42 protein-coding genes are annotated in these 51,791 nt (G+C 36.6%); 10 read left to right on the plus strand and 32 right to left on the minus strand.

What is annotated here, in order from left to right; translation table 11 throughout:
• Positions 1–58 precede the first annotated feature (58 nt).
• From opp4C to CD172_RS05140, 6 genes are all read right to left on the minus strand, one after another.
• Positions 59–952, minus strand: coding sequence for an oligopeptide ABC transporter permease (gene opp4C / locus CD172_RS05115; protein ID WP_103345658.1), 894 nt, complete (start codon positions 950–952; stop codon positions 59–61).
• Between the two features lie 10 nt (positions 953–962).
• Complete coding sequence (opp4B, locus tag CD172_RS05120) at positions 963–1,925, minus strand: oligopeptide ABC transporter permease (RefSeq protein WP_103345659.1); 963 nt, start codon at positions 1,923–1,925, stop codon at positions 963–965.
• Positions 1,922–2,911 carry an ABC transporter ATP-binding protein gene (locus CD172_RS05125; RefSeq protein ID WP_103345660.1) on the minus strand — a complete coding sequence of 330 codons (990 nt, stop codon included), beginning with the start codon at positions 2,909–2,911 and terminating at the stop codon, positions 1,922–1,924. The genes opp4B and CD172_RS05125 overlap by 4 nt, the downstream gene beginning before the upstream one ends.
• A complete protein-coding gene (locus CD172_RS05130; protein WP_103345683.1) occupies positions 2,904–3,914 on the minus strand; it encodes an ABC transporter ATP-binding protein in 1,011 nt (336 codons plus the stop codon). Before CD172_RS05130 ends, CD172_RS05125 begins: the two co-directional genes overlap by 8 nt.
• A 125-nt stretch (positions 3,915–4,039) precedes the next feature.
• The gene (gene opp4A, locus CD172_RS05135; RefSeq protein WP_103345661.1) at positions 4,040–5,761 is read right to left on the minus strand and encodes an oligopeptide ABC transporter substrate-binding protein; all 1,722 of its coding nucleotides are present in this window, start codon (positions 5,759–5,761) and stop codon (positions 4,040–4,042) included.
• A 331-nt stretch (positions 5,762–6,092) separates the two neighbouring features.
• Entirely contained in the window at positions 6,093–6,758 is a 666-nt protein-coding gene (locus tag CD172_RS05140; protein WP_103345662.1) for an SDR family oxidoreductase, read from the minus strand.
• 369 nt (positions 6,759–7,127) lie between these two features.
• Here CD172_RS05140 and pflB point away from each other — a divergent pair, with 369 nt between their 5' ends.
• A complete protein-coding gene (gene pflB / locus CD172_RS05145; RefSeq protein ID WP_037567779.1) occupies positions 7,128–9,377 on the plus strand; it encodes a formate C-acetyltransferase in 2,250 nt (749 codons plus the stop codon).
• A 58-nt stretch (positions 9,378–9,435) separates the two neighbouring features.
• Complete coding sequence (gene pflA / locus CD172_RS05150) at positions 9,436–10,200, plus strand: pyruvate formate-lyase-activating protein (RefSeq protein ID WP_060551752.1); 765 nt, start codon at positions 9,436–9,438, stop codon at positions 10,198–10,200.
• A gap of 572 nt (positions 10,201–10,772) precedes the next feature.
• Here pflA and CD172_RS05155 read toward each other — a convergent pair.
• Positions 10,773–11,846, minus strand: a complete 1,074-nt coding sequence (locus tag CD172_RS05155) for a PTS sugar transporter subunit IIC (RefSeq protein WP_060551753.1) — start codon at positions 11,844–11,846, stop codon at positions 10,773–10,775.
• 222 nt (positions 11,847–12,068) lie between these two features.
• The gene (locus tag CD172_RS05160) at positions 12,069–13,160 is read right to left on the minus strand and encodes a Glu/Leu/Phe/Val family dehydrogenase (protein ID WP_103345663.1); all 1,092 of its coding nucleotides are present in this window, start codon (positions 13,158–13,160) and stop codon (positions 12,069–12,071) included.
• Between the two features lie 327 nt (positions 13,161–13,487).
• Between CD172_RS05160 and scdA the strand changes: the two genes are divergently transcribed.
• Complete coding sequence (gene scdA / locus CD172_RS05165) at positions 13,488–14,180, plus strand: iron-sulfur cluster repair di-iron protein ScdA (protein WP_103345664.1); 693 nt, start codon at positions 13,488–13,490, stop codon at positions 14,178–14,180.
• Positions 14,181–14,300: 120 nt separating this feature from the next.
• Here the strand turns inward: scdA and CD172_RS05170 are convergent, their stop codons facing one another.
• The 4 genes from CD172_RS05170 to CD172_RS05185 form a co-directional block, all read right to left on the minus strand.
• Entirely contained in the window at positions 14,301–15,440 is a 1,140-nt protein-coding gene (locus CD172_RS05170; protein WP_103345665.1) for a glycerate kinase family protein, read from the minus strand.
• 67 nt (positions 15,441–15,507) lie between these two features.
• Entirely contained in the window at positions 15,508–16,110 is a 603-nt protein-coding gene (srtA, locus tag CD172_RS05175) for a class A sortase SrtA (RefSeq protein WP_060551757.1), read from the minus strand.
• 550 nt (positions 16,111–16,660) lie between these two features.
• A complete protein-coding gene (locus tag CD172_RS05180) occupies positions 16,661–17,944 on the minus strand; it encodes a pyruvate MFS transporter (protein ID WP_037567765.1) in 1,284 nt (427 codons plus the stop codon).
• Positions 17,945–18,177: 233 nt separating this feature from the next.
• Positions 18,178–19,359, minus strand: coding sequence for an MFS transporter (locus tag CD172_RS05185; protein WP_060551759.1), 1,182 nt, complete (start codon positions 19,357–19,359; stop codon positions 18,178–18,180).
• Between the two features lie 258 nt (positions 19,360–19,617).
• Here CD172_RS05185 and CD172_RS05190 point away from each other — a divergent pair, with 258 nt between their 5' ends.
• The 4 genes from CD172_RS05190 to CD172_RS05205 all read left to right on the plus strand — a co-directional run bounded on the left by CD172_RS05190 (position 19,618) and on the right by CD172_RS05205 (position 24,535).
• Complete coding sequence (locus tag CD172_RS05190) at positions 19,618–21,576, plus strand: fructose-bisphosphatase class III (RefSeq protein ID WP_060551760.1); 1,959 nt, start codon at positions 19,618–19,620, stop codon at positions 21,574–21,576.
• A 636-nt stretch (positions 21,577–22,212) separates the two neighbouring features.
• Positions 22,213–23,601 (plus strand): alanine/glycine:cation symporter family protein, encoded by a 1,389-nt coding sequence (locus tag CD172_RS05195; RefSeq protein ID WP_085622989.1) that lies wholly within the window; start codon positions 22,213–22,215, stop codon positions 23,599–23,601.
• 86 nt (positions 23,602–23,687) lie between these two features.
• Positions 23,688–24,119 carry a pyridoxamine 5'-phosphate oxidase family protein gene (locus CD172_RS05200; RefSeq protein ID WP_060551762.1) on the plus strand — a complete coding sequence of 144 codons (432 nt, stop codon included), beginning with the start codon at positions 23,688–23,690 and terminating at the stop codon, positions 24,117–24,119.
• A gap of 44 nt (positions 24,120–24,163) precedes the next feature.
• On the plus strand, positions 24,164–24,535 hold the full coding sequence (locus CD172_RS05205) for a VOC family protein (RefSeq protein ID WP_060551763.1): 372 nt from the start codon (positions 24,164–24,166) through the stop codon (positions 24,533–24,535).
• 158 nt (positions 24,536–24,693) lie between these two features.
• Here the strand turns inward: CD172_RS05205 and CD172_RS05210 are convergent, their stop codons facing one another.
• The 5 genes from CD172_RS05210 to CD172_RS05230 all read right to left on the minus strand — a co-directional run bounded on the left by CD172_RS05210 (position 24,694) and on the right by CD172_RS05230 (position 33,512).
• Positions 24,694–26,448: an ABC transporter ATP-binding protein gene (locus tag CD172_RS05210; protein WP_103345684.1), complete on the minus strand. Its 1,755-nt coding sequence runs from the start codon at positions 26,446–26,448 to the stop codon at positions 24,694–24,696.
• Between the two features lie 13 nt (positions 26,449–26,461).
• Entirely contained in the window at positions 26,462–28,243 is a 1,782-nt protein-coding gene (locus CD172_RS05215) for an ABC transporter ATP-binding protein (protein ID WP_103345666.1), read from the minus strand.
• 99 nt (positions 28,244–28,342) lie between these two features.
• Positions 28,343–29,614, minus strand: a complete 1,272-nt coding sequence (locus CD172_RS05220) for a (Fe-S)-binding protein (protein WP_085622941.1) — start codon at positions 29,612–29,614, stop codon at positions 28,343–28,345.
• Positions 29,607–31,016, minus strand: a complete 1,410-nt coding sequence (locus CD172_RS05225) for an FAD-binding oxidoreductase (protein ID WP_103345667.1) — start codon at positions 31,014–31,016, stop codon at positions 29,607–29,609. The genes CD172_RS05220 and CD172_RS05225 overlap by 8 nt, the downstream gene beginning before the upstream one ends.
• 216 nt (positions 31,017–31,232) lie before the next feature.
• Complete coding sequence (locus CD172_RS05230; protein ID WP_103345668.1) at positions 31,233–33,512, minus strand: nitric-oxide reductase large subunit; 2,280 nt, start codon at positions 33,510–33,512, stop codon at positions 31,233–31,235.
• A gap of 467 nt (positions 33,513–33,979) precedes the next feature.
• On the opposite strand from CD172_RS05230, the gene CD172_RS05235 reads away from it, so the two are divergent.
• Entirely contained in the window at positions 33,980–34,408 is a 429-nt protein-coding gene (locus tag CD172_RS05235; protein ID WP_085622936.1) for a 6-pyruvoyl trahydropterin synthase family protein, read from the plus strand.
• A 106-nt stretch (positions 34,409–34,514) separates the two neighbouring features.
• Here CD172_RS05235 and CD172_RS05240 read toward each other — a convergent pair whose 3' ends face one another.
• From CD172_RS05240 to CD172_RS05280, 9 genes are all read right to left on the minus strand, one after another.
• Positions 34,515–35,228: an HAD family hydrolase gene (locus tag CD172_RS05240; protein ID WP_103345669.1), complete on the minus strand. Its 714-nt coding sequence runs from the start codon at positions 35,226–35,228 to the stop codon at positions 34,515–34,517.
• 117 nt (positions 35,229–35,345) lie between these two features.
• Positions 35,346–36,086: a tryptophan synthase subunit alpha gene (gene trpA / locus CD172_RS05245; RefSeq protein ID WP_103345670.1), complete on the minus strand. Its 741-nt coding sequence runs from the start codon at positions 36,084–36,086 to the stop codon at positions 35,346–35,348.
• A complete protein-coding gene (trpB, locus tag CD172_RS05250; protein ID WP_085622930.1) occupies positions 36,079–37,293 on the minus strand; it encodes a tryptophan synthase subunit beta in 1,215 nt (404 codons plus the stop codon). The genes trpA and trpB overlap by 8 nt, the downstream gene beginning before the upstream one ends.
• Positions 37,290–37,919, minus strand: a complete 630-nt coding sequence (gene trpF / locus CD172_RS05255; RefSeq protein WP_103345671.1) for a phosphoribosylanthranilate isomerase — start codon at positions 37,917–37,919, stop codon at positions 37,290–37,292. Before trpF ends, trpB begins: the two co-directional genes overlap by 4 nt.
• Positions 37,910–38,701, minus strand: coding sequence for an indole-3-glycerol phosphate synthase TrpC (gene trpC, locus CD172_RS05260; protein ID WP_103345672.1), 792 nt, complete (start codon positions 38,699–38,701; stop codon positions 37,910–37,912). Before trpC ends, trpF begins: the two co-directional genes overlap by 10 nt.
• Complete coding sequence (gene trpD / locus CD172_RS05265) at positions 38,685–39,701, minus strand: anthranilate phosphoribosyltransferase (protein ID WP_103345673.1); 1,017 nt, start codon at positions 39,699–39,701, stop codon at positions 38,685–38,687. The genes trpC and trpD overlap by 17 nt, the downstream gene beginning before the upstream one ends.
• A 1-nt stretch (position 39,702) precedes the next feature.
• Positions 39,703–40,269 carry an anthranilate synthase component II gene (locus CD172_RS05270; protein WP_103345674.1) on the minus strand — a complete coding sequence of 189 codons (567 nt, stop codon included), beginning with the start codon at positions 40,267–40,269 and terminating at the stop codon, positions 39,703–39,705.
• A complete protein-coding gene (locus tag CD172_RS05275; protein ID WP_103345675.1) occupies positions 40,266–41,669 on the minus strand; it encodes an anthranilate synthase component I in 1,404 nt (467 codons plus the stop codon). Before CD172_RS05275 ends, CD172_RS05270 begins: the two co-directional genes overlap by 4 nt.
• Positions 41,670–42,150: 481 nt before the next feature.
• The gene (locus tag CD172_RS05280) at positions 42,151–43,788 is read right to left on the minus strand and encodes an alpha-keto acid decarboxylase family protein (RefSeq protein ID WP_103345676.1); all 1,638 of its coding nucleotides are present in this window, start codon (positions 43,786–43,788) and stop codon (positions 42,151–42,153) included.
• Between the two features lie 751 nt (positions 43,789–44,539).
• On the opposite strand from CD172_RS05280, the gene CD172_RS05285 reads away from it, so the two are divergent.
• The gene (locus CD172_RS05285; RefSeq protein WP_103345677.1) at positions 44,540–45,667 is read left to right on the plus strand and encodes a PucR family transcriptional regulator; all 1,128 of its coding nucleotides are present in this window, start codon (positions 44,540–44,542) and stop codon (positions 45,665–45,667) included.
• 138 nt (positions 45,668–45,805) lie between these two features.
• Positions 45,806–46,213 carry a hypothetical protein gene (locus CD172_RS05290; RefSeq protein ID WP_225906106.1) on the plus strand — a complete coding sequence of 136 codons (408 nt, stop codon included), beginning with the start codon at positions 45,806–45,808 and terminating at the stop codon, positions 46,211–46,213.
• Between the two features lie 32 nt (positions 46,214–46,245).
• On the opposite strand, the gene CD172_RS05295 is transcribed toward CD172_RS05290, so the two are convergent.
• The 6 genes from CD172_RS05295 to CD172_RS05320 form a co-directional block, all read right to left on the minus strand.
• Positions 46,246–46,629, minus strand: a complete 384-nt coding sequence (locus tag CD172_RS05295; protein WP_037567245.1) for an NUDIX hydrolase — start codon at positions 46,627–46,629, stop codon at positions 46,246–46,248.
• Between the two features lie 66 nt (positions 46,630–46,695).
• Positions 46,696–47,844, minus strand: a complete 1,149-nt coding sequence (locus CD172_RS05300) for an FAD/NAD(P)-binding protein (protein WP_103345678.1) — start codon at positions 47,842–47,844, stop codon at positions 46,696–46,698.
• Positions 47,845–48,001: 157 nt separating this feature from the next.
• On the minus strand, positions 48,002–49,138 hold the full coding sequence (locus CD172_RS05305) for a DegT/DnrJ/EryC1/StrS family aminotransferase (protein ID WP_103345679.1): 1,137 nt from the start codon (positions 49,136–49,138) through the stop codon (positions 48,002–48,004).
• A 5-nt stretch (positions 49,139–49,143) separates the two neighbouring features.
• On the minus strand, positions 49,144–49,761 hold the full coding sequence (locus CD172_RS05310) for an acetyltransferase (RefSeq protein WP_103345680.1): 618 nt from the start codon (positions 49,759–49,761) through the stop codon (positions 49,144–49,146).
• Positions 49,761–50,351 carry a sugar transferase gene (locus tag CD172_RS05315; protein WP_103345681.1) on the minus strand — a complete coding sequence of 197 codons (591 nt, stop codon included), beginning with the start codon at positions 50,349–50,351 and terminating at the stop codon, positions 49,761–49,763. The genes CD172_RS05310 and CD172_RS05315 overlap by 1 nt, the downstream gene beginning before the upstream one ends.
• Positions 50,335–51,546 (minus strand): glycosyltransferase family 4 protein, encoded by a 1,212-nt coding sequence (locus tag CD172_RS05320; protein WP_103345682.1) that lies wholly within the window; start codon positions 51,544–51,546, stop codon positions 50,335–50,337. Before CD172_RS05320 ends, CD172_RS05315 begins: the two co-directional genes overlap by 17 nt.
• Positions 51,547–51,791: the final 245 nt, after the last annotated feature.

Raw genomic sequence — 51,791 nt, forward strand, 5'->3', positions numbered from 1 at the left:
AAAACGTAAATACGTCACTTTTGATTTCAAGCAAAGCGTCTCAATGTGCTTTGTAACATTATCGTCTGGATTTTGGATTTAAAGCATCTTTTAATCCTTCACCAATAAAATTAATACATAAGATGGTTGTTGTAATGGCTAGTGCTGGTGGCATCCATATCCATGGCTTTCCTCTTAAAATATCCCCTTCTTGCGCATCGCTTAACATATTCCCCCACGTTGGAACGGTTTTGTCGATACCGAAACCTAGGAAACTCAAACCAGCCTCTGCTACAATTTGTACTGCAAATAGTAACGTGGCTTGAACGATAATGACACTTAATATGTTTGGTAGCAAATGCTTAAATAAAATTTTGAAAACAGGTGTACCAATAGATTGCGCTGCTAAAAAGTATTCATTTTCTTTCTCTTGCATTACTTTACCACGTACAATACGCGCAACACCTACCCACGATAATGCGATTAATACAGCAGCAAGTACAATGGCAGATCCATATTGGTTTTCGATTTTGCCACTGAACGTTGCATTTAATACCACAGCGAATGGAATAAATGGGAATAACATTACAAATTCTGTAAAACGCATCAGTATCGTATCAACCCAACCACCGTAATATCCAGAAATCATACCAATCAGTACCCCGATAATCATAAGACCAATTGTCGTAACCAGACCAAATAATAAGGAAACACGGCCAGAATATAACAAGCGACTGAAGATATCACGACCACCTGAATCTGTCCCTAACCAATGTTGTGCTGACATATCGCTTTTAATCATAACTAAATTTTGTAAGTTCGGATCAAAAGGAGCGATAAATGGTGCGATTAAAGAAATAAAGAATATTAATATTAAAATAATACTCGCTGCCATCGCAGGTTTATTTTTCAAAAACTTTTGGCGCGCAATGGCTAACGGTGAACGATTTTTAACTTTAATTTTTTCAGCCATAATACCCCTCCTAATTACTCTTAATTCTCGGATCTACAATACTATACGTAATATCCGATATCAGATTTGCGAGTAAACCTAAAAATGAGAAAAATAGGAGCAGTGCCATCATTAATGGATAATCTTTCCCTCCAATAGAATCGATTAATAATTTACCAATTCCTGGATATGAGAATATCGTTTCAGTTATGACTGCACCACCAAAAACGGATAGGACATCGGCACCAAAAAATGTCACTATAGGAATGATAGAGTTTCGTAAAATGTGCTTATTGTAAATTTTAGATTCTGAAAGCCCTTTCGCTCGCGCTGTACGAATATAATCTTTTCGTGAATTTTCAATAATGTCATTTCTTAAAAATTGTACATAACTTGCGGTAGAAAGTAACCCTAATACCGTACCAGGTAATATCGCATGGTATAACTTACTCATGTAGTAAGCGAATGAGCCTTCTTCAAGTCCAATTGCGACGGAACCTGAAAACGGAAACCAGCCGAGTTGAAATGCGAAAATGTAAATAGCAAAAACCCCTGCCACAAAAGACGGAATCGCAAGCATTAAATAATTCAAAAACTGAACACCATAGTCCAGTCCACTATACGGTTTCCGTCCAGATAGTATACCTAGTGGAAAAGCGACAAGATATGTAATCACGATACTTGTAACACCTAACAAAACAGTATTCGGCATACGTTCTTTGATTAAGTCCATGACTGGACGTTTATATCGAATGGAATCGCCGAGTTCCCCTTTTAGAACATTTTCTCCCCATTTTAAATATTGGATGTGAATGGGTTCATTAAACCCTAACTTTTCACGTTGTTCTTCATAATACTTCGCATCTATATTAGGATTCATTTGTCCTGTAAACGCATCACCAGGTTGTAATTTTGCAAGTACAAAGATAACAATCGACATCCCTATCAAAAGCGGGATCATTAATAAAAAACGTCTAATAATTAAAGTTGTCATTTCACCATCACCTCATCCTCTAAAAGAATACATGCTGCATAATGTTCTTCCCCTACTACACGGTAAGCAGGTTTTTGCTTTGCGCATTCCGGTTTTGCAACGGGACATCGCGTATGAAAAGGACATCCTTTAGGTGGGTCACTCGGTGATGGTAGGTCTCCTTGCAAAAGAATACGCTCTTTCTTTTCTCCAGGTTTAATTTCCGGAATAGCTGAAATTAAAGACTGTGTATACGGATGTTGTGGATGATTATATATATCATCGGCTGGTCCTTGTTCGACAATATGTCCTAGATACATTACACATATATAATCACTCACGTGTTTCACCACACTCAAATCATGTGCGATAAACAAATAACTCAAACCAAATTCTTCTTGAAGTTCATCCATAATGTTTAACACTTGTGATTGTACAGATACATCCAACGCACTGACAGGTTCATCCGCAATGATAAGTTTCGGTTTTAAAGCTAAGGCGCGTGCGATACCAACACGTTGACGCTGACCGCCTGAAAACTCGTGCGCATATTTATAGTACGCCTGCTCATTCAAACCAACACGTAATAATAAATCTTTCACTTCACGTTCAATTTCTTTTTGTGATTTTTTATAAAAGTTACGAATAGGTTCTCCAACAATATCGCCAACCATTTGCATAGGATTTAATGACGCATATGGATCCTGGAAAACCATTTGGAACCCTTTGCGCGCTTCGCGTAATGCTTTCCCACGAAGTTTTGTAATATCCTTACCACAAAAATGAATTTCATCTGATGTCACATTTTGTAACCGTAAAATGGTGCGTCCTGCTGATGATTTTCCACAACCAGACTCCCCTACAAGGCCAACTGTTTGCCCCTTTTTAACATTAAATGAAATGCCATCGACAGCTTTCACTTCACCGATTTTACGTTGAAACACTCCCCCTTTGATTGGATAGTACTGTTTTAAGTCTTTTACTTCTAAAACATAGTCATTAGACATTCACTTTCCCCTCCTTACGCATCACCGCTTCATCGTACAAATGACAAGACACTTTGTGTGACGCATTAATCACACTTGTTTTAAGATTTACGGCCGTACAAGACGGCATCGCATATGGGCATCGGTTCGCAAAACTACACCCCACCTCTGGAAGTTCATCTAAATTAGGAACCGTCCCTTTGATCGTCTCTAATCGGTCTTGTTTTTGATCTAAACGTGGAATTGCTTTTAACAACAATTTTGTATAAGGATGTTTGGGTGTTTTAAAAATATCTTTAACAGGAGCACGTTCAACAATTTTCCCCGCATACATAACAGCCACTGTGTCACATATTTCTGAAATCACACCTAAATCATGTGAAATAAAGATAATGCCCATATTTGTTTCACTCTGAATTTTTTTAAGCAATTCTAAAATTTGAGCCTGTACCGTTACATCTAGCGCTGTCGTTGGTTCATCTGCAATTAATAATTCAGGTTCACAAGATATTGCCATCGCTATCATGACACGTTGGCGCATACCTCCTGACAGTTGATGTGGATATTCATGAATGACTTTATCAGCACGTGGAATGCCCACTTGCTTTAACAATTCAATTGCTCTTGATTCCGCTTCTTTTTTTGAAATCTTCAAATGTAAAACCATCATTTCAATCAGTTGATTTCCAATGGTAAACACTGGATTTAAAGATGTCATCGGTTCTTGAAATATCATTGCAAGTTCTTTGCCACGAATTTGATTTAATTCTGTCATCGGTATATTATCAATCCGCTTTCCTTTGTAATACACTTCACCTTCATTAATCGAGCCTATTTTATCTGGAAGTAAACGTAGAATAGACATGCTCAGTACGGATTTACCTGAACCTGATTCGCCGACAATGCCCATGACTTCACCACGTTTTAAAGTTAAACTCACCTTGGAAATCGCGTTATAGTTCTTACCATTAATATCAAAACCTGTACTTAAATTTTTAACCTCTAATAGATGCTTCTCTGTCATCATTAGATCCCCCCTTTTGTGCAAGTTTTACGTATGTGTTGCTCATTAGATTATTTCGATTATTACATGTTTGTAGATATACAAATGGATTGAGCGCTCAATACGCCCAATCCGTTTGTTTGGTATTACTTATCCTTTTCAACTGTCCACTCATAAATTGGGTTCGAACCATTTAAACCAACTTCAACGTTTTTCACTTTATCGTTCACCGCTGTAATATCTTTTAATTCAGCGATTGGAATGACTGGTACGTCTTCAGCCATGATTTTTTGCCATTCTAAATATTTGGCTTTACGTTTCTCTTTGTCATCTCCGACAACTTTCGTATCCAATGCTTCTTTTAATAATTTGTCTGCTTTTGGATTGTTATAACGAGATTCATTCCACAGCGCTGTAGATTTATAAAGTCCAGATGGATCAGGATCTGCCCCTTGTTGCCAACTTCTAAAATATGACTCCATATCTTTCGTTGAATTCTCTAAATCCTGTCCAAACTTACCAAATTCTACCATTTCAGTTTTCGTTTTTAAGCCTACTTTTTCCCAATATCCTTTGATAGCAGCCGTACGTGGTTCAAATGTTGGATTTGAACCAGCATAATGTTTTAAGTTTACAACAAATGGTTTACCATCTGGTCCTTCACGCCATCCGTCTTTATCCTTATCCTTATAACCCGCTTCATCTAAAAGCTTTTTCGCTTTTTTAACATCATAGTTATATTCGTGAACGTCACCTTCTTTAGCACCACTCCAATGAGAAGAAGGAATTAAACCATTTAACGGCTTACCATAGCCATAGAAAAATGCATCAATCCACTCTTTACGGTTAATCGCATGTGCCATCGCTTGACGTAATTTTTTATCTTGATATTTCGGACGTTCTTTTCCAATTGTTTGAGTTTTCTTATCATAATCATGTAATACAAAACCGATAATCGCATATGACGTAGATGGCGATTCTAATAAGTTGACCCCTTCAGCACCATTATCTTTAATTTCTTTTGCGATAGGTGCCGTCACTTGTGCCATATCAATTTCACCTTTTTCTAACGCTTGTGTCATCGTCGTTTGTTCAATCACACGTAAATTAACTTTGTCAAGCTTAGGTTCACCTTGCCAATAGTCTTTAAACTTTTCTAACTCAACAGACTCGCCATCAACAATTTTCTTCACTTTGTATGGTCCGATACCAATTGGATTTTTACGTACAGCCTCAGATTTACCCATTTCTTTTACAGGGATATCTTTAAAAATCTTTTCACTTAATGGTGCGCTCGTCCATAATTCAAGTAAATTATTGGCTTTATGTTCTTTAAATTTAATTTCAGCCGTATAGTCATCAATCTTTTTAATTCCAGAAATCGAATTTGCTTCACCCTTATGTTTTGCATCTGCCCCTTCAATGATTTCGACCCCGTTATAACGTGGGCCATCATAATCTGGATCCGCAATTGTTTCTAATGTAAATAGCCAGTCGTTAATTGTAAAATCATTGCCATCATGCCATTTAATACCTTTTTTCACTTTAAACTTATATGTAAGATCGTCACCTTTTTTTTGTTCCCACGACAAAATCTTAGGTTTAATGTTTAATTCTTTGTCAAATTCAACAAGACTATCATTAAAATAACTAATAACATCAGAGTCACTTGTTGAACCTGCAAAAACAGATTGAAAATTCCCTTCAGGCGCTGCAGCCAAACCTACGTTTAGTGTGCCACCTTTTGCATCACTTTTCCCTGTTTTACTCTTCGTCTCACCTGATCCAGAATCACCCTTACCGCACGCACTTAACACTAAAACTAAGCACGCAATAATCATTACAAACACATTCAGTTTCGCTTTCATTCGCGTTCCCCCTTCTCATATTTGATGTTATTAACATTAATTATCATATTTGTCAGACAATTTTGTCAATAACAATATGCGTGGCGGAACATAATTAAATAAGAATACTAGTGTGTTTTTAATATACAAGAACTGCATGTATATCAGTCGTATCAAGGGATTTAAAGCTATTTAACGCAATAAAGAAATTCAATAAACTTTTTTAAAAAATTGTTGTTTACAGATGGTCATTATCCTAAAAAAATACAGAATAGCCTGATGAAGCATAAAAACGATCATCATAGGTTATTCTGTATATACATACATCTTTAGTGTCTTCTCAGAAAAGACACTAAACGTGTATGTTATCTAAAGCTTCTCCCACAGGTTGGTCACCATCAAGAACTTGAAATTCTTTTCCTTGATGTTTTGATTGCGTAATGATTTCAAACAGTACACGTGCTACATTTTCCCGTGAAATTTCGCGTTTATCTGGTTTTTCAAATAATGATGCTATACTTACACTCCCACTGCCTTGCGCGTTTGTTAAGCCACCTGGGTGCACAATTGTCGCTGTAATGTGACTACGTCTTAAATAATCATCTGCATAATGTTTTGCAATTGTATATGGTTTTAAATCACCACCAGCATCAATCGCTTCACGTCGAGAATCCCAAGTAGAAACCATGACAAAATGAGAGATGTTTGCATCTTCACATGCTTTTATCACTTTAACAGCCCCATCTAAATCGACAGCAATGGTTTTATCAGCACCCGTTTTGCCGCCAGAACCTACGGAAAATACGACTTGATCATATCCTTCAAGTTTTGATTGCAATGTTTCTATACTGTCATGCTCTACATCAATCTGTGTCGCTTTTATCCCCTTTACTTCTAAAGCTTCTTTTTGAGATGCTTGTCGTACACCTGCAGTAAAATCTTGGTGGTTCTCTTTCAACAATTGCACGAGATGGCGTCCAACACCGCCATTCGCACCAAGTACAAATGTTTTTCCCATATCGATAACCTCCAATCATTTGATAATGCCATGGTATAACAAAGTGAGAGACATCACACATGATATGCTTATCATTTAAAAGCACATTGTGAGTATAGTGATGTCGATGCCTCTCTATATAATTAGAACTTCTTTTTTCCTATTTAAATGTTAAAAAATTTCAAGACTTTTAAACTCGCACAATCATTTAATTGTTTTGAATGTACTTCCTAAAAATACAAATACCAATATTAAAAAACAATTGTGTCAGTTTTATATACAAAATATATACAAATAATGACAATGCGCAAACGCTTTCAAAATTTACGTGATATATTTCACATGAGTTGATATACTGATTGTGAAATGATGAACAATGGAGGTTTGATCATGATTTATGAAGCGAAAACACAAACAAATGCTTGGAAAGGTTTTAAGACGGGACTCTGGTCTCATCGTGTTGATGTCCGTGATTTCATACAACTGAACTTCACAGGCTATACAGGTGATGACTCATTTTTAGAAGGCCCTACAGAAGCTACAAAACAACTTTGGGACCAAGTCATGACACTCTCAAAAGAAGAACGTGAACGTGGTGGCATGTGGGATATGGATACAAAAATTCCATCTTCAATTACATCGCATGACGCAGGTTACTTAAATGAATCGCTTGAACAAATTGTTGGGGTACAAACTGAAAAGCCATTCAAACGTTCAATGCAACCTTTTGGTGGTATTCGTATGGCTAAAGCGGCTTGCGAAGCATATGGCTATGAATTAGATAAAGAAACTGAACGTATTTTCACTGACTATCGTAAAACACATAACCAAGGTGTGTTCGATGCATACTCTAAAGAAATGTTAGCATGTCGTAAAGCAGGAATTATTACTGGATTACCAGATGCTTATGGCCGTGGTCGTATTATTGGCGACTACCGTCGTGTCGCACTCTACGGTGTAGATTTCTTAATGGCTGAGAAACAAAAAGACTTTGAAAATCTATCAACGACAATGTCAGAAGATATCATCCGTTTACGTGAGGAATTGTCTGAACAATACCGCTCTTTAAAAGAATTAAAAGAATTAGGTAATATCTACGGTTTTGACTTAAGCCGTCCAGCTGAAAACTTCAAGGAAGCCGTTCAATGGTTATACCTTGCTTATCTTGCTGCAATTAAAGAACAAAACGGTGCTGCGATGAGTCTTGGTCGTACGTCAACATTCTTAGACATTTATGCTCAACGTGATTTAGACAATGGTACGATTACTGAGTCTGAAGTTCAAGAGATTATCGACCATTTCATTATGAAATTACGTCTTGTAAAATTCGCACGTACACCAGATTACAATGAGTTATTCTCAGGCGATCCAACTTGGGTAACTGAATCGATTGGTGGTGTTGGTTTAGACGGTCGTGCAATGGTAACGAAAAACTCTTTCCGTTTCTTACATTCACTTGATAACTTAGGCCCAGCACCTGAACCAAACTTAACTGTATTATGGTCAACTCGCTTACCAGAGAACTTCAAAAAGTACTGTACAAAAATGAGTATTAAAACAAGTTCTATCCAATATGAGAATGATGATTTAATGCGTGAAAGCTATGGTGATGACTACGGTATCGCATGTTGTGTATCAGCAATGCGAATTGGTAAACAAATGCAATTCTTTGGAGCACGTGCCAACCTTGCGAAAACATTACTGTATGCGATTAACGGTGGTAAAGATGAAAAATCAGGTCAACAAGTTGCACCGAACTTCAAAGCCATCGAGTCAGAAGTGTTAGATTATGATGAAGTCTATGCACGCTTTGATGAAATGATGGAATGGCTTGCTGGTGTTTACATTAACTCACTTAACGTCATTCACTATATGCATGATAAATACAGCTATGAACGTATTGAAATGGCACTTCACGATACAGATGTTCACCGTACAATGGCAACAGGTATCGCGGGTCTGTCAGTAGCTGCTGACTCATTATCAGCAATCAAATATGGAACTGTAAAAACAATTCGTGATGAAAATGGCTTAGTTGTTGACTTCGAAACAACTGGCGAATATCCAAAATATGGTAACAACGATTCACGTGTAGATGACATTGCTGTTCAACTTGTTGAAAGCTTCATGAGAAAATTACGTAAGCACAAAACATACCGTGAGTCTGAACATACTATGAGTGTATTAACAATCACATCTAACGTCGTATATGGTAAGAAAACAGGTAACACACCAGACGGTCGTAAAGCAGGCGAACCATTTGCACCTGGTGCGAACCCAATGCATGGTCGTGATGAACACGGTGCACTTGCTTCATTATCATCCGTAGCAAAATTACCATACGATTGTTGTAAAGATGGTATTTCGAACACATTTAGTATCGTTCCTAAATCATTAGGTAAAGAAGACGATACGCAACAACAAAACTTAGTAAGTATTTTAGATGGTTATGCGATGCAACATGGTCATCACTTAAACATTAACGTATTTAACCGTGAAACATTACTAGATGCAATGGAGCATCCAGAAGAATACCCACAACTTACAGTACGTGTTTCTGGTTACGCAGTAAACTTTATTAAATTGACACGTGAACAACAACTTGATGTCATTTCAAGAACATTCCACGAGTCTATGTAACACAAATTTTAACTAACGCTAAATTTTAACTAACGCTTTTGAAAACGGGGAGATATCAATGATTCAAGGACATATTCATTCAGTAGAAAGTCTAGGAACAGTAGATGGTCCAGGCCTACGCTATATCCTATTTTTACAAGGATGTTTGCTGCGCTGCTTATACTGTCATAACCCTGACACCTGGAAAGTGAACACCCCCTCACGACGAGCAACAGCAGATGAGCTTATTCATGAGATCACGCCTTATCTTCCCTACTTTCAAAGTTCTGGTGGTGGTGTAACGGTAAGCGGTGGAGAGCCCCTACTTCAAATGCCGTTTATTACTGAATTATTCAAACTGTGTCATGAACATGGCATTCACACCTGTGTCGATACTTCTTTAGGCTGTGCCAATGATACAGATGCATTTAAGAAACATTTTGAAACGTTACGCCAACATACTGATTTGTTTATGGTTGATATTAAACACATCGATGACGACAAACACCGGCATTTAACAGGAAAGTCAAATAAGCCTATATTGAAATTCATTCAATATTTGAATGCACACAATCAACCTATTTGGATTCGTCATGTACTTGTCCCAGGTCTGACAGATGCCCCTGAAGACTTGAAAAAATTAGGTGCGTTTATTAATTCACTTGATAACGTCGAAAAGTTCGAAATACTCCCTTACCATGAACTCGGCGTGCATAAATGGCAAGCACTTGGCGTTCCATATCAACTCTCATCTGTTGCGCCCCCAACAGATGAAGACGTTCAGAAAGCCTATGATCTTATTCAATTCAAAGGGACTGCGTCGATGAAATCTTTAGCCAAGTAATTCATCTTGCGTCCATACAAACTAGGATTTACCCTCCCCCTAGTTTGTGTACACAAAAAGTAAAATACTAACATCACTCCTTTAATGATTCGCCCGGAAGCATAGACAAATGGTTCCGGGCTTTTTCTATATAAAAGTTTTTGATGCCATTCAGCCATTAAATTGTGACGACTTTTAATTGATGATAACCTCTACGCTTAGACATCTTGCTCATGACCGTGCATAGGATTTATCAATTTAATGCGTATAACGCGACTCATAGATCACAATATGCACATAGGAAAGTGGCTGAGACATAACAAAAATAAGCCAACAAAATTCATTTACATGAAACTTTGCTGGCTATTACTTATCTATATTATTAAATTTTGACGTATTGATGGACACTATGATGAATTGTGATTGATCCCTTAGCCGAGACTTCTGAGGCATTAAGCCGCAACCGAAAATCCATTTTGAGAGCAAAAATCTCCTGGATTTTTGCTCTCAAAATTAGTTGAGGTAAGGCGCCTAGAAAAGCGAGGCGTTAGGGACAATCAAAAGTTTAATAATTTATATCCCAACCTCTTTTATTATGATTTCGTTTCTTCTGCTGCTAAAAATTTATAAATATCATTCGAGTAGAGTTTCAATACTTTTGTGAATATTAAGTTTAAAATAAACCCTACAACCCCTGGTATAATAACAAATACCAAAGCCACTAAAAAGATATTTATCGCTACTGGGCCATCTAACATTTCTATCGCTTTAATCGGTCCTACAAGACCAACCAAGCCAAAACCGGCTGCTTCTTTCGTACCTACAATACCAATAATGCCTCCAGCAGCGCCAGCACATGCGGCAGATAAGCCAATAGGCAATAACATAATCGGATAACGAATCACGTTGGTCATCATCATTTTCATAGCACCTAACAAAATTGCAATCGGTACTCCAATTTTGTTCACTTTCAATGTACATAAAAATAACACTATGCCCGTTGTCGCAACCCCGATTGTTGCTGCACCTGCTGCCATTCCAGAAATTCCGATAGCCAAACCTACTGCGACTGTTGATACTGGTGATACGATAATAAATGAAAATAAAACTGCAATTAATATACACATCAGTACCGGTTGAAGCGTCGTGAACGTATTAATTAATTCCCCAATGGCTAACGTTATCTTGCTGACATATGGAAGTGTAAAAACACCAAAAAGACCAGGAATACAACCTACAAGGATAGGCAATAAGATAATTTTCAAACTTCCTAAACGATCTTCTAACCATAAGACAAGTAACACAGCTAAAGCGGCTGTAATCATTGTGTTGATTAAATCACCGATACCGACGATTTGCCACCCTGTTTCAGTGACTTTTGCGGCACCTGAACCAACATATGATGCAGCGCCTACAATCACTGTTGCCAGTGCAGATAATTTAAATTGTATGGCAATAAGCACGCCCACCATCATCGGGAGCATAAATTGAATACCCATGACAACATAAAACAATGTGTTGAAAATATCCGCATACTGACTTAAATATTTAAACAATCCACCTAATACCGCATTCGGTATTAAACCTGCCACAATGGCGACCGCTAAACCATTTAATACATTAAAACTAAACGTTTTAAAGGTCATCTTTTTCTCCGTTGTTTCCATCTGCATTCCCCTTTCTCATCGTCTATGTATTTAGACACTTAATGCTGTCTATTCTATCGCGAATGCATACGATGTATACTATGTAGCGTAAAGTAAAATTCAGAAAAATTCAATAGACCTTTTGTGAATTTTATCACAAATATACGAATTAAAAAAAGTGTGCCTTTGTTGACACACTTTCAACTGATTTTCTAGTAAATTTGAAACTTAATATTTTCTGTATTAGCGATTAATTTGATTGTTAGGTTTTGCAGAGAATTTACTATGCACACGCATCATTGCTTCTATACGTGCTTCAGCTAAATGTTCAGCTGCTTGTAAAGGCAAGATATCCTGTTCCTTCGCAATCGTAAAAATTTTATCCATTTGATCATAGACACCTTGAACTTTTTTTGTAGCACGTTCACGATTGTAACCATTTAATTCATCGGCAACATTAATCACACCACCGCTGTTAACTACAAAATCTGGTGCATATAAAATACCACGATCTTTTAACATTTGACCATGTGTATCGTCCTCAAGTAATTGGTTATTCGCACTACCACAAATCATTTTAACTTTTAATGTTGGGATCGTTTCACTATTCAGGATACCACCCAGTGCACATGGTGCGAAGATATCCGCATCCACACTATAAATGTCATCGATGTGAACAGCTTTGGCACCAAAGGCATCTACAGCGCGTTGTACTGCCTCTTCATTAATGTCCGTTACAATGAGTGATGCGCCTTCTTCATGTAAAAACTTACACATATGATAAGCGACATTACCGACGCCTTGAACCGCAACAGTCTTACCTTCTAAATGATCGGTACCAAACACTTCTTTAGCTGTACGTTTCATCGCATAATAGACACCTAATGCAGTCATCGGACTAGGGTTTCCACTAGAACCGTAAGATTCACTTACACCACAAACATAAGGTGTCTCTTGAAAAATCATATCCATATCTTCAACCGTTGTACCCACATCCTCTGCAGTAATATAACGGCCATCAAGGCTATTAATATAACGCCCTAAAGCTCTAAAAAAAGCTTCTGATTTATCCGTTTTGGGATTACCGATTACAACTGTTTTGGCACCACCTAGATTCAGTCCAGCCGCAGCATTTTTATACGTCATGCCCTTCGCAAGACGCATAACATCAACAATTGCGTCCTCTTCTGATTGATAATTCCAAAAACGACATCCTCCTAAAGCTGGTCCGAGTGTAGAGTCATGAATACAAATAATCGCTTTTAAACCACTCGCCTTATCATGACAAAACACCAATTGCTCGTAATCTGCTTGCTCCATTCGTTCAAAAATCATTTCCATTCCTCCTTTGTGTGATCGCTCGTACCCTATACATACATCTCTTCCCATAAAATATATGTACTAAGACTATATTACCCCTTTGAAAAAAGATGTAACGACGGAATGTAAGCGTTTACAAACCTCTTTCGTTATCTTATCACAATCTTCAATTAAAATCATTCATGTTAATTAAAAGTTTTTTATTTTTAATCGTTTACTATGCGTACGCTTAATTTACAAAATAAGCCTTTTTCCACAATGATTATAGATATTTCCCTAATAGTGCTATTATGCCAAAAATTTTAAACTATAGATAACATAATGAAGAAAGGAAGATATCTCATGATTCAAGCACAAGAACGTGTTGCTGACGTTGTGACGAAATACCCTAAAACAGCAGACGTATTTCGTCAATATGGTATAGATTTTTGTTGCGGAGGCCAAGTTTCAATTGAAGAGGCTGCTACCCAAGCCAAGCGTATAGAACTACCCGAATTAATGGATAAACTCGAAGCTGCAAGCCATTTACAAGGAGAGGGTATTAACCCTAGTTACTTAGATGTACCTTCACTTGTGCAATATATTCAAGCACGCTATCACGAAACGTTAAAAGAAGAATTCAAACAACTAACGCCTTACGTGACAAAATTAGCACGAGTACATGGACCTAATCATCCTCACTTAGTTGAATTAAAAGAGGTTTATGATGATTTTAAAGCTGCAATGCTTACCCATACGGATGAAGAAGATCATCAAGCATTTCCAAAACTTGTTGAGGCGCATCAAGGACAGCACGTCGAACATCTTGATGCAGCAATTCAGTCGCTTGTCGATGATCATACAGGTGCAGGTGCTAAATTAGAACACATGCGTCGTCTTACAAATGACTACCAACCCCCTATGGAAGCATGCGGTACATGGAGATTAGTGTATACGCGTCTTGAAGCGTTAGAAAAAGAAACACATGATCATGTACATTTAGAAAATCATGTATTGTTCCCTAAAGTTCAACAAAGCGAAACTGAAACGAAATAATTGCACAATCGTTAAAAATCGCCTTCAAACGACATCCACTGATGTGTTTTGAAGGCGATTACTTTATCGTATCATTTGCATATTGAAAAGTTATTAACTAAAGCGAAACGATAATATTGTTTATGTTTTTAAACTTAGCACCTGAGCCATATCAAATGCCCATCGTTCTAGTAATTCTGGTCCTCTAGATAACGCATCTGACAATGGCATTGGTCGAGACGCAATTGAAAAGACGGCATCGATACCATGTTCATACACCGCTTCATATCCTTCACCTAGCGTCCCTGCCACTGCGATGACTGGCTTGTGATGTGCTTGTGCCACTTTGGCCACGCCTATAGGTGTTTTGCCATAAATGGATTGACCATCTATCTTTCCTTCACCCGTTACCACAAGATCACAAGCTTTCACATGAGACTCGAACTGAGTAGCAGCTTGTACCACTTCGATGCCTGGTTTAAGTTGAACGTTTAATGTTGCGAGCAACCCTGCGCCTAAACCACCTGCTGCGCCTGCTCCTGGAACATTTGAAACATCTTTGTTTAATGTTTTGTGAATTATTTTACTAAAATGCATTAATGCACGTTCTAATTGCTCACATTGAGCCGATGTTGCACCTTTTTGAGGACCATACACAGCTGTTGCACCACGGTCACCTAACAAAGGATTGTCAACATCACAAGCAACATCTATTTTCACTGCTTTGAGCCGTTCATCTAACGTCGAGATATCGATTGAAGCAAGTTGCTGTAGCGCGCCACCACCATAGGGTATCGTTTTTCCACAGCCATCTCGCAATTGTCCACCTAAAGCTTGTATTAAACCTGCACCACCATCATTGGTGGCACTACCACCAATACCAAGAATCAAATGCGTGACGCCTTGATTCAGCGCATCTATGATGAGTTCCCCCGTTCCGTAAGTCGTCGTGATTAAAGGGTTTCGTAAATGTAGCGGTACTAACTCTAAACCGGACGCTTGTGCCATTTCAATGACCGCTGTACGCCCTTTATTCCCTATACTATATGTGGCATCAACAGGATGAGCAAGAGGACCGGTTACCGTCACTGTGCGCCACCGTCCATTTAACGCATCATGTAATGATTGTGACGTGCCCTCACCACCATCTGCCATAGGTATTTTGTCAATCATCCACGTATCGTTAAACACGCGTCTAAAACCCCGTTCAATTGCATTTGCTACCTCTAGGGCAGACATACTTTCTTTAAATGAGTCTGGTGCAATGAGTAAACGTTTCATTTTCACACGCTCCTTATACGACATAAATAGGGTCGAGACAAACCGTCTCAACCCTTATTTGATACACTTACGCTACTTGTTCAGCAACATAGATACTGCGCTTTAACCATTTACCAGTTTTTTCATCATAATCATCACACGTAATTAACGTCAGTTGATGTTTATCTTTTTTCATTTCATTAAGCACTTCAACTGCGTATGGGTCTACATCCTTAATTGATGTAATTTTGTATTTACGCTTTTCTTTACCTACCGTAAAGAAGACGTCATCCCCTTTTTTTGCATCGTGCAATTTCGTAAACTGATAATTCAAAGCATAATCCGTGTGACCTGCAATCGCGATATTTTGATCGCTTAAGGATTCACGTTCTTCTGCAAAACTGACACCTCGTTCTAATTGTTGTGGTGTTGCTGGCCCTGGATACACTGGTTCATTAATATCTACAGAAGGGATGGACAATACGCCTGCAACTTGTGATTTATCTTTAGGAATTTCAATTTGTTGCGGTGCGGTTGCTTTTTTTTGATTACTTTCATATTGTTCTATTTTCTTATCATTTTCTTTTTTAGTAAAATACGTATCAATTTGTGGTCGAAATGCTAAATATAAACCACCTAATATCAGTAATACACCTATTAAAGGCATCATCACTCGAGATAATCGCTTCATATGCTAAACGCCTTTCTATGATAGAATCATTTATATTTTACCATATTAAAATGTGAAACGAATCATTTATACATTGACATTTCATTAAAAAAGTCGGGGCGACACATATAGACTAAATTTGTATATAAGACATAAATCATTAAACCTATGATTGTCCCTAACGCCACGCTTTTCTAGACGCCTTACCTCAACTAGGGAGCATTACAGAAGCCTAATTGATTTCGTTGTAATGCCCGCCGGTGCATGAAGACGTTAGGAATGAAATGAATTACGTCTTCAGTACATCTATGAACATACGTGAATAGGTGGTCAATAGCCTAAGTTGCGGAAAGCTTTTAAGCGCATACGCAATCCAGTCAGCTACTGCCTTATATATTTTCGGTTGCGGCTAAATGCCTCAGAAGTCTCGGGTAAGGGATCAATCACAATGCATCATAGTAGACTAAATCGATTTATATAAATAAATAAAACCAACAAAGTTCATGTACAAATGAACTTTGTTGGTTTTTGTGATTAACAGGTCTGCTATGTCCTAACCCGACATTAAGAATTATATTTGTTCTGCTTCATCTTGTACCAGTGGTTGGTCAGGTTTCACGAAGAACCATAAAATGATTGCAATCACGACTAAGATAAGCATGGATAATAACGTTGATTTCCAACCGATGCTATCTGCTAATACCGCCGCAACGATTGGGCTTAACATTGCACCAATGTTCCCCCATAGATTCATCCATCCTGATACTGATCCAGAGAAGTTACGTCCAATATCAGTGGCTGAAGCCCAGCTCATTACCATCGATAAGCCAACACCAGCTAAACAAAATGACATCCATGTTATATTCATTGCTAATGATGTGGCATTAACCGCAAAATACAATGAAATACCAAATACTACAAATCCAAAGATTGCGATTGAAGCACGTGCGATAAATCTCGACTTTCCTGAACTTAAAATTCTATCTGAAATGGCACCACCAACCATGATTAAAATAAACATGAGTAACCATGGAATACCTGCTAGCTTACTCATCGTTAATGTGTCAATTTTATATTGATCAATTAAATATGTCGGATACCAAATTAAAAATAAAGTGATGACAAACTGTACTACAAAATACTGAGCCGCAATAGCATAAAAGCTAAATCTTGTGAAAAAGCGCCCCCATGGTGCTGTTGATTTTTCAGTTTGTACTACGTCACGGTTTTCCATAATATAAAGCTTTTCAGCATCATTGACCATTTTGTGATGTTCTGGTAAATCTTTCGCAATAATTGCCCATAATAAAGCAATTAGAAAACCAACAATACCAAATATAATGAAAACCGCTTGCCAACCGAAAGTGTTGTAAATTGCCACCGTAATAAATGGCGCAAGTACAGGTCCAAAATAGGATCCTGCTAACAATGCACTTGATGCACGCCCTTTTTCATTTTTTGCAAACCAGAACGTATTAAATACAGCATTAGACGGATACATAGGTGCCTCCCCAACACCAAATAAGAAACGTACTGCAAATAATACCCCGTGATTTTTTATAACCCCTGTTAAAATTGTGAATGCACTCCACCAAACCAATGCAATTGAAAGCATCTTTTTCGGACCAAATTTTTCTGCTAAAAATCCTGATGGTACTTGCATTAAAGCATAACCGAGTGAGAAAAATGTCGCAAGAAGCGAAAATTGTGTTTTAGTTAAGTTTAAATCTTCCATCATTGGTGTTGCGATATATGAAATATTAGCTCGGTCCATATATGCAATGACCCCAATTAAGAAAAACATCCCTGCAAACAGCCAACGTATATTTGTTCTCTTTTCTTTAAGTTGATTCATGATTTGCCCCCTCTTTTTCATTAGGTCATCTGATGACCAATTCAGTTAGCTTTTTGAATATACCACATCAAGAAAGCGGTTACAATAAAAATTTGAAAATTTTATGAACGAAGTCGCAATATTTAGATTTATCATATATCAAAGTAATATTTAAATTGATTTAACCAATTATAGTTAGCTTTTATAATTAATAACTGAGATTAATTTAATTTAATATTTTGCATTACTTTAAATTATTTTAGTTTGACATAACGCCCATGTACAAACCAATATAGCGCTATACACATGAATATAATGATTGCTGTTATACCATACATTGCTTGGAACCCTAATGAAGTTGTTATAAACCCAAGTAAAAATGGACCAAATCCCAAGCCAAAATCTAAACCAATATAAAATGTAGATGTCGCGATTCCTATGTGTGCTTTGTTTGAGACTTTGATCGCAGCAACGTTACATACAGCTGTCATCGCACCATACCCTATTCCAAGTAATGCACCTGAAGTTAATAACAGCCACCCCGTATTGCTTGAAAGCACAGCAAGCATCGCTAACCCTACAGAAAAAAGCAAAAGTGCTGGGTATGCAATTTTATTCTCATTATAGCGGTCCATTATTTTCCCTATAAGTGGGCGCGTCAAAATCGATGCGATAGCATACGCTATGAAATAGTAACCTGCTAATGTGAGCAATTGCAGTTGTTGGGCATAAATTTGTATAAATGTTAGTACCGATGCATAACCTAAACCACAAATTAAAATCACACTTGCAATCGGTAATGCAGGGATTGAAACAAAGTGAGACAGTTTAAACTGCTTATCTTCAGACTTCAAAGGTTGCGTTTGAAAACGAACATTTAAAGTTAACGCTAATACAAATGCACAAAGTGCAATACCTACACATAGTGTAAATAGCACATACGTCGGATAATGTTGTGCTAACATTAAACCTACAAATGGTCCGATTGCTGCACCAATAACTAAACTCAAACTAAATAAACTGATACCTTCTGCCCGTCGTTCAACAGGCGATAATAACGCAACGAGTGTCCCCGTCGCAGTTGTTGCGATAGCTAGTGCAAAACCATTTAAAAAGCGCACAATCATTAACAAAATCAATGATCCTTCTATAAAATAAAGACATTGTGTCACTGTAAATGCCGCTAGACCAATCAATACTATTTTTTTAGGACCCATAACGTTAATAAAACGCCCTGTAAGAAAACGTCCGAATAGTGAACCTACAATGAATAGCCCCATGACAAGACCTGCCAAACTTTCAGATATATGGTATTTTTCAACAGCATATTGTGTGATTACCACAATTAATAAATACATCGTTAAGTAAAGTAATAAACTCACCACAAAATTAACGATATAGTTTTTAGTAAATAACCGCGTAGTCGTAGATGCCAAAAAACCCCTCCCATAAAGTTAGATTTGCTAACTAATAGCATTTTAAGTTTAAACCCTTCCCAATATTTTCGCAATCCACATTAATGCATGAAATCCGTTTTGCACGTAATTCTGAATTTAATTTCATACACAAATGTGATTTAATAGAGTTGGAAGCGCTTAATTTTTTTATACATAATTTTTAAAAATATCCATTAGAAGTTACAACACTTCAACAACTTCAATGTTAAATAAAATCGAATTAGAGGTGGCAGTTGAATGCAATCAATACAGGAATCTGAATTAAAGAAACAATATCTTGATTTACTAGCAGAAAAATATGATTCAGAGGAAAAAGTAGCAACAGAAATTATAAGTTTAGAATCCATTCTAGAACTACCAAAAGGTACGGAGCACTTTGTGAGCGATTTACATGGTGAGTTCAATGCGTTTCAGCACGTCTTACGTAATGGATCAGGTAATGTTAAAGCAAAAATTCATGATATTTTTAATGACCGCTTAACAGTTCAAGAAATGAATCAGCTTACTGCCTTAGTTTACTACCCTGAAGATAAAATTAAGTTAATTAAAAGTGAATTCAATTCTAAAGCTGACCGCGATGCTTGGTATACAAGTACGATTCATCAACTACTTGAGTTAATTACTTACACATCTTCCAAATATACACGCTCAAAATTGCGTAAAGCATTGCCTAAGCGCTATGTATTTATTATTGAAGAGCTGCTTTATAAAAGTAACAAATACAATAATAAAAACGTGTATTACAACACAATCATTGAACAAATTATTAATCTTCATCAAGCGGATAAATTAATCATTAGCTTATCAAACACTATTCAACGACTCGTGGTAGATCATTTACATGTTGTTGGTGATATTTATGACCGTGGTCCTGATCCAGATAAAATTATGGACACATTGATTGATTATCATTCTGTAGATATTCAATGGGGGAACCACGATGCATTATGGATGGGCGCTTATGCTGGCTCTCAAGTGTGTCTTGCCAACCTACTCCGTATATGTGCGCGCTATGACAATTTAGATATTATAGAAGATGCTTATGGCATTAACTTAAGACCTTTACTAACGTTAGCAGAAAAATATTATGATGATAATCCTGCTTTTCGTCCAAAAAAGCATCCTGAAAAAACACCGTCTGAATCTGAAAAGTTACAAATCACAAAAATACACCAAGCTATCGCAATCATCCAATTTAAATTAGAAGGTCCTATCATTAAACGTCGTCCTGAGTTTGAGATGGAGAGTCGTCTGATATTAGATCGCATCAATTATCGTGAACTTACGTTAGATATCAACGGTCAGACCTATCCATTAGAACATACATGTTTTAAAACGATTGACCCTAGAAATCCTACTGCACTATTAGAAGAAGAAAAAGAAGTGATGGATAAATTAATTATTTCCTTCCAAGAATCTGAAAAGTTGCGTCGCCATATTGATTTCTTAATGAAAAAAGGAAATCTTTATTTGCGCTACAATGGAAACTTATTAATCCACGGCTGCATACCAGTGGATGAAAATGGCAATATGGAAGGTATGGAAATCGAGGGTGAATATTATGATGGTCATGCGCTCATTGATAAGTTTGAATATCACGTGCGGAAAGCCTATAACGATATTGAAACACAAGATGATATTTCGACTGACCTTGTTTGGTATTTATGGACAGGAAAATACTCTTCTTTATTTGGAAAACGAGCAATGACAACATTTGAACGTTACTTCATCAGTGACAAAGCAACACATAAAGAAGTTAAAAATCCATACTATCATCTACGTGAAGATGAAAACATGGTCAAAAAGATGCTTAAAGAGTTTGATATGGATCCTGAAACTGGACGCATCATTAACGGACATACACCAATTAAAGAGCGTGATGGTGAAAACCCAATCAAAGCTAATGGAAAAATGCTTGTCATCGATGGTGGTTTCTCTAAAGCCTATCAAAGTACAACAGGTATCGCTGGCTATACGTTATTATATAACTCATTTGGCATGCAACTTGTTGCACACCAGCAATTTAACTCAAAAGAAAATGTACTAAAAACAGGTGAGGACGAATTATCCATACGACGTGTTGTAGACGAAGAATTGGAACGTCAACTTATCCGCGATACGAATAAAGGTGCAGCCCTGCAAGAAGAAATCGAAATGCTTAAAGCGCTCATGGCATATCGTTATATGAAAAAATAATCAACAACGGATTGGGATATAACCATCCTGTATATCAAAACAGCCAACAAAAATTCATTCATCCATGAACTTTTGTTGGCTGTTATTCATCTTCATGTATCAATTTTAATCTATAAGAGGAGAAAAATGGTGAAGGAAAACATTTTTGTGATGACTTTCATAGTCGAGACTTTTGAGGCATTAAGCCAAGACTGAAAATCCATTATGAGGTAAAGCTCCCCCAAAAAGAAACGCGTTAGGCACAATCAAAATTGAAATGATTGATGTTCTACCCTACTTTGAATATGCATATATCACTTTTTTAAAATAAATATTGTGAACAGTAATGAATAGAAAAGTGTTATTTTTCTCTTTTTTCAAATATAATTGGCAATTTTTATCATATGGGTGTAAAATTTAGTAATGTGAATTTTGATGCCAACGTAAGCGTAGAATTACTTTTCGGGCCTTATTGATGCGCATCATCAACTATATAAACATCTTTCAAGTCTATCGACATGTGAAACCACACCCCTTTTACATGTCCGTAGTGCTTGACATGTTTTTAATTAAAAAAATTATGAATTTACAGCAACGAACAACTATCTTATAATTATGAAAGCGTTTTCTTTAATGAAGTCAAATGGAGGGGTTTTTGTGTTAGAATCATTAAATAAAATTAATGCGGTTCTTTGGGGTGCACCGAGTTTAATTTTATTAGTAGGTACGGGATTATTCTTAACGTTCGTCCTCAAAGGATTACAATTCAGTAAATTAGGTCATGCATTTAAGCTTGCCTTTGTTCCTAATAAAAAAGATACGGACGAAAGTGAGGGTGATATTAGTAATTTCAAAGCCTTAATGACCTCACTTGCAGGTATGATTGGTAACGGGAATATTGCTGGTGTCGCAACAGCCGTTACATTAGGTGGCCCAGGTGCTGTCTTTTGGATGTGGGTCGTGGGTTTACTCGGTATGACAACGAAATATGCCGAAGCCTTACTTGCTATGAAATATCGTGATAAGAACCCGATTGGTGAATATATTAGTGGTCCGATGTATTACATTGAAAAAGGATTAGGACCAAAGTTCAAATTTTTAGCTATTGCATTTGCCGTTTTTGGAGCATTTGCCGCTTTAGGTATCGGAAACAGCGTACAATCTAATACTATCGCAGATGTCATGTCTACGAGTTTTAATGTTCAAGGATTTATTACTGGTATTATATTAGTGATACTCATCTCTTTTATCATTTTTGGTGGAATCAAACGTATCAGTGATGTAGCAGGATTTTTCGTGCCGATGATGGCCATTTTATACATAGGTGCTTCTATTTTAATTATCATTATGAATTACGATAAAATCATTCCAGCGTTCGGATTAATTTTTGAGCATGCTTTTACACCAGTGTCAGCTGCTGGTGGCTTCTCAGGAATTGTGGTTATGCAAGCAGTCCAACATGGTGTATCAAAAGGTATCTTCTCAAATGAAGCTGGGCTGGGTACAGTCGCACTTATTTCTGGTAATGCCAAAACGAGTCACCCTGTGATTCAAGCACTTGTTGCAATGACAGGTACTTTTATTGTAACGATTGTTGTATGTACCATGACAGCACTCGTATTGCTTGTCACAGGTTTTTGGGATCCATCAGGTGGTCTACTATCAGGTGTCAGTCATGATCCAGGATTAGAGGCTGGTGCGCTCACAAGTAAAGCGTTTGCCTCTTCACTCGGTATCATCGGTGAATACGTTGTGTCACTTTCTGTTATCTTCTTTGGATTTTCAACGATTATCGCTTGGTTTGTCTATGGTGCGAAGTGTTTTGAATACTTATTCGGCGTAAAACTTGTTGTCATTTACGCAGTGATTTATGTCGTTGCTACATTTGTAGGTACTGTAGCAAACTTGCGTTTAGTATGGGCTTTCGCTGATATGGCTAATGCATTAATGATGATTCCGAATTTGATAGGTCTCTTATTCTTATTCAAAGTTATTAAACAAGAAACAGACGATTATTTTAAACCGTCGACTCGTGAATTTAAATAATAAAAAACAAGTTGTGAACGTAATGACTACGCATCACAACTTGTTTTTTTATCGCTTGACATGGGTAGATGATACTGAGGTGATATATAATGAAACAAGAAGCAATTCAAAAAATTAATGAAGTTATAGAACACTCACGTATCGGTGTTTTAGCAACGTCTTATCATGATCAACCAAATAGTCGTTATATGATTTTTTATAATGATGGTCTAGATTTATATACAAAAACAAGTAAACAAACCCCAAAATTTGAAGAAATTAAACATAATCCTAAAGCACATGTCCTCTTAGGTTACGAAGAGAACAATCAATTGCCTTATGTAGAACTTGAAGGTGCAATTGAGATCGTTACAGATCAACAGCAAATAGATTGGCTATGGCAAGAACAAGATAAAACTTTTTTTGATTCAAAAGAAGATCCTGATTTAGTCGTATTACGTGTGATTCCGAACAAAGTTATGCTACATGAACAAAAAGATGGCAACGGACCAATTGAAATTGATGTCAGTAACCTTTAAAATAGGGCATCATACTGAAATGAATAAAACATAAGGAGTTCAACATGATAGCACAATTACAAGAAGTAATGTTATATGTCGATGATCAAGAGAATGCAAAACAGTTTTGGACGGACAAATTGAATTTCCACGTGGTATCTGATGATGTGACGAATGACATGCGCGTCATTATTTTAAAACCGACACCTGACGCTGAAACGGCCATTGTGTTACACGATAAAGCAAAAGTCGAAGCGATGGAAATGGGCGTCGATACCGGTACGCCTTCTTTAATGTTTGTTTCGGAAGATATTCATGCTTTATATGATAACTTAAAGTCAAAAGGCGTAACTGTTGGCGAAAAAGTTGAAATGAACGGTGGCATTGTATTTAACTTCGCCGATGATGAAGATCACTATTTTGCAGTTAGAAACTAAGAATGTATCCATGAATGAACCTCATCAAAAGTGCCTTCAAAATTCATTTTTTAAATGAACTTTGAAGGCTTTTTACATGCAACATATAGTCGATTGTTTTATAAGAAATCGGGATTCCAAATATAATATTACTACGATTAATGCAACTGTTTTAGATGCTAGTGCGTTTTGCCATTGCGTTGTAATTGATACATTTTTTGGTAAATACCACCTTGTTGAATTAACGTATCATGCGATCCCCGTTCTACAATTTCACCTTGGTGTAAGACAAGGATTAAATCCGCATCTTGAATTGTTGATAGTCGATGTGCAATCGCAAGTGTAGTTCTACCGTGTCTCATTTTCGTTAAAGACTGTTGAATGAGTTCTTCCGTTTCTGAATCAATGTTGGCAGTTGCTTCGTCCAAAATTAAAATTTTCGGATCTATCGCCATAGTACGTGCAAAAGCAATCAATTGACGTTGACCACTTGAAAGCGTACTTCCTTTTTCAATCACTTTATGATCATAACCGTCTTTAAATTTCATAATAAAATCATGTGCATACACAAATTTGGCTGCACCTTCAATTTGTTCAAATGTCATCGTTGGATGATATAGTTTGATATTAGACGCGATAGAACCATAAAACATAAATGGGTCTTGTAGCACTAGTCCAATTTTAGATTTCAGTTCTCCTTTAGGGATGTTTTTTACTGATTGCCCATCAATCAAAATATCCCCTCGTTCAAATTCATAAAACCGCATAAACAAGTTGATAATCGAACTTTTCCCCGAACCAGTATGACCTACAAGTGCGACTGTTTGACCAGGTTCTGCAGTGAAATCAATGTTTTTCAATACATCATGCTGCCCATCATAACTAAATGACACATTTTTAAACTCTATACGGCCCGCAGTAATACGCGATGCATTTTCAGGTTGAACAGGTGCTAAGTCCTCATTGTCCATCATATGAAATACACGGCTAGCAGACACAACTGCTTGTTGGAAAATATTTAAATTTTGACTGACTTGGTTAATCGGCTCAAAAAAACGTTGCATATATTGAATAAAAGCATAAATGGTACCAGCAGTAACCACGGTTTTAAAGCTCAACATTCCAAAATAAGCCAAAATAGCAACTATAGATAATGTTGAAATAAGTGTAATCGCTGGCCTCAATAATAATCCATCAAGACGTATCGTTTTAAGCATATAATCATAGTGCGCACGATTTATTGTTTCAAATTCCGCTTTAAGACGTTGTTCTTGGTTGAACACTTGAATAATTTTCATACCTTCAATTGATTCACCAAGTTTCGCGTTTAAATCTGATAGTTTGCGTCTCGTTTCATAAAAATATACTGATGCATATTTTCTATATAATGCGAGTACTAAAACGATTAATGGAACAAAGCACATCGCAAAAAATGCCATTTTTATATCTAAAACAAACATCATTATAAAACTACTCATTACCATAAAAATCGCGATTAAAAATGTCGCAAGTACACCTGTAAACATTTCTACGATAGCCTCAGTATCGTTTGTTAACCGTGATACAATACTCCCACTTGGAGTCTGGTCATAAAACCGCATTCCTAAATTAGCTATATCTCTGAAAGCATCAATTCGCAGTTGTTGAATCACTTTTAATGCTAAATATTCTAAATAATACAAACTAAAATAGGCTGTTAATGCACCTAATAGTTCTACACCAATAAATAATACGAGGATAACGATCAGATCATTTCCTGGGAAATGTCTAGGCACAAGGTATTGATCGATAAACACTTTAATGATATAGGGAACCGCCATACTCGCAGCGGTTGTTAATATTAGTAATGATAACGCACGTACAATTAACGACTTAAAAGGTAGCGTATATTTAAGGAGACGACCTAGCGTTTTCATCTGTTCTTTCGATGTCATTTGTGGTTGTGTTTCACTCACGATCAGCCCCCCTTTGTGTTTGTTGATCTAAAGCTTGATTCAAACGATTTTCCATTGCTTGTGCTTGAAACGTTTCCGCATACCAACCTTGTTGTTGGAGTAATGCTTCATGTGTTCCTTTTTCAACAATGGTACCGTCACGCATCACAATAATTAAATCCGCATGCATGACAGCACTCATACGATGTGCTGTAATAATATTGGTTTTGCCTTTTCGTTCTTGTTTCAAATTTTGTAAAATTCGTGTTTCTGTCTCAGCATCCACAGCGGATAGAGCATCGTCTAAGATGAGTACTTCCGGGTTCATTAATAAGGCACGTGCGATGGAAATACGTTGTTTTTGCCCTCCTGATAACGAAACCCCACGTTCACCCACTACTGTGTCATACTGATCGGGTAATGACATAATGTCTTGATGAATACGACTCATTTCACTCACGTGATAAAGCGTAGCGTCATCTATTTCAGGTTCGCTGAATGCAATGTTACCTCGAATTGTTGATGAAAATAAAAAATGATCTTGCGGCACACATCCAAATTGTTCTCTAAGTAGATGAATCGGATACTGATAGAGCGCATGTCCACCATAGGTAATATCCTGTGCACGGGGTGGATCAAATTCTCTTAATAGTAATCGAATTAACAAACTTTTGCCAGACCCTGTATTTCCCACAATCCCCACAGTCATCCCCGGTTCAATGGTGAAATGTACGTGATGTAAATGCGATTCTGTATCGTCTTCAAAGGTAAACTGTTTCAACTGAAATACGATGTTCCCTTGGGGCTTTTCAGATAGTGTTTCATGCGTGTGCGTGTCATTGGGAACTGCTAATAAATCACGAATACGGTCATAAGAAGCACTACCTCGTTGAATAATGTTAAAGAAAAAACCTAAGGCAAGTAAAGGCCATACCAACATACCAAGGTATGTTGTGAAAGTGACGAGTTGTCCAATCGTAATGGCGTTATCTACTACCATATAGGAACCAAATATGACACTTAATAAATAACTGGTACCAATGACGAGCTGAATTGTTGGATCAAACAGTGCATCGATTTTAGTAACAGTGAGATTTTTTAAAACAACACGGTCACTTAATTCACGAAAATCCGCTTCATCCGCACGTTCGTATCCAAATGATTTTGTGACTTTAACTCCCGCAATACTTTCTTGCGTTTTATCATTTAATTCACTAAATGCCCCTTGCGCTTCTTTAAATCCTTTATGAAGTAATTTCCCATAATATTGCGTTAATATTACAAGAATCGGTAGTGGTATCATCGCAATGAATGTAAGTTTTGGGCTGACTGTGAGTGCCATAATCACAAGGGTTATACCGCCCATAATTACCGCATCCGCAATGGTCATCACCCCAATCCCTGCGGTACTTTGAACAGCACGAATATCATTTGTGGCATGTGCCATGAGATCCCCTGTACGATATTTTTGGAAAAAGGATGGCCGCATACTTAAATATTTATCATAAAGTTCTCCTCTTAATAATCGACCAAGTTTAGCACTAGCACCAAAAAGTTGTGTACGTGAGTAAAATCTTAAGATATACACGGTAACGCCTGTCAATAATATAATCATTAAGTACATCATTAAACGCGACGGTGTTAATGACTGTGCTGTAATATGGTCAATTACACGCCCAATGATGTGTGGAGGCACTAAACTGCAACATGCTGTAATCATCATCGCGATGATTGCGGTACTGAACCGCCATTTTTCTTGCTTAAAGAACCAACCGAGTGTTCTAAATACTTTCATAACATCCCTCCCTTTCACGGACGTTCTATCATTGTTAACATTAAATTAATTCGTCTGAGCGATAAGCATCGTTACATCTCTGACGCCCCTTTCTCAATTTTATAATGTGATACGACATGCTTCAGCGACGACTTCCACGACATGTTTGACATCAATCTGGTCAGATAAACCTTCACGTTCAACCCCCAATTTCATTTGTAAATGACAACCAGGGTTTGAGGTAATGATGAGGTTGGGTTGTTGTGTTTTAACATGTTTCATCTTTTCATCTAAAATTTGCATCGCTGCATCATAATGTACTAAATTATAAATTCCTGCCGAGCCACAACAGTGATGTTGATTTGGAAAATCATGTAGTGTAAGTCCAGGTAACTTCGTTAATAGTGATTCGGGTTCTTGAACAACACGTTGCACATTTTCTAAATGACATGACGGTTGATAAACCGCTTCATAATTTAAGGTGTGTCGCACGGGTAACGGATAATCATTTAAGATTTCTGATATATCACGTACTTTGTTAACAAACGCTTTGGCACGGTCATGCCAAAGTGTGCCTTCCTCAAATAACGTGTCATACTCTTTTAACGCTGCACCACATCCCCCTATGGTGTTAACGATGTAATCAAAATCATATTGTTCATAAGCCTCAATATTTTGTTTTGCAAGTTGAATCGTACTTAACGTTTGCCCTGCATGGTGTTGAAGTGCACCACAACATGTTTGAGATGGGATATTCGTCACTTGAAGTCCTTGTGCTGCCATAATACGTAGCGCTAGTTGGTTAATATGACTAAAGAACGCATCCATCATACATCCTTGAAAAAAGCCTACTGTAACAGTGCTTTCACACTTAAATGTGCGCTCCCAGTGATTAATCGATGGATGAACTTCAGGCATCACCCTTTGAAACTGTGCATATTTAGGCGCCATTTTTAAGAGATTTGTTGATTTAATTACTTTTTCAAGACCCGATTTTTGATATAATCGCAACCCTTTATTGACAAGGCGTAATCGATTTTTATGCGGAAGTAATCCGTGAAATGTGGTATAACGTATCATCTTTTCAACTTTAGACTTCGGTCGCACGTCATATAATACTTCAACGGCTGAACTTAAAATGTCTCCATAACGCACATGGGTGGGGCACACCGTTTCACATGCCCGGCATCCTAAACATAAATCAATACTTTCTCCCATATCTTCTAAAGTAATTTTCTCTTCTGCAGCCATTTTCACTAAATTTATACGTCCTCTTGGAGAATGTTTTTCATTTTTAAAAGTGACATATGTAGGACAAGCAGGTAAACAATATCCGCACTGCACACAATCAAAAGTGGCCTCGTAATCAAGTTGTGTTTTTAAATTAGTCATGTTGCAACACCAACCTTGACTCTCCGACTTCCGGAAAGATTTTGCCAGGATTTAATAGATTGTCAGGATCTAATGCTTGTTTAATCGCTTTCTGAAAGTGTACACCATTCTCCCCTAATTCTCTTGTCATAAATGGTTTTTTCATCGTACCTATGCCATGCTCACCTGAAAGCGTGCCTCCCAGTGCAATCGCATATTCAAAAATTTCTTCTACCGCACGTTCAACATTTTTAACCGCTATCGGATCTCGCATATTCGCATTAATTGTTGGATGTAGATTCCCATCACCTGCATGACCAAAAATGACAATGTTTAATTGATATTTTTCTTTTAATTCAGATATCTTTTTAAACATTTGTGGGATTTTACTTAAAGGTACTGTGGCATCTTCTGATATTTTCGTATAGCCACTTTCCACTACTGCAGGGGATACCGCTTTACGCACTTGCCACAATGCATTTTCTTCTTCTTTTGTTTGTGCAATTTTGATGTCCGTGACATTTATGTTTTCGAGCGCCTGTTTGATTGTCGTCATTTCTTGCGTCAAAGCTTCAGGCTCTCCATCGACTTCAACCAAAAGAATCGCTGCTGCACTACGTGGTAAATTTAACCCAGCATAATCCACTACTTTATTCACCGCGTGATGATCTAATATTTCCATTTTAGAAGGACGTACACCTGACGTTAATATTTGAGAAATGGATTGTCCAGCCTTCTCAAGTTGTTCAAATACAATCATTGCAGTTTGAGTGGCTTTTGGTTTAGGTATCAATCTTAAGGTCGCTTCTGTGATAATGCCTAATGTTCCTTCAGCTCCAACGAGTAATTTTGTTAAATCATACCCCGTTACATTTTTTATCGTTTGACCACCCGTTTTAATGATATCGCCACGTGCTGTCACCACCTCAAGACCAATGACATAATCTTTCGTAACACCATATTTAACACCGTGGGGACCTCCAGCATTTTCAGCTAAATTCCCTCCAATGGTACACACTGCTGAAGATGATGGATCAGGTGGATACATTAATTGATGCTTTTCTGCTAAGGCATGAATATCAGCCGTTTTCACCCCGGGTCGTGTTTTGATGATTAAATCTTCTGGGTATATGACGGGTGCGTCATTCCACTGTGAAAAATCAAGTACAATGCCTCCTTGAACAGGTAAAGTTCCGCCTGATAAATTGGTGCCCGCCCCTCTAGGATAAATGGGACATTGGTATTGGTTCGCAAGTTTAACAATCGCTTGAACCTCTTTTGTACTACACGGTTGCGTCACAACATCGGGAATATATTGCCCAAATGAACCGTCATAACCATATGACACCAGTGATGCAGTATCATCAAACGCCCGTTCATCTAAAAGTGATTTTAACATTTGTTTCATTTTTTCATGTTGCATCAAATTCCCCCCTTATTTGATAGCGATTTCATGTTTCTATCTATTTTACACGATTCAAATTGGTTTCGCATGGTCTTTATCAATGTTTTGTCATTTTACAATAGAATAAGACCGTACTTATGGTGGCACATCCCTATACCCTTCAACTTTTCATTGCGCATCAGTAAAAAGCGTGGCGACTACGTTTAAAAACAATAGTTACCACGCTTTGTATGATTAATGATTATTTACCTTTTTCACGTACATAAAGGCACGGACAGTAATGACGAATAAGATGATCACACCTGCTGTAAAAATTAAATCCCAAGGCATGCGTCCCCACATCAACCAAAAAACAGTATCTTGTTGATAAAACTCTGGTAAACGTGCATGCCAATATCCATGTTCTAATGCATCTTTAAGCTGTATATACCCTACTGGCAACAATGTCACTAACACCATTCCAGCAAGACCAATGTTTAATAACCAACATGCAATGGATATCCACTTTTCTGTACGGCGTGTCCATAGTTCAGATCGTGTGATATTACGTAATACGTAAAGTAAAATTGCGATTGAAAACATGCCATACACTCCAGCCATAGAACCGTGCGCATGAGCGGCAGTCCACTGTGTGCCGTGTTCGAAATAGTTAATGGCTGGCGCATTGATTAAGAAACCTAAAGCGCCTGCACCTAACGCATTCCATAGCCCTGTAGAGGCTAAGAAAATAAATGTTCCTTTATACGGAAATTCTATTTTACTAAATTTATATACACGATAATGCGTATAAGCTTCCCATATTAACAAACATAAAGGGACCACTTCTAAAGCTGAAAAACTCGATCCTAATGCCAACCAAATTGAATGGTCACCTTGCCAATAATAATGGTGTCCCATACCCACAATACCCGTTCCAAGTAGCAATATAATTTGAAAATAGAGCGCACGTATCGTCGAGCGAATGGTTGTTAATTTCATGTCTACCATTAAGAATCCAATAAGTATGACTGCAAAAGCTTCAAATATACCTTCAACCCATAAATGAACAATCCACCACCGCCAATAATCGGCAAAAGTTACATGTGTATTAGGCATGATAAATAATGAGGCTAAATAAAATAGTGGAATGGCGATAGCGCCGATAAATAATAGTAAAATCAAGCGGTTTCTATGTTGATCTGTTCCTAGCTTAATCGCCGGTATAAAGCCTCTAGCTAAAATAACCATCCATAAAATCATTCCGATAATAAATAAGATTTGCCAAAACTTGCCAAGCTCGATATATTCCCAACCAAAATGACCGAATAACCACCATTTTTCGTTAATCCAACCTAAAATATTTCCCCATTCACCCAGCATGCTACCACCAGCAACAATTAACAGTGCTATAAATAATATATCAACGAGCTTTCCTTGATGTTTAGGCTCTTTGCCTAATACTCGAGGGACGACATAAATACCTGTCGCAAGCCATATTGTTGCTACCCAAAATATCACTAATTGTAAGTGCCATGTTTTAGCGATATTAAATGGGAAGAGTTTTTGTAAAGGTATACCGAAAAATTCATTTTCAACGTAGTAATGCGCCATCAGTTCTCCGAGAAGAATTTGAATTAAAAAGAGTATCATAACGACGACAAAATACTTTGCAGTTTTTGCCTGACTGCTCGTAATCGTCTCAGGAATTTTAATTTTAGGTAAATGTTTTTCACCTTTATATGTCGCTTCCATATCAAATTGGTACCGTCTCTGGAAATAAATAATGATTGCGACACCGGCAACGAGTAATGCAACAGAAATCGCAGACCAAATTAACGCTTCACTTGGCATCGTATTTCCCGCCTGAGCATCATAAGGCCAATTATTCGTGTAAGAGAATTGTCGGTCAGGACGATCAGTCGAGGATAACCAGGCACCCCAGAAAAAGAAATCACTTAAGTGTTCAATTTTATTTCCTTTAACCATATAATCATCAATTGTAAATTGATCTATCATATTTTGAGGTAACCCTGCTTGCTTAGGATTGTTGACAAATTCTTTTTGATAAAATTGTCGAACATGTTTTAAACCTGCAACTTGGGCATCTGTTAACACGAGTTCATCCTTTGTTTTAGAATAGCGATTGATGCGGATCTCTTTTCTCACTTTATCTTCAATACCCGCTTGTTGCATTTGAGTTAAATTTTTAAAAGATTTATGATGTAACGTTTGCGCATAATAATGATGCATCCCTTGTATATATTGATGTAATGTTTCAGCAGTATAATCAGGTCCGAGATAAGAGCCGTTTCCTAAATAAGACCCGTAATCTGTTAAACCGTATTTTTCGTAAATGGCTTGACCGCTAATCAGCTCTGCTTTAGAGATTAATGTTTTACCGTTTTCATCGACAACCTTAGTCGGTCGCGGTGCCTCATTTTCAAATATTAGCCAGCCACCTAAAAGTAATATTGAGAATACCGCGACTAAAATACTGATAAGCACTTTAGACAACGTCCGATATGGGCTTCCCATTTACCTCACTCCTTACACGTATTTTTTGCACTTTCAGAATACGCCTAGTTCAAATGAGAGTAAATATCATTATCAATTAGTTCTTTATTTTGTCATAATTATATTTTTAAATATTATTCACTGTTATAACTATTTATACTCTATTATTCTTTTATAACGCCATTAAATCATATAATTATCGATAATTTTTACATTAGTGTTTAGAACAATTAGTCCCTTGTCTTTGATATTTGATTCCCTAATTTAGAAAGCAATACTCCCTTAGGTCAAGACGTTTAATCATTCTAGTCAATGCATATCAATAGCCAGTTTTAGATATCAATTCAGTATTTTCACCTACTTCGACTATTTAAAGTAAATAATAAAAACTTGTACAAGTGACACACCACGTTCCCCATTCACAAGACACCTTCCTTCGAACCACAATAATATTATGTTATGATACTAAAAAAGAGGGAGTGGGATGTATGTCTAAATTTGATAACGTGACACCACCAAAACAATTTGCGCAACATCACAAAACCATATTAGTGTTACGCCATTATGAGTTTACTGCGGATGCCCGCATATTTTTAAGTGAAACCGCACATCACGATTTAAAGGACAACCGCTATCTCATAGATATTGAATTGTGGTCAAAAACAGATGATTTGGGGATGGCTATTGACTTTAGAATCATCGACAACATTTATAAAACGCATTTAAAACCCAAACTGGACGGCCAATTATTAAATGAAACATTACCCGATATGAATATCACACTAGAAAACTTAATTTACTGGTTTTGGGATACGTTGAGTGCACATTTGCCAGAAGACGTTTCTCTTAATGCCATCACTATGTATGAAACCCCAGAGCAAGGTGTGCGCTTTACCAGAGATATCATGGCACAATAACATTACGGGTATGTTCATATTATGACGCACAAAAATAACCTTCAAAGGTCATTTTCGCTTATGAGCTTTGAAGGTTATTAATTTTGTCATTCTAATATACATATCATTATGCTTTTTCATTCATTAGTGTTTGAATCACTTCAACTAATGCCTCTTCACTATCTACATAGTAATCCGGTTTATAACCTTCATGCGTTGCCGGGCGATTGCGTCGATTGAACCAAATGACACGCCACCCTGCATTTAACGCGCCGATGACGTCATTTTCAAAATTATCCCCTATATAAAATGTACGCTGAGGATTTAAATCCAATTCACTAACGACTTGTTGAAATAGTGCTACATCTGGTTTTGACATACCCTCTTCTGCAGAAATAAAAATATGTGACTCTGGAATGTAATGATCTAATTCAAGCGTTTTTATTTTTAATCGTTGATGATGACTCTCACCATTGGTAATGATGCCACAAGGGATGTCGCGTGATTTTAATAGATATAGTAACGTTTTAATAGGATGTGACAACGCAATCCCATTTAAAGCATGTTCGTAATCATGTTGAAATGCGATGGCTTTTCTTTCTGGTAAAGTAATGTCGAAATCATTAAGTGCTGCTGTAATACGATAAATGTGCATTTCAGTTACCGTCATACGACCATCTTGCGTTTGTTCAAATACGAGGTCACTATAGTGACGAAAATGTCGATATAATGACGCAACACTAATATCGCTATCTGCAAAGTGATAATGATACGCAACATTAAATGCTTGGAGTTGATCATACAACGTATCATCTAAATCAAAAATAAACGTATACGTCATGCGTGCCACACCCTTTCTATAACTATTGTTACCGTTATTATAACGTGTTGCGTTACATTTAACACCCTTATTGTCTACAATGATTTAATTAATTTTCGTAAATTTAACAATAACGGCTTACGTCGTCGTTGCTTCGTTTAATACGTCCCTAATGTTTTGTAAGTATGCTGCAGTCTCATCCTTCCCAGTTTCATGAAATCTTTTCACAATTTCACTTCCTATGATGACGCCGTCTGAAACGGTAATGATATCTTGAACTTGTGAAGCATCTCGGATACCAAAACCAGACATCACCGGAAGTGGCGTATACGTTTTTAACTTTTGAATACGCTGTTTCAGTTCAGGATGAAAGTTGCCATCTTGACCTGTAGTTTGATTCATCGTCACAGTATAGATAAATCCTTCTGCTTTTTCAGCAATGGCTTTCATACGATCTTCTGAAGCGGTCATTGCGACAAGGGAAATGAGTTTGACCTTACGCTTTGGATAGCGCGCTTTTAATTGTTCAATGTATTCAAAAGGCATATCCGGAATGATTACGCCGTAGATCTGAAGCTCATCCATCTTATGCATAAATGCCGCTTCCCCATATGTTTCAATCATATGGGCATAAGTCATCAAAATAAGATGGGTTGACAGCTCATGACGATGTGCGCTGAGCTGATTTAAAATCACCTCTAATGTCATACCTGCTGCTATCGCGCGTTCACCTGCTGCTTTTATGATCGGCCCATCTGCAACAGGATCAGAAAAGGGAATGCCTATTTCTACATAATCCGCACCACTACGATCAAGTACTTTTAACTCCTCGATAAAATGAGGCCCTCCCATTATATATGCGACAAACGCTTTATTCATGATGACCACCTTCCTTATTTTTTATATAATTTCGGATTGTTTCCATATCTTTATCACCACGCCCTGAAACTGTCACGACGATGATTTGGTCTTTATCCATTTGAGGTGCAAGTTTTTCAACATAACTTAATGCATGTGCACTTTCAATAGCCGGTATGATTCCTTCTGCTTTAGAAAAACGAATTAAGGCATCCATTGCTTCAGAATCTGAAGCCGATTCATATGTGACACGTCCTATATCATGATAATAACAATGTTCTGGTCCTACACCCGGATAATCTAACCCAGCAGAGATGGAATGCGCCAATTTAATTTGATGTTCGTCGTCTTGAATTAAATACATTTTTGCACCGTGCAAGATACCTTTTTTACCTTTTGTGATTGCTAAGGCATGGCGATCGGTATCAACGCCATGACCTGCCGCTTCTACACCATAAAGTTTGACATCATCTTCTATAAACGGATAAAATGTGCCAATCGCATTCGATCCACCACCAATACAAGCCACGACCGCATCTGGTAAGCGCTTTGTTTGGGCGCGCATTTGTGCTTTAATTTCATCACCTATAACGCGTTGAAAATCACGCACCATCGTTGGAAACGGGTCTGGACCTAGCGCTGAACCAAGTAAATAGTGCGTATCATCCACATGTGCCACCCAATATTGTAATGCTTTATTCACTGCATCAGAGAGCGTTCCTTGTCCTTCCTCTACAGAGACCACTGTTGCACCAAGTAACTCCATACGAAATACATTTAATTGCTGACGTTTAATATCTTCTGCTCCCATGAACACGACCAATTCCATATCGAATAATGCAGCAACTGTCGCACTAGCCACGCCATGTTGACCCGCGCCCGTTTCAGCTACAAGTTTCTTTTTGCCCATGCGTTTGGCGATTAATGCTTGACCAAGTGCATTATTAATTTTATGCGCGCCTGTATGGTTTAAATCTTCACGCTTCAGATAAATTTTGGCACCCCCTAGTGCTTCTGTGTAAGATTTCGCATAGGTTAACGGTGTTTCTCTACCCACATAGTTTTTTAAATATGATTTGAATGTTTTGAAGAAATTAGGATCTGCTTGCGCTTCCTGATACGCCTCTTTTAATTCTGCAATCGCTGGCATTAATGTTTCAGGCACATAACGTCCGCCGTAGCCACCAAACAACCCATTTTCATCTGCATGTAATTGAATGTTTTTCATTTTATTACTCCTCTCACCGTCTCAACAATTTGCGTCATTTTTTGTGTATCTTTAATACCTTTATCACTCTCGATACCACTTGCAATGTCTACCCCTTCTATAAATGGATAGGATGTTAACAATTGATGAATGTTTTCGTCATTGACCCCACCGGCTACCACTACCGGGGTCTCACTCAGCTGTTTGAGTTTGTGCCAATCAAAAGTTTGCCCAGAGCCTCCAAACATACTGGTCGGCGTATCGACAATGATTTTATCTACATATGGCGCGACATGTTCAATCTGATACATGAGTTCATCATCTGCATGTAATGCCTTAAAAATTTGCAACTCAGGATTGTGGTCTCTCAACTTTTGTAATGTAGATATCGTCTCATCACCATGGAGCTGAAGTGTATTCACTCGTGTACATTTAATGATCTGTTCTATATGCGCATGGGGCATATTAACGGTTACCGCAACACGGTCGATATGTTCTGGAATATGTTTTGTTAATTTGGCCAATTGCGTAAAATCAACATAACGTTGACTTTTAGGAAAAGTGATAAACCCTAGTGCATCGATATTTAATTGACATGCAGCTTGCACATCGACTTCACGTGTAAATCCACATAACTTTAAGTACAACGCTCATCCCCCCTTTGGAGCCTCATTGCCTGTATTAAAGCGCTAGGGTCATCCGACTTCATCAATGCCTCTCCTACGAGCACCCCATGGATACCAGAAGGTTGAATCATCTCTATGTGCGAATGATGTTGAATACCACTTTCTGAAATATAATGTATGTCGGAACGCGATGTTTTGAGTATGTCATTGGTGTGTTCCACGTTTGTAACAAAACGTCTTAAATCACGGTTATTCACACCAATCAATTTAGGATGAATGCGGTGCGCTCGAGCTAATTCTGCTTTACTGTGTACTTCCACTAATACTTCTAATCCTAATGCTGTCGCGTAATCATACAATGCTTTTAATTGTGTATCATCCAAAATATAGACGATTAATAAAATTACAGATGCCCCTGCCTTTTTTGCTACATCAATTTGCCGTTGATCAATGATAAAATCTTTGCATAAAATCGGACATGTCGTCGTGGGTGATAATGCGGCGAGCCGTTCAAAAGACCCTTGAAAGTATGCTTCATCAGTCAAAATAGATATTGCGGCTGCACCACCTTCTGTATATGCCTTCACTTGGTCTTCTAAACAACGTTTTGGTATATCATTAACGGTAGGGCTTTTCGATTTTATTTCTGCAATCACTTCAATTTGATGACTATGATCTAACCGATGTTGTAACGTATTTTTATGCTGTGTATCAACACGAGGCAAAGTATTTAATTTGTCTTCGTAATAACCTTCTTTAAGCAATTGCTTTTTATATAAGACGATTTCATCCAACAGATTCATGTTCTGACTCCTTTACCATTTTTAAATATTGACGGTAGGCTTGACCACTCTGTATGAGCTGTGCTGCTTGTATCACGCCGTCTTGAAAATTAATGGCTTTTTCAGCAACGTAAAGTGCTATCGCTGCATTTAAAATCACGACATCACGACATACAGACGTATTCGCTCCTTTTAAAATACTAAGCATAAGTGCCTTATTTTCTTCAGGCGTTCCACCTCTAAGTTCAGAATTATCAGCGGAACGTAACCCTAGCTCTGTCGCATTGAGTGTATAGGACGTCACTTGACCTTCATTAACTTCATATATAAGGTTATCTCCAGAAAGCGTTGCTTCATCCATGCCGCCAGCACCATGAATGACAATAGCCTTTTTACGCCCTAAACGTAATAACGTTTCAGCAGTGATCGCAATACGATGAGGATCATATATCCCCATTACTTGATAGTCGAGTTTAAATGGGTTGATCATAGGTCCAACAATATTAAAAATGGTAGGATGCTGAATTCTTTTTCGGACAGGTTGTAATTGCTTCATAATTGGATATGCCGTTATGGCACTTACAAAAGCAAGGTTCGTTTCTGTGAGCTGTTTTGGAACATTATTCACAGGTGTCGTTGAGATGCCTAATGCTTGTAACACATCGACGCTTCCTGACTGGGAGGTCACACTTTTATTACCATGTTTGACTACGGACACACCAGCTGCCGCTACTATAAACGAAACCGTTGTTGAAATGTTAAAACTATTTGATTCGTCTCCACCTGTCCCACAGACACACATGCTTCCGGAATATTCAGGTTGGGGATGATATGTTGTTTGAATCAGTTTAGCTGTAAGATGATATAATTCATCCGCCGTCTCCCCTTTTTTTGTGTATGCTTTAAGCAAAGTCACTTTATCGTGTAATAGAACATCTTCTGAAAGTAATGTTTGTACAAATGTATGAATATCTTGTTCTGATAATGATTGGTTCTGTCTTAAAGTATCAAGTAACCTCATATTAGTGCCCTTCCTTTCTCGCCATAGCGATAAAATTAGCGATGATGTGCGCAACATCTGGACTCGCAAACGACTCCGGATGATACTGGACCCCTACATGTAATCGATATTGATGTTGAAATGATTGAATCGCGTCTATCGTTCGTCCAGTAATTTGCAACGCTTTTGGTAACGTACTTTCATCACAAATAAGTGAATGGTACCTCATAATATCTGAATATTCTGATATATTTTTATATAAAGGTGATGGTGTTTGGAATTGTAATTGATCCATTTTTCCATGCATCACCTTTTCGCCCACTCGCACAGTGCCACCATAATAACAATATAGTGCCTGTGCACCTAAACAAATGCCTAAAATTGGTAAATGTTTAAAGTGTTCAATAATTTCTGCTAAATGTGTCGTATCGTTTGGGTGACCTGGTCCAGGAGAAATCACTACGACATCTGGTTGATAATGATACAATGTTGGATCATCAGAATAGACGACGTTTACTTCATCATAAGGATGTAATAAATCAACTAAGTTATATGTGAATGAATCATAATTATCGATAACGAGAATCATAACGTTACCTCCAATAGGCTTTTAGCTTTAAGACGTGTCTCTTCTAGTTCTTTTTCAGGTACAGAATCATATACTACACCACAACCCGCTTCAACATTGACATGCGTCTCATCTATAACCATTGTACGTATCGTTAATGCTAAATCTAACGCATGATCACAATTAATATAACCAATCCCTCCACTATAGACCCCTCGTTTAAAGGGATAATATTCATACAGGCGCTGAATGGCTCTAATTTTAGGTGCACCTGATACTGTTCCAGTTGGCAGTAATGAGGTGATAACGTCCATAGGAGTCGCATCTTGATTTAATGTACCAATCACTTCACTCACGATATGCATCACATGCTCGTATCGTTCAATCGTCATCAGTTTTGGGATACGCAATGAGCCAGGCTGGGCAATTCTTAAAATATCATTCCGACCTAAATCAACTAACATGCGATGTTCACTTAATTCTTTTTCATCCTGTAAAAGCTTCGTAGCATTTTCGGCATCTTCCATATCGTTAGCACCTCGTTGAATCGTGCCTGCTATCGGATTCGTCATCACTTCTTGATGCTTCACTTTTACGAAACTCTCAGGTGAGCTACCAACAAAAATATCAGCTCCCATATTGTAATAAAACATATATGGACTTGGATTATTACGTTTCAGTTGTTGATAGAGTTGATAGGACAACGCATTTTTATATGCACCAAAGTGGTGTTTATAACGATAAATACGTGACGGAACGACTTGAAACATATCACCTTGTTGAATTAAATTCTTGAACATTGCAACACGTTCAATAAACAATGTATTCGAAATGTTCGTTTCTATCTCTTTATAACGATTTGGCAGTGGATACTGACGTTCAAAGAGTTCAATATGATCAAACACTTGCATCATCTCATCTAGTCGCTTTGACAATGTGGCATCTGATACCTTCGAGAAAAAGTTTGTCGCAATAACATAAATTTGTTCTTTATAATGGTCAAATACATACACAGATTCAACCATATGAAACAACGCATCATTCGTCTCTCCTGTGATTTTTTGTTGTTTTAATATTGGAAATGCATGACGTACAAGATCAAAACTACAATATCCCATAAAGCCTGATACAAACGGCAGCGTCTTTAATGACGCCTCCTCTATAGTTGCTTTAAAGTCATTAATATATGCCTTCAATGCCTCGTATGGATGTGTTGTAATTTGTTGGTAATGGTCTGGCGTCTGAATATGTAACACTTCATCTTTTAATGCACAGTGTCCATAAGTGTCAAAAACAACAATGGAAAAACGTCCTTTCGTCTGGTCCGTCGTCGCACTTTCTAGAATGATCTTTTTATCTTGGTGTCTTGCAAGAGTTTCTGGATTCACCGGCGCATTAAGCACACGATATTTTATAATCATTGAATCATCCCTCCTTTTAAAATAAAAAACCACGCATGATTGTCCATATAAAGGACGCTTCACGCGCGGTACCACCTTAATTAGCAGTAAAAACTGCTCACTCTCATTATGCAATTGGTTGCTTACAGAAAAACCCAATTCACTTCATAAAGGTATGAACTCACATCAACCGTTCATTTTCTGACACTACCAGTTATAAAGTTACTTCATTTTTCCTCACAAAATATAAAACACCACATTAACGCTTCAAAAAGGACGCGTTAACGTGGTGCCACCTTTATTAACATGTTTAAAACATGTTCACTTTTCACATTATTTAACTCTCAACCTTAAGATTGCCCAATTTCGCGATTGCGTTGTGCTAACTTCCATCACCCGTTAGCTTTCTGAACACTACAACATCAAACGTTACTTATCAATCCATTTAAGTTATTTGATAATTCATACTATACAGACATAGTTTTGACGTGTCAACACCCAATTATTTATTTTGAGTTGCGAATGCTTTCGCAATATTCGTCAATTTCTCTGGAGCATCATGTTTATCCATAAACACTTCAATCACATGCATAGATTGTGGTTGATCATTCACTTTATCCATAACTTCTTTTAATGCTTTAGACGTTGAAACTTGATACGTAGGCGTCTCTTTATGACCAAATACAGTTGGCAATAAATGATAGTCCCATTTTGAAATATCGTTGTACGGTTCATTTTCACCATGAATTTTACGTTCCACAGTATAACCATCATTATTGATAATAAAAATGATTGGGTGAATATTTTGACGCAACATTGTGGCCATATCTTGAACCGTTAATTGAAGTGAACCATCACCAATTAATAAAATATTGCGTCGATGACGGTCTGCAAGTTGCGTACCTAATGTTGCTGGGAATGTATAACCAATAGACCCCCATAAAGGTTGCCCAATAAACGTTACACCTTGTGGTAAGACTAAATCGTATGCTCCAAAAAATGACGTTCCTTGCTCAGCGATTAACACATCGTTTGGCTTAATAAATTGTTGCATTAACTCGAAATAGTGCTGTTGTGTAAGTGGTGCATCGTCAACGACAACTTCTGAATTAGAAGGGTGTTCACATTGTGGATATTCTCCATCAAAATGAGTATTCAGTTTTGACATTTGGCTCACAATTTCAGGTAATGCCATCGTTTCAACCGTTACTTCATCTACTTGAATATTTTTATGGTTTAACGTCACAATCTGTTCATCTGCAAATTGATAAGAAAAACCAGCCGTTGCCGAATCCGTTAATTTTGCACCTAAAGTAATCACTAAATCACTGTTATCGACATAATCTTTTATCGCTGGATGAGCAATGCTACCGTCATAAATTCCCATATAATTTGGGTGCGTTTCATCAAATGCTGATTTACCTAAAGATAATTGCGCAACGGGTAATCCGAGCTGATCCACTAGCACTTTAACTTCATTTTGTAAATGAAAACTATTTATTTCGTGACCAACAATGAGTGTCGGTTGCTTCGCCTGCTGTAATTTTTGTTCAAGCACAGTTAACCATTCAGTGGCAGTTGTTTCTTCTTTTGAATGTTGCTCTGTATCAGGCACGTCAATTTCAACCATCGCCGTATCAATAGGAAGATGGATATGAACTGGACGCTTTTCATCCAATGCTGCTTGAATGACGCGAGGAATTTCAGTTAGCGCATTCTCAGGTGTTATATAGGATTGAGCAACCGTAATATGTTGATACATTTTTTGATACACATCAAAAACACCTTCACCTAAAGAATGATGAACGTATTTACCCGCTTTTTCAACGACTGTTGTAGGTCCTCCAGTAATCGCAATCACTGGCACACGTTCTGCATAAGAACCAGCAATGCCATTCACAGCACTTAACTCTCCAACACCAAATGTAGTTACCATTGCACTTAATCCTTTAAGGCGCGCATAGCCATCTGCCGCATACGCCGCGTTTAATTCATTCGTATTGCCCACCCATTCTAATTTTGGATGGGCTACGATATCATCTAAAAATGCTAAGTTAAAATCTCCTGGTACACCAAAAATTGTATCCACGCCATGGCGTTCTATTTCATCAAATATAAATTGACTGATTTTCTTTTTCATGTGCTTCACCTTTTTCTCATTATTTGCTCCTAGTATAAATGAGTATACAAAAATAGTCAATTATATTGACCTTTAATAGATTTATGTTACATATCGTATAACTAATGCGACAACATACGTCACCTTTAGAACTTTATGTGATAGATATCAAAAAATCTTCACAACTCAATTGAATTTTGAAGATCTCGTCTTTTGTTCGTTTAGTAATTCAATCTCATTTTAACGATAACTTTACGAACGTATAAAGTGCGTTCCATACAAAATATTTAAGGGAGAATGTGAGGGAGAAAAATATAGAATGTTAGATATAATTGATATAATTGATTTGAATGAATTGGTTTGGAAATATAGAATTTGTAAACACATATTCACCTCACTTTTTAAGTAATCCACGCGAAATTAAGATGACATTATATGAAGAGGAAATTGTACACGAATACATTACATTTTGATTACACTTTGTACAGTATAATTGTATTAAAATTACAGTGAGTTTAAAAAAGTTTAATCCACTCTAAATTATGTTTAATCAGTATGATTTTGGATATTATTGGTATTGATATTCTAGAAAATGATTACCGTTTATTGTGAAATTGCACAATAGATTTGGGCAAATCATTCAAAGTTTTAAGTTTAAAATGTTAATATATTTCTATGCATAACATTACCAACGGTGCTTTTATGTGTGAAAATCCAATATATTTAGCATACACATGTGATACTACGACTAGATGGGGGATGGACGTTCAAAATGAGGAAAGAATATTGGGCACAAAAGACGATTAAGAAAACAGCATCTATCATTAAAAAAGATATCCTAATCACTAACCAAAGTGGTCAGGTTATTGCCGCTTCAACACCAAATTATTTAGGACAATCACATAAGGCTGCGCTCCATTCCGTTAATCGAAATGTTCCCATTGAGATTGAAGACGAGGATATGAAATTTTGGAATGTGGACAGTCCTTGTATCGTTACTCCTTTTGAACATGATAATACTGCTCATGGTACAGTAATCATCCTCGGACAACCTGATGAAATTAGAGACTATTCACGTTTATTAAAGTTAAATGCAGAATTCGTCATTAATCAAGAAAAAGGACGTGCTGAATCCTATAGCAACCAATTATCACGTACTCAAATGTTGTCTTATATATTATTCAATCAAGAGCGTCAAATTCAAAACTACAATCGCAAAGGCATTATTGACCAACTTGGATTAAATGAACAAACCGCTGTTGCGTTAATTCATATAGAAACAACGAGTAAATCTAAAATACGTAGTTTACGAGACGCTTTAGATAAATGGAAATTACCTACTGATGATGTCATTGAAACATCACCTCAAGATTATATTTACCTTTTTAAATCTAATAAACATCGAGGTACATCACTTAAAGCATTAAAGGACTTCATTTCAAATCAACAAGATGATATTTTGAAAAAAACGGTGATCACAATAGGCACATTCAATATGGGTGTTCAAGGACTTGTTCAGTCTTATAATGAAGCGATGTCTCTTCAAAAACTGATACGTACGTTACGCCATACGGATGGTGTACACACATATAAAGAGTATGAGTTAGAAACCATTTGCAATAACATCAGTTATTTCACACCAAGTAATGAAACGTCGCTGGTGACAAATTATAAGAAGTTATTAGATTTTGGTGAAGACAGATATTTAAATGAAACGGTTGAAGCCTATTTCCGCAATCATGGTAAGTTAGTTAAAACCGCGAATGACTTATTTATACATCGTAATACGTTAAATTATCGTATTAAAAAAATTCATGATATTACAGGATGGGACCCAAACACGATTGATGGCATCGTCCTTTTAAGAATTGCTCAAATGCTATATAAAAAATCTAAATAAGTTCTACTCGGTAAATAGTAATGGGGAAATTTTGGCATACATGTTTCCTTATTACTATTTTTTATTGAATAGTCCTTTGTAGTTTTAATTTTAAATTTGTAGTATCTTTAGGTAAACAGTGATGAGGAGCGACCACATATGATGAGAAAAATTAAAGAAAGCATCTTTAAAGTGATGGACAAACTTGGATCACGTGTGATGAATATCATATTTATATGTGGATTCATATTGATAATCTTGTTTGTAGGATTAGGTACTTTTATACCGGAATTGAATCGCCATACGTATGAAGGAAAAGTGGTTCAAAAATATGCAGAAAATCATAGTGTGACCACAGGTAAAACATACTATATAGAGGTAAAACAAGGGGATCAAATCATTAAAATTGAAAATGGTGATATATTATTACGTCAAAAATTTGATAGTCGTGATATTCAAAACCAAATTAAAGAAGGTCAACAAATCAAAGTGGATACGATAGGTTTTTACTTACCTAAGTGGGGATTTTATCCTAATTTAACTCATGTAGAACAAATCAAAAAATAATAGACACGCCCTAGGCTACATTGGGCGTGTCTTTATATTTCATACTGTTCAATCCATTTTAACACTGCTGGCGCGATGCGTGTATGATCATTCATATCCACCCAATCGATGTGCGTAATTTCAGACGCAATTTGAATTTCTGCCCAATCAATTGGAAATATTGTTCGGAAGCCATGTAATTCCGTGGTTTCATTCGGTTGTGGATAAGCAGGCCCCGTAACAGACCCAATATACTCAATATCGTTTTCAGTTAACTCTAATTGCAATTCTTCTTTCACTTCTCTTATAAGTGCCGCTTCTAAAGTTTCTCCAGGATCAATCTTCCCTCCTGGAAAATACATTTTATCACGATGACGCACTTCGACAAGTCTCAATGCATCACCTTGTCGATCCACTAAACACACACAACGTATCATTATGCAAACCCCCTTTGTACTGATTTATGATTAAAGTTTATCTAAAATACTTTGTGCTTTCAAAGGTTAGCTTGCGATATGATTCAGTTGTTGAAACGCTTCACCAATACGTAATGCAGCCTGACGTCCTCCCATAATATTACGTGCAAATGGACCCAGTTCTAAATCTGCCATCATTCCAGCAACGTACAATTGTGGCAACCATTCCAATTGAAAATTCGTTTTTGGAAAGCCTTCTATACATTCTGCTTCATGCATATGACAAAGTTGTTTCATTAAAGGTTGTTCCATCACATCATATTTAAAGCCTGTCGCAAGTAAAATATGATCATATTTAATTCTTTCAGACTCTGTTACAATATGATGTTCATCACAGCGTTGTATTGGGTTTTGATGTATGATCAGACGGCCTTCTTGTTGAAAGTGTTTTAACGCCATAATCATATCTCTTGGCATCGACCCTTTATGTCGTTCATATTTATTTATTTTAATACGTTCAGATAAATCAGTTTCTTGTTGGAATCCACGCATTTTCTTAGGCCCCAACCAAGCGGGATCTGCATCAAAATCGAACATTTCAAAGTCTTTTTTCATCCATAAATGTATCACTTGGTTTGGATTATCTTGAATAAGTTTTAATGTTAAATGGCCCGCGGAGATACCACTTCCTACAACATGTGACGCATGATAATAAGGCGCTGTTTCTCTATCATGAATATGTGTAACGTGAGGCTTATTTTTAAATATGTCTGGTACAAAAGGATGATGATGCGTGCCCATCGCTAAAATCACGTGGTCTCCAGTGACCCATTCACCTTTTTGTAAGCGTACATGCCATATACCATTCTCTCGTTTTATATCTATAGCAGTATCTTGAATATGACACGCTTCTAGATTGTAATGTGTTATCCAATGTTGAGTATGATCGAAAAACATATCTAAGCGCGGCCTTTGATGACGCCCTTTAAAAGGTTGGGCATAGTCTTCATCTCGCGCAAAGCGTTTTAGATCAAATGGCGCTGGATGACAATGGTGCACAATGGGTGAACGCAAATATTCCATACCGATGCGCTTCGTTTGCACTTCAAATTGCGCCATCAGTGTACGATGTGGATCGATAATATTTAAATTTTCATTAGATAAACCTAATGTTTTTAAATGAATTGCAATTGTTGTGGCTTGAACACCGCCACCTATGATTATCCATTTGGACATCAAAACACCTCATTTTAAATCGTAATCATTATGCTTTATAAATGATAATGGATTTCAATTAGAATTGCAACTCATAAAAAAAGCACTAGAAAGCGTGACCGATTTCTAGTACTCTTCATTATTTATTGATTTAATGTTGCTTGCATAACACTGTAGATTAGTTACTCAATAAGTTTTTAATTATGGAAATGACACGTTGCTGTTGGTCTTCACTCATATCCGAACCAGATGGTAGGCATATACCATTCTCAAATAAATTTTTAGCATTATCGTTTGAATCATATATATAATCGTATTGTTTATATAATGGTTGTAAATGCATTGGTTTCCAAACAGGCCTTGCTTCAATATTTTCAGTCAATAGTTTTTCCATAATTTCATTGACTGTAATTCCTGTTTGATGAGGATCAACGGTTAAAGCGGTTAACCATCGATTTCCTATAGTATTAGAGAGCTCTGGCTGAAATGAAAAACCTTCAATTTCAGAGAAAGCCTCATTATATTTTTGATAAATCTCTCTTCGTCTTTTAACTCTTTGATTTAAAACTTCCATTTGACCTCGACCAATGCCTGCCGAAATATTACTCAACCTATAATTATATCCCAACTCGCTATGTTGGTAGTGTAAAGCTTTATCCCTAGCTTGAGTAGATAAAAATAAAGCATGATCTAAATTGTGCCGATTTGATACAAGCATCCCGCCACCACTTGTAGTGATAATCTTATTACCATTAAATGAAAATATTCCGTAATCACCAAAAGTGCCACTCATTTGATTATTAAAGCTTGCTCCCAATGATTCCGCAGCATCCTCAATTAATCTAACACCATATTTTTCACATATCGATTGAATTTCATCAATTTTCGCCATTTGACCATAAAGATTTACAACTATAACTGCTTTTGGAATTATACCTTTCTCTGAATACTTTTCAAATGCTTTTTCTAATGCTACAGGTGACATATTCCATGTTTCTAAATCAGAATCTATTAATACAGGCTCAGCTTTTAGATATAAAACTGGATTGGTAGTCGCACAAAATGTTAATGATGAACAAAATACCACATCACCTTCTTCTACACCACTTTCAATTAAGGCTAGATGGATAGCTGCAGTCCCACTACTTAAAGCTAATGCGTTGGGTACATTGATGTAAGATTTAACGGATTTTTCAAATTCATTCACATTTTCACCTAGCGGAGCTATCCAATTCTGTTCGAATGCTCTATCAATATAATATTTTTCTCTCCCACCCATATGTGGTCTCGATAAAAATATTCTTTCATTCTCCATAACTATCACTCCTTTGGTTTAGCTGGTGTACCAATCACAGTGGTACAAGCTTCTACATTTGTTACAACCGTAGCACCTGAACCCACTATAGAATTGTCACCTACCTCTTTTAAAGGATTTACTACTGCTTTTGCACCTATATGTACACTCTTACCAACAATTACACCTCCAGTTAAGGTGGCATTTGGCGAAATATGTACATAATTAGATAAAATATTATCATGTTCTACTATTGCACCTGTGTTAATAATAGCATGATCACCTATTGTTGCATCTGCATTAATTACCACATTTGCCATTACTACAGTTCCAAATCCAATTTTCACACTTGAGCTTATAATTGCTGAAGGATGAATTAACGTAGCATATTGATTAATAGGAATGTCGCTATTTAAATAAATTTTTTCACGTACATAATTGTTTCCTATAGCTATACAAAAATAATAGTTATTTCTATATTTGTGAATGTTGTTTAAAGAGTCAAAAAAAATATTGTCTTTTACAAAATACTCATTTATCTTACCATCAAGGTAACCGGCTAATTGATATTCTTCACTTAATGAAACAATATCTCTAATAACTTTTGCATGACCACCATTTCCTATTAGTACGAGTTTTTTCATTAATTATTACCTCTAAATTTTTCTACTGTGACGTGATCTTTAGCGGAAATGTCTTTCTTTTGTAATACTTTTAAGAAAGTTTTATATAGAATATACAAATCTAATTTAAATGATTGATTTTCAACATACCAAACATCTAATTTAAATTTTTGATCCCATGTTATCGTATTGCGTCCATTTATTTGAGCCCAACCAGTTATTCCTGGTTTAACATTATGTCTTTTACGTTGTTCATCATTATATAAAGGAAGATAATCCATTAACAATGGTCTAGGTCCCACTAGACTTAAATCTCCTTTTATAACATTCACTAATTGAGGCAATTCATCAATACTTGTATTTCTAATCATAGAACCTATTTTAGTCATTCTTTGATGGTCTGGTAATAGTTCACCTGTAGCATCTTTAGCATTTGTCATGGTACGAAATTTATAAAGCTTAAAAGGAAAACCGTCTTTACCAGGTCTTTCTTGTTTAAATAGTACACCTTTACCGATAAAGATTCTTATTAATAAACTTGTTAAAATATATATAGGCAAAGAGTAAATAAATATTAATGAGGCTATAATCAAATCAAAGCATCTTTTCATTTTTATACCTCCGTATCTCATTAATCATTCTATCGACATTATCTTCAATTTTAAAATCCCGATTGAAAAATGATTTAGCATTTCCTGATAAATTTTCATATAAATCCATGTCAGACGTTAATTTATTGATATTATCTATAAGTAAATCAGTATTTTTAGAATTACTTGAAAAACCTACATTATTATTTTTGATTTCTGAAGAAATATCAGTACAGTCATCAACACTTGCTATAACCGGTTTACCTAAGGAAAGATAACTTGTGAGGCGTGACGGATAATTAGGTATTGTAAATCTCTCATCTAAAAATATCATGCCAATGTCACTATGGTTTAACAATGCATCATACTCTCTTTTAGGCAATTGATCTAAAACAAAAACATCCTTAATATTTTTTGCTGCAGCTTTGACATCATTAAATCTAGTCCCACTACCAATGATAATCAAGTTAGCATTTTTTACTTCATTAAATCTTTTTATAAATGCTATTATGTTTTTATACCCTTGTGGTTCTCCTATATTACCACCATAAATTAAGATTTTTTTATTAATATCGATACCATATTTTATTAATACACTCCGGTTGCTTGAACTTAAATTCATTTCATAAATAGAATTCCTAAATATATGAATTTTTTCGGGTTTAACATTACTATGTTTGATGATATAATTTTTGTTTTCCTTTGACATAACCCCTATTAAATCAGAAACCTTATAAGTATTTAACTCTTTTTTTCGGAAGAATTTATATAATATGCTATTATTCTTTATCATTTGTATGTCAACGGCATTTTGCGGAAAAATGTCTTTTAACATTAAATAGGTTATTGCATTATAATCTTTCTTAAGCTTTGTAATCAATTTAGAAAATGTAATTGGAGGTGTCGAATATACTATTAAGTCAAATGAAATGTCTTTATAAAAATCTTTAATTGCTTTATTAAATTGAGACTGAAGCTTGAGTTGGTTAATTCCTTTTTTTAACTTTGATGTTTTAGTTACGTTACCTGTTTTCACACGTAATATTTTCACATTATCTTCATCTACTAAATACGTTTCCCTATTTTCTCGGCTTTCAATAGGTGTAACTACAAAAACATTATTCCCTCTTCTAGAGATTTCATTAATAAAATCTTGATAAATTCCCTCTTCGCTTTTCGAATTAATTTTAACCATTGTTAGAAATAAGATGTTCATAGCATAACCTCAAATCGAATTTATTTATAAAAATAACTTACAAAGACTCTCTTAATATCAATAATGCTTTCAATTACAACTTAAAAGGGGGATATTATACAAAGGGGTGTGACGAAATTAAAAATCTAATGTTGCTTCTTTATATAATTTATCTTTTTATTGTACTTCGTTACTTGTATAGGTATCACAGTCTTTGACTCCTATATAAGTTAGTAAGAATACTTTAATAACATTAGCTATAAGAG

The organism is Staphylococcus agnetis (genome assembly GCF_002901865.1).
Lineage (GTDB): Bacteria > Bacillota > Bacilli > Staphylococcales > Staphylococcaceae > Staphylococcus > Staphylococcus agnetis.

Bases quoted from the DNA above. Each gene is read 5' to 3' on its own strand.
- opp4C (WP_103345658.1), bottom strand. From the start codon at position 952: ATGGCTGAAAAAATTAAAGTTAAAAATCGTTCACCGTTAGCCATTGCG.
- opp4B (WP_103345659.1), bottom strand. From the start codon at position 1,925: ATGACAACTTTAATTATTAGACGTTTTTTATTAATGATCCCGCTTTTG.
- CD172_RS05125 (WP_103345660.1), bottom strand. From the start codon at position 2,911: ATGTCTAATGACTATGTTTTAGAAGTAAAAGACTTAAAACAGTACTAT.
- CD172_RS05130 (WP_103345683.1), bottom strand. From the start codon at position 3,914: ATGACAGAGAAGCATCTATTAGAGGTTAAAAATTTAAGTACAGGTTTT.
- opp4A (WP_103345661.1), bottom strand. From the start codon at position 5,761: ATGAAAGCGAAACTGAATGTGTTTGTAATGATTATTGCGTGCTTAGTT.
- CD172_RS05140 (WP_103345662.1), bottom strand. From the start codon at position 6,758: ATGGGAAAAACATTTGTACTTGGTGCGAATGGCGGTGTTGGACGCCAT.
- pflB (WP_037567779.1), top strand. From the start codon at position 7,128: ATGATTTATGAAGCGAAAACACAAACAAATGCTTGGAAAGGTTTTAAG.
- pflA (WP_060551752.1), top strand. From the start codon at position 9,436: ATGATTCAAGGACATATTCATTCAGTAGAAAGTCTAGGAACAGTAGAT.
- CD172_RS05155 (WP_060551753.1), bottom strand. From the start codon at position 11,846: ATGGAAACAACGGAGAAAAAGATGACCTTTAAAACGTTTAGTTTTAAT.
- CD172_RS05160 (WP_103345663.1), bottom strand. From the start codon at position 13,160: ATGATTTTTGAACGAATGGAGCAAGCAGATTACGAGCAATTGGTGTTT.
- scdA (WP_103345664.1), top strand. From the start codon at position 13,488: ATGATTCAAGCACAAGAACGTGTTGCTGACGTTGTGACGAAATACCCT.
- CD172_RS05170 (WP_103345665.1), bottom strand. From the start codon at position 15,440: ATGAAACGTTTACTCATTGCACCAGACTCATTTAAAGAAAGTATGTCT.
- srtA (WP_060551757.1), bottom strand. From the start codon at position 16,110: ATGAAGCGATTATCTCGAGTGATGATGCCTTTAATAGGTGTATTACTG.
- CD172_RS05180 (WP_037567765.1), bottom strand. From the start codon at position 17,944: ATGAATCAACTTAAAGAAAAGAGAACAAATATACGTTGGCTGTTTGCA.
- CD172_RS05190 (WP_060551760.1), top strand. From the start codon at position 19,618: ATGCAATCAATACAGGAATCTGAATTAAAGAAACAATATCTTGATTTA.
- CD172_RS05205 (WP_060551763.1), top strand. From the start codon at position 24,164: ATGATAGCACAATTACAAGAAGTAATGTTATATGTCGATGATCAAGAG.
- CD172_RS05210 (WP_103345684.1), bottom strand. From the start codon at position 26,448: ATGACATCGAAAGAACAGATGAAAACGCTAGGTCGTCTCCTTAAATAT.
- CD172_RS05215 (WP_103345666.1), bottom strand. From the start codon at position 28,243: ATGAAAGTATTTAGAACACTCGGTTGGTTCTTTAAGCAAGAAAAATGG.
- CD172_RS05220 (WP_085622941.1), bottom strand. From the start codon at position 29,614: ATGACTAATTTAAAAACACAACTTGATTACGAGGCCACTTTTGATTGT.
- CD172_RS05225 (WP_103345667.1), bottom strand. From the start codon at position 31,016: ATGCAACATGAAAAAATGAAACAAATGTTAAAATCACTTTTAGATGAA.
- CD172_RS05230 (WP_103345668.1), bottom strand. From the start codon at position 33,512: ATGGGAAGCCCATATCGGACGTTGTCTAAAGTGCTTATCAGTATTTTA.
- CD172_RS05235 (WP_085622936.1), top strand. From the start codon at position 33,980: ATGTCTAAATTTGATAACGTGACACCACCAAAACAATTTGCGCAACAT.
- CD172_RS05240 (WP_103345669.1), bottom strand. From the start codon at position 35,228: ATGACGTATACGTTTATTTTTGATTTAGATGATACGTTGTATGATCAA.
- trpA (WP_103345670.1), bottom strand. From the start codon at position 36,086: ATGAATAAAGCGTTTGTCGCATATATAATGGGAGGGCCTCATTTTATC.
- trpB (WP_085622930.1), bottom strand. From the start codon at position 37,293: ATGAAAAACATTCAATTACATGCAGATGAAAATGGGTTGTTTGGTGGC.
- trpC (WP_103345672.1), bottom strand. From the start codon at position 38,701: ATGAATCTGTTGGATGAAATCGTCTTATATAAAAAGCAATTGCTTAAA.
- trpD (WP_103345673.1), bottom strand. From the start codon at position 39,701: ATGAGGTTACTTGATACTTTAAGACAGAACCAATCATTATCAGAACAA.
- CD172_RS05270 (WP_103345674.1), bottom strand. From the start codon at position 40,269: ATGATTCTCGTTATCGATAATTATGATTCATTCACATATAACTTAGTT.
- CD172_RS05275 (WP_103345675.1), bottom strand. From the start codon at position 41,669: ATGATTATAAAATATCGTGTGCTTAATGCGCCGGTGAATCCAGAAACT.
- CD172_RS05280 (WP_103345676.1), bottom strand. From the start codon at position 43,788: ATGAAAAAGAAAATCAGTCAATTTATATTTGATGAAATAGAACGCCAT.
- CD172_RS05285 (WP_103345677.1), top strand. From the start codon at position 44,540: ATGAGGAAAGAATATTGGGCACAAAAGACGATTAAGAAAACAGCATCT.
- CD172_RS05290 (WP_225906106.1), top strand. From the start codon at position 45,806: ATGATGAGAAAAATTAAAGAAAGCATCTTTAAAGTGATGGACAAACTT.
- CD172_RS05295 (WP_037567245.1), bottom strand. From the start codon at position 46,629: ATGATACGTTGTGTGTGTTTAGTGGATCGACAAGGTGATGCATTGAGA.
- CD172_RS05300 (WP_103345678.1), bottom strand. From the start codon at position 47,844: ATGTCCAAATGGATAATCATAGGTGGCGGTGTTCAAGCCACAACAATT.
- CD172_RS05305 (WP_103345679.1), bottom strand. From the start codon at position 49,138: ATGGAGAATGAAAGAATATTTTTATCGAGACCACATATGGGTGGGAGA.
- CD172_RS05310 (WP_103345680.1), bottom strand. From the start codon at position 49,761: ATGAAAAAACTCGTACTAATAGGAAATGGTGGTCATGCAAAAGTTATT.
- CD172_RS05315 (WP_103345681.1), bottom strand. From the start codon at position 50,351: ATGAAAAGATGCTTTGATTTGATTATAGCCTCATTAATATTTATTTAC.
- CD172_RS05320 (WP_103345682.1), bottom strand. From the start codon at position 51,546: ATGAACATCTTATTTCTAACAATGGTTAAAATTAATTCGAAAAGCGAA.